Raw genomic sequence first — 57031 nt, 5'->3', positions numbered from 1 at the left:
GACCCTGCGCTCGCACGACCAGTACAACACCACGATCTACGGCCTGGACGACCGCTACCGCGGCATCAAGGGCGGCCGCCGCGTCGTCCTGGTCCACCCGGCGGACGCGGCGGAGCTGGGCCTGGCCGACGGGGCGTACACGGACCTGGTGAGCGAGTGGACGGACGGCAGCGAGCGCCGGGCGCCCGGCTTCCGGGTGGTGCACTATCCGACGGCCCGGGGGTGCGCGGCGGCGTACTACCCGGAGACGAACGTCCTGGTGCCGCTGGAGTCGACGGCGGATGTCAGCAACACCCCCGCCAGCAAGTCCGTGATCGTGCGTCTGGAACAATCACCGTCCGCCTAAGCGTTCGCTCAGGCGATCAGGCGGATCAGTGGATCAGTGGATCAGCAGTCGTACGCAGACGAACGGAGCCGGGCCGATGGGTGAGCAGCAGCACGTGAAGTTCCCGCAGGAGGTCGTCGACGAGTACGCCGCGCTCGGCGTGGATCTTCCCGCTCTCTTCTCCGCCGGGCACCTCGGCAACCGGATGGGCGTGCAGATCGTCGAAGCCTCGGCCGAGAAGGTCGTCGGCAGGATGCCGGTGGAGGGCAACACCCAGCCGTACGGCCTGCTGCACGGCGGCGCCTCGGCGGTGCTCGCCGAGACGCTGGGCTCGATCGGCTCCATGCTGCACGGCGGCGTCTCCAAGATCGCGGTGGGCGTGGACCTGAACTGCACGCACCACCGCGGGGTGCGCAGCGGCCTGGTCACGGGCGTCGCGACGCCGGTCCACCGCGGGCGCTCCACGGCCACGTACGAGATCGTCATCACGGACGAGCAGGACAAGCGGGTCTGCACGGCGCGGCTGACCTGCCTGCTGCGGGAGGTCACGCCCAAGGACGCGGACAAGGTCCCGGATGCGGGCGTGACCGGCGGCGGGGCCTGACCGCAGGCGGCCCGCCGCCGCATCGCTCGCAGGCCCTGGGCGGCCCACTCCGTCCCGGGCCGCGCTCCGCGACGCCCCCTGGCGGGTCCGGGATCGAGGGTTTCCCCGGCGCGGGCCCCCGTCCGAACGGCGCCCCATGACCGAGCCTCGGCGGCACACGCACAGTGACCGCCGCGGGTTCACCTCACGGACCACGGCCGCGGGGAGGCAGCCTGAGGCCGGGCGGCGGCGGGGCGCGGAGCCCGAGCGCGGGCGCGCGTACCGCCCCGGGCGCGATACCCGGTCTCCGGAGACGGAAGGTCGCCTTCCGGACGTCGTTCCGCCAGGTCCGGTCCCCGCTGCCGGACGCGGTGCCGCAGACCACGGTCCCAGCCTCCGGACATCGCCCCCGGAGCGCTCGCGGCTTTCCGACACCCGCCCGGCCGCCGGCGGCGGAGCGCACCCGGGCCCGCCCGTCCGGCGCTTCGCGGAAGCCATCGACCCTCGCCGCGCGACCGCTCCGGGCGGCCCGGCCGCTCCACCGCTCGGGGCGGTCCGCCGACACCCGTATCCGCAGCCCCTCTTGCCCCCACCTGCCGCAGGCGCTTCACTGACGAGCCTCCCCCACAGGAGAAGACCCGATCCACTCACACACCGAGGGGCTCTTCTTGACCGCCGTACGTATCACCACCGTGGCGACCGCCGTCACCGCCGTGGCCTGCGCTGCCGTTCTCGCCACCGCGATCCCGTCCGCAGCGATCAACTCGTACAACGCGACCCCCGCGCCCGAGCGCACCGAGGTCGGCGCGCTCGTCGCGACCTGGGACAACGACGGAGACCCGGGGACGCCCGACCGGGTCGACTGGGTCTGCTCGGGAACCATGATCGACGCGGACACCTTCCTGACCGCCGCGCACTGCACCACCGACTGGCCGGAGAACGTCAGGTTCTACGTCTCCCTCGACCAGGACGTGCAGGGCGGTCTGGACAGGGCCGCCGCCGAGCATCCCGGGGATCCGGCCGCCGTGGCGAAGGCCGTGGCCGTCGAGGGCACGGCACACAACCACCCCGCGTACCCCGGCCCGGCCTCGGACACCCGCGACATCTCGGTCGTCCAGGTACCGGCCGCCGCGATGAAGGCCCGCTGGGCGTTCACGCCCGCCGCGCTCCCCAAGGCGGGCGCGCTCTCCGCGCTGGGCGCGCAGGGCCTGAACGACACCTCGTTCGTGGTCGCCGGCTACGGCACCCAGGAGGCACGGCGCGGACCCGGCGGGCACACCCACCCGGGCGGCGGCGTCCGGTTGAAGGCCCCGGTCACCTTCAACGCGCTCAACGACGCGTGGATCCGGCTCGCCATGACGGCCCCGCAGGGCAACGGCGGTGCCTGTTACGGCGATTCGGGCGGTCCGAACTTCGCCACGCTGGACGGGAAGCTCACCCTGGTCGCCACCACGATCACGGGCGACGCGCCTTGTTACGCCACCAACGTCACGTACCGGCTCGACGCGCCCGGGGCCCGCGACTTCCTGAAGCCGTTCACCCAACTGCCGTAGGCGGCAGGCTGGTTGTGCCCATGCCGACGATCACCTAGCGTGGCGCGCATGGCGCTGTCGCCGCAGACCCAGGCCAGGACCGCTCTTCGCGCGGTCCTGGCCTTCGGCGTTCCGGCGGGCCGCACGGCCGCACCCGCCTCGGCCGCACCCGCCTCGGCCGACCCCCGACCCCGAACGCCGCCACCGGAGACCCGGGAACCGGAAACCGGCCCGCCGCACGGCGGCCATGGTGACAAGCACGCCACCGCCCCACCCTCGTAACACTCCGTAACACTCGCGCGCTCCAGAAGCGGAGTGGCACCCTCTGCGTTCCGTCCGCTCAGATCAGACCCCCTGTCCGCTATTCGGACAGCCTCCTGCGGCCTGACGACAGGACCATGATCTGCTCAAGCCCCTGAGCGGAACTGCACATTCTCACTATGTGAACACCCCGCAACTGACCGTTACACCCCGCTTTGCCCCCCGGGTGTCCACCTCCTCTCCCCCTTGCGATAACAAGACAGTCACATCCTGACCTCCCCGCTCCCCACCTCCCCCACCTGCGCTTAGAGTCACCGCCAGTCACCGCGCCGCCGGGCGCGTCCACAGCACGGCCCTGCACCACCCAGCCAGTCATCCCCGTACGGCCCGGCACTCACCAACGGCACCTCTTGCCACGGCTTCACGGCACCGCCTCAGCTCGAGGGGGCCGCGCCAGGGAAAGGATTCATCGTGCGACACCGTTCCTTGCTCATCCTCACCACCGTGATCACCACGGGAGCGCTCACCCTCACCGCGTGCGGTTCCCGCGACGACAAGGGCGGAAGCACCGACGGCGCCGCCGGCGGCGGCGGCACGACGGTCGTCATCGGCGTCGACGCGCCGCTCACCGGTTCGCTCTCCGCACTGGGCCAGGGCATCAAGAACTCCGTGGACCTGGCGGTCCAGACCGCCAACAAGAACAAAGAAGTCCCCGGCGTCACGTTCAAGATCGAGGCCCTCGACGACCAGGCCGTTCCCGCCACCGGCAAGGCCAACGCCACCAAGCTGGCCGGCATGAAGGACGTCCTCGGCGTCGTCGGCCCGCTGAACTCGGGCGTCTCCCAGTCCATGCAGGCGGACTTCGAGCGGGCCAACCTGACCCAGGTCTCCCCGGCCAACACCAACCCCTCCCTCTCCCAGGGCGACAACTGGGGCAAGGGCGAGTTCAAGCGCCCGTTCAAGACCTACTTCCGCACCGCCACCACGGACGTCGTCCAGGGCAAGTTCGCCGCGAACTACCTCTTCAACGACGCCAAGAAGAAGAAGGTCTTCGTCGTCAACGACAAGCAGACCTACGGCGCCGGCCTCGCCGCGATCTTCGCCGCGGAGTTCAAGCGCCTGGGCGGCACCGTCGCCGGCACCGACTCCGTCACCGTGAAGGAGACCGACTTCTCCTCCACCGCCAACAAGATCAAGGCCTCCGGCGCCGACTCCGTCTACTTCGGCGGCCAGTACCCCGAGGGCGGCCTCCTCTCCGACCAGGTCAAGAAGACCGGCGCCAAGATCCCCACCATGGGCGGCGACGGCATCTACGACCCGCAGTTCATCAAGGCCTCCGGCGAGGCCAACGACGGTGACCTCGCCACCTCGGTCGGCTTCCCCGTCGAGAAGCTCCCCACCGCCAAGAAGTTCATCGCCGACTACAACGCGGCCGGCTACAAGGACCCGTACGCGGCCTACGGCGGCTACTCCTACGACGCCGCCTGGTCCATCATCCAGGCCGTCAAGGCCGTCGTCGCCGCCAACAACGGCAAGCTGCCCGACGACGCCCGCGCCAAGGTCACCGAGGCCATGTCCAAGGTCTCCTTCGAAGGCGTGACCGGCAAGGTCTCCTTCGACCAGTACGGCGACACCACCAACAAGCAGCTCACCGTCTACCAGGTCAAGAACGGCGCCTGGACCGACGTCAAGTCCGAGACCTTCAAGGACTGACCCCGCACCGCCCCGCACACGCACCACCTGAACCAAGCCGCGCGAGGGCGCAAACAGCGCCCTCGCGCGGTGTCATATCCGACACGCTCATCGGAGGCCCTGCGGTGAACGAACTGCCGCAACAGCTGGCCGACGGCCTTGCCCTGGGGGCCCTTTACGGCCTCATCGCCATCGGTTACACGATGGTCTACGGCATCGTCCAGCTCATCAACTTCGCCCATGGCGAGATCTTCATGATCGGGGGCTTCGGCGCCCTCACGGCGTACACCATCCTCCCCGAGGGCACCGCCCTCGTGATCGCGATACCCGTGATGCTGATAGGCGGCGCGGTGGTCTCCGTGGCCGTCGCCACCGCCGCCGAACGCTTCGCCTACCGGCCCCTGCGCGGCGCCCCCCGCCTCGCACCCCTGATCACGGCGATCGGTCTGTCGATCGTGCTCCAGCAGATCGTCTGGGGCTTCTACCCCGGCGCCAAGAGCCCGGTCAGCTTCCCCGAATTCAAGGGAGGAAGCTTCCAGATCTTCGAGCACCTCGCGATCTCCCGCGCCGACGCGTTCGTCCTCGTCGCCGCCCCCGCGTGCATGCTCGCCCTCGGCCTCTTCGTCTCCAAGAGCCGCAGCGGCCGCGCCATGCAGGCCACGGCGCAGGACCCGGACACCGCGAAGCTGATGGGCATCAACACCGACCGCATCATCGTGATGGCCTTCGCCATCGGCGCCGCCTTCGCCGCGGTCGCCGCCGTCGCCGAGGGCCTCGACAAGGGCCAGATCCGCTTCGAGATGGGCTTCCTGCTCGGCCTCAAGGCCTTCACCGCCGCCGTACTCGGAGGCATCGGCAACATCTACGGCGCCATGATCGGCGGCGTCGTACTCGGCCTCGCGGAGACCCTCTCCATCGCCTACGTCGAGCACATCCCCGGCATGGCCCAGTTCGGCGGCGGCGCCTGGAAGGACATCTGGGTCTTCTCCCTCCTCATCCTCGTCCTCCTGTTCAGACCACAAGGTCTGCTCGGTGAGCGCGTCGCGGACAGGGCGTGAGCACGATGACCACTGACCTCACCAAGACCCCCGAAGAGTCCACCACCCCCGAGAAGACCGCGGCCCCCCAGGCCCCCGGCCTCCTCCACCGGATCGTCGCCGCCGGTGGCCTCGCCACCGTCGCCAGCACCTTCCTCGCCTGGACCTACACCACCGAATTCCCCGGCGACCTCACCGTCACCGGCTACCCCGGCGGCCTCCAGGTCCTCACCCTCCTCGCCGGCCTCCTCCTGACGCTCTTCGCCCTCTCCGGGCTCGGCATCAAGGGCCTGCGCTGGCTCACCCCCGCCGGCTCCACCAAAGCCCTGCGGTTCCTCGCCCTCGGCGCACTCGGCACCACCTGGTACACCGTCCTCGCCATCGCCGTACAACTCGGCGGCCTCGCCCACCTGGAACCGGGCGGATTCGTCGCCGCCGCCGCCACCCTCGTCCCCCTGACCGCCTTCGCGCTCAAGGACGACACCCGCAAGGCGCCGAAGCCCAAGGAACTCCCCTCCTGGGCAGAGATCCTCATCATCGTCGTCGCCTTCGCCATCGGCATGTACGCCGTGACATACGGCATCTCCACCGAATACCCCGAGCTGTTCATCGGCTACCTGCTCCTCGCCGGCTTCGCCGCCGGCGCCCTCGCCAAGTCCGGCCTCATGGCCCGGCTCTCCGCGATCGCCTCGAAGAACAAGCACGTCGCCGCCGTCGCGGCCTTCGCCGCCGCGGCCGTCTTCCCCTTCACCCAGACCACCGACACGTTCACCGTGATCGCGGTGCAGATCCTCATCTTCGCCACGGTCGCCCTCGGCCTGAACGTCGTCGTCGGCCTGGCCGGCCTCCTCGACCTCGGCTACGTCGCCTTCCTCGGCGTCGGCGCCTACACCGCCGCCCTCGTCTCCGGATCCACGGCCTCCGCCCTCGACATCCAGCTCCCCTTCTGGGCAGCCATGATCATCGGCGCGATCGCCTCACTGATCTTCGGCGTCATCATCGGCGCACCGACCCTCCGACTCCACGGCGACTACCTCGCCATCGTGACCCTCGGCTTCGGCGAGATCTTCCGCATCACCGTCAACAACATGGACGGCGACAACGGACCCCAGATCACCAACGGACCCAACGGCATCCCCAACATCCCGGCGCTGAACATCTTCGGCTACGACTTCGGCCAGACCCACACCATCCTCGGCGTGGAACTCGGCTCGTACGCCAACTACTACCTGCTGATGCTCCTCGTCATGGTGCTCGTCGTCCTCATCTTCAGCCGAGCCCAGGACTCCCGCATCGGCCGCGCCTGGGTCGCCATCCGCGAGGACGAGACAGCGGCCACCGCCATGGGCATCAACGGCTTCCGCGTGAAGCTGATCGCCTTCGCCCTCGGCGCCACCCTCGCCGGCGTCGCCGGCACCGTCCAAGCCCACTTCCAGGGCACCGTCCTCCCCGAGATGTACGTCTTCGCCGGACCCGTCGCCCCGAACTCCGCCTTCCTCCTCGCGGCAGTCATCCTCGGCGGCATGGGCACCATCCGCGGCCCGCTCCTCGGCGCGGCCCTGCTCTTCCTCATCCCCGAGAAGCTCGCCTTCCTCAAGGACTTCCAGCTCCTCGCGTTCGGCCTCGCGCTCATCCTGCTGATGCGCTTCCGCCCCGAGGGCCTCATCCCCAACCGGCGCGCCCAGCTCGAATACCACGAGCACGACGAGAACGCCGACAAGCTCGACGTACCGGAGCCACGGCTGTCCGCCGAGTCCGGCGCCGGAACCGCGAAGGCGGGTGCGTGAACGCCATGACGACCACCACCACGGCCACGGCCGCCACCGTCCTCGACGCCAGCGGCGTCACCATGCGCTTCGGCGGACTCACCGCCGTACGCGGAGTGGACCTCACCGTCCGCCAGGGCGAGATCGTCGGCCTCATCGGCCCCAACGGCGCCGGCAAGACCACCTTCTTCAACTGCCTGACCGGCCTGTACGTCCCCACTGAGGGACAGGTCAGCTACAAGGGCACCGTCCTGCCGCCCAAACCCCACCTCGTCACCAAGGCAGGCATCGCCCGCACCTTCCAGAACATCCGCCTCTTCTCCAACATGACCGTCCTGGAGAACGTCCTCGTCGGACGCCACACCCGGACCAAGGAAGGCCTCTGGTCCGCGCTCCTGCGCGGCCCCGGCTTCAAGAAGGCCGAAGCCGCCTCCCGCGAAAAGGCCATGGAACTCCTGGAGTTCATCGGCCTGGCCAACAAGGCGGACCACCTCGCCCGCAACCTCCCCTACGGCGAACAGCGCAAACTGGAGATCGCCCGCGCCCTGGCCAGCGACCCCGGCCTGCTGCTCCTCGACGAGCCCACGGCCGGCATGAACCAGAACGAGACCCGGACCACCGAGGAACTCGTCTTCGCCATCCGCGACAAGGGCATCGCGGTCCTCGTCATCGAGCACGACATGAAGTTCATCTTCAACCTGTGCGACCGGGTCGCCGTCCTCGTCCAGGGCGAGAAGCTCGTGGAGGGCACCTCCGACGTCGTCCAGGGCGACGAACGCGTCGTGGCCGCCTACCTCGGCACACCGTACGAAGGCGCCCCGGGCGCCGAAGAGGTCGCCGAGGTCGAAGCGGCGGAGGCACACGCCGAAGCACAAGCCGAGGCCGGCGACGACGACGCCGACGCCGACGCCGAGGGAGACGCCGAGCAGGACGCCGACGGCGACGCCGACGACGCTCCCGCGGAGGTCGCCGACGAGACGGACCAGGCGGACGAGGCCACCGAAGCCACCGACCCCCCCGCCGACGACGCCCCCGAAGCACCCGCGACCGGCAACGCGGACAGCACCACCAAGGGAGACACCAAGTGACCGCACTACTCGAGGTCGAGGACCTCAGGGTCGCCTACGGCAAGATCGAAGCCGTCAAGGGCATCTCCTTCACCGTCGAAGCCGGCCAGGTCGTCACCCTCATCGGCACCAACGGCGCCGGCAAGACCACCACCCTCCGCACCCTCTCCGGACTGCTCAAGCCCTCCAGCGGCAAGATCACCTTCGACGGCCAGGTGCTCAACGGCATCCCCGCCCACAAGGTCGTCTCCCTCGGCATGGCGCACTCCCCCGAGGGCCGGCACATCTTCCCGCGCCTCACCATCACCGAGAACCTCAAACTCGGCGCCTTCCTCCGCAAGGACAAGGACGGCATCGAACGCGACGTCCAGCGCGCCTACGACCTCTTCCCGATCCTCGGCGAACGTCGCAAGCAGGCGGCCGGCACCCTCTCCGGCGGTGAACAGCAGATGCTCGCGATGGGCCGGGCGCTCATGTCCCAGCCCAAGCTGCTCATGCTGGACGAGCCCTCCATGGGCCTCTCCCCCATCATGATGCAGAAGATCATGGAGACCATCGCCACCCTCAAGGCCGAGGGCATGACGATCCTCCTCATCGAGCAGAACGCGCAGGCCGCCCTCTCCCTGGCGGACTACGGCTACGTCCTCGAGGTCGGCACGATCAAACTGTCCGGCACCGGCCAGGACCTCCTCCACAACGACGACGTCCGCAAGACGTACCTCGGCGAGGAGTAAGCCCCACCCAAGACGAAGGCCCGCCCCACAACGCAGTGGGGCGGGCCTTCTTCTGTCCTGAACGACTACTGCTGGCCCTTGGCCGCCTTCTTCTCCTCGGCGTCCTCGATGACCGCCTCCGCCACCTGCTGCATCGACATACGGCGGTCCATCGACGTCTTCTGGATCCAGCGGAACGCCGCCGGCTCCGTCAACCCGTACTGCGTCTGCAGAATGCTCTTCGCCCGGTCCACCAGCTTGCGCGTCTCCAGCCGCTGCGAGAGATCAGCGACCTCCTTCTCCAGAGCCCGCAGCTCGGCGAAGCGCGACACAGCCATCTCGATGGCCGGCACCACATCACTCTTGCTGAACGGCTTCACGAGGTACGCCATCGCCCCCGCGTCCCGCGCCCGCTCCACCAGGTCACGCTGGGAGAAGGCGGTGAGCATGAGCACCGGCGCGATCGACTCACCCGCGATCTTCTCGGCGGCGGAGATCCCGTCCAGCACCGGCATCTTCACATCGAGGATGACCAGGTCCGGCCGGTGCTCCCGGGCGAGCTCCACGGCCCGGGCCCCGTCGCCGGCCTCGCCGACGACCGTGTAGCCCTCTTCCTCGAGCATCTCTTTGAGGTCGAGGCGGATGAGAGCCTCGTCCTCGGCGATGACGACACGGGTCGTCAGCGGCGGAACGTGCGACGCGTCGACGTCGTCGGCGGCGGGCTGGGGCGACTCGGGGGCGGTCACGGGGGCTCCTCGTTGCGGGGCGTGGCGCTGCACCCAGAAGCCTACCTAGCTGCTGGATACGCCGGTGACCGGGTACACTCCGACTGGCAACCTCGCCGGGTTGGTGGAATGGCATACACGGATGTCTCAAACACATCTGCCCGTGAGGGCTTGCGGGTTCGAGTCCCGCACCCGGCACAACTTTCGAAGCGGACTTTCACCTTCGCGTGAATGTCCGCTTTTTGCTACGCGCAGCAAGATGATATTGCGCAGTGTGATCGCATGCACTTTCACGGCACAGAAGTACGACAGCATGCCCTCACCCTGCTCCGCGGCGGTGCCAGGAACGCGGACGTCGCACGCAAGCTCCACGTTCCCGCAGGCACGATCAGCTATTGGAAGCACGAAGACCGCGCGCAACGCGGCGAGTGTCCGGGCCGCCCTGACCCCAAGTGCCACCGTTGCGACGGACGGGAACTGGACGAGGCGGCGTACGCCTACCTCCTAGGGCTCTACTTGGGTGACGGACACATCAGCCGATACTCGACCCACCGCGTGCCGAGCCTCATGATCACTCTCGACGACGCCTGGCCCGGCGTGCAGGACGAGGCGGAAGCGGCCCTACGCCGGGTGTTCCCGGAGAACTCCACCTGCCGGGTGCGCAGGAAAGGGTGCCACAACGTGAAGCTGTACTCTCTGCATCTCGTCTGTCTCTTTCCGCAGCACGGGCCCGGCAAGAAGCACGAGCGGCGCATCGTCCTCGAACCCTGGCAGCAGACGATCGTCGACAAGCACCCCTGGCCGTTCATCCGGGGCCTCGTCCACTCCGACGGTTGCCGGATCACCAACTGGACCACCCGACTCGTCGGCGGTGAGCGCAAGCGGTACGAGTACCCGCGCTACTTCTTCACCAACAAGTCGGACGACATCCGGCAGCTGTTCGGCGACACCCTCAGCAAGGTCGGCGTCGAGTGGACGACCACCGCCCGAGGCGTTGACCCGTACAACATCTCCGTCGCCCGCAAAGCCTCCGTCGCCCTCATGGACGCCCACGTCGGGCCCAAGCGCTGAGCCCTCAGTTCGTCACCGCGTCCCCGATGCGGTGGACGCGGACCAGGTTCGTGGAGCCCGCGACGCCCGGCGGGGAGCCGGCCGTGATCACGACGAGGTCGCCCTTCTCGCAGCGGCCGATCCGCAGGAGTTCCTCGTCGACCTGGGCGACCATCGCGTCGGTGGAGTCGACGTGCGGGCCCAGGAAGGTCTCCACTCCCCAGGTGAGGTTGAGCTGGGAGCGGGTGGCCGGGTCCGGGGTGAAGGCGAGGAGGGGGATGGGTGAGCGGTAGCGGGAGAGGCGCTTGACGGTGTCGCCGGACTGGGTGAAGGCGACGAGGAACCTGGCGCCGAGGAAGTCGCCCATCTCGGCGGCGGCGCGGGCGACGGCGCCGCCCTGGGTGCGGGGTTTGTTCCGTTCGGTGAGCGGGGGGAGGCCTTTGGCGAGGATGTCTTCCTCGGCGGCCTCGACGATGCGGCTCATCGTCCTGACGGTTTCGACGGGGTACTTGCCGACGCTGGTCTCGCCGGAGAGCATCACGGCGTCGGTGCCGTCGATGACGGCGTTGGCGACGTCGCTGGCCTCGGCGCGGGTGGGCCGGGAGTTGTCGATCATGGAGTCGAGCATCTGGGTGGCGACGATGACCGGCTTGGCGTTGCGCTTGGCGAGTTTGACGGCGCGCTTCTGGACGATGGGGACGTGTTCGAGGGGCATTTCGACGCCGAGGTCGCCGCGGGCGACCATGATGCCGTCGAAGGCGGCGACGATGTCGTCGATGTTCTCGACGGCCTGGGGTTTCTCGATCTTGGCGATGACGGGGAGGCGGCGGCCTTCCTCGTCCATGATGCGGTGGACGTCCTCGATGTCGCGTCCGCTGCGGACGAAGGAGAGGGCGATGACGTCGGCGCCGGTGCGCAGGGCCCAGCGGAGGTCGTCGACGTCCTTCTCGGAGAGGGCGGGTACGGAGACGGCGACTCCGGGGAGGTTGAGTCCTTTGTGGTCGGAGACCATGCCGCCTTCGACGACGTGGGTGTGGACGCGGGGGCCGTCGACGCCGGTGACTTCGAGGGTGACGCGGCCGTCGTCGACGAGGATGCGTTCGCCGGTGGTGACGTCGGTGGCGAGGCCCTGGTAGGTGGTGCCGCAGATGTGGCGGTCGCCTTCCATGGGTTCGACGGTGATGGTGAAGTCGTCGCCGCGTTCAAGGAGTACGGGGCCTTCGCGGAAGCGGCCGAGGCGGATCTTCGGGCCTTGAAGGTCGGCGAGGATGCCGATGCTGCGGCCGGTCTCGTCGGAGGCTTTGCGTACACGCTGGTATCGCTCCTCGTGCTCGGCGTAGGTGCCGTGGCTGAGGTTGAGGCGTGCGACGTCCATTCCGGCTTCGACCAGGGCTTTGATCTGGTCGTATGTGTCGGTGGCTGGTCCCAGGGTGCAAACGATTTTGGCTCGGCGCATGGTTCGACCCTAGAGCTTACCGATGGGTAGAGAAGGGGCTCGGCATGTCTGTTCAACAACCTTCGCGTGAAAGGTTATTGACAAGTCTTGAATGTGTGCGGGCGGGTGCTCTGATGAGCGCTTGCGGGAGCCGTGCGAGCCCTTCGCGTGCCCTGTGTGTAGCCCCGTACGAAGCTCCGTTCGGGCCCTGCGCGTGATGCACCGCGCAGGGCCCGGGAGCGGGGCGGCTGACCCGCCGCTCCGGTCGCTCGTCCCGCCGGTGTGGCGGGGGTGGGGCCGGTGTCAGGCGCGTGTGTTGACGCTCACCGGCCGCGATCCGGTGGGGGGTGTCCAGCCCTGAAGCGTGGCCGGGATGCCGACGCGGGTGTTGCAGTTGATGACCTGGAAGTGCAGGTGGGCGCCGGTCGCGGCTCCGGTGGCGCCCGACCAGCCGATGATCCGGCCCTGCGGGACCCAGTCGCCGGTGTTGTAGATCGCCCGGTTGAGGTGTGCGTAGTGGGTGCACTGGCCGTTCGAGTGGCGGATGATGACCTCGATGCCGTTCTGCCAGTACGGCGACCAGTCGGAGACGAGGACCGTGCCGCCTTGGGCGGCGGAGACCTCGTAGTTCGCCGGCAGTCCGAAGTCCCAGGCGTACTCGTTGTACGGGCCGGTGTGGGAGTAGGTGCCCTCGGGTCCTTGGGTGACGAGGTAGGACTCGCCCGAGGGGTAGGGAAGTTCGTAGTAGTAGTCGACGGCCGCGGCCGGAGGGGCGGCTATGAGGCCGATCCCCGCGATCGTGAGTGCCGAGCTCGCCATGGCGCCGAATCTGAGGAGAAGTCGTCTCGCGTTGCGCACTGCGCCTCCCGTTGGGGTCTGATCCAGACGGGACAACAGTGGCATCAACTACCGTATTCAACAAGGTTGTTGCAGAAACTCGCTGCAAGTTCTGTCATGGGTGGGGGCGAGCGGCCGCGGAAGGGCTGGTCGGCCGAGCGGTGGCGTGCTTGTGCCGGTGTCGACCAGGGCCCACCCCCGCCTCCCGCTAGAGCACCGGTGGGTTCATCGTGAAGCGGGCGGTCACCTCGGCTGTGACCGTCTGGCGTTGGGGTTCGAGGTCCAGGGGTGGGGCTGTGTCGGCGGATTCGGCGGCGAAGGCCATGCGGGCGCCGCCCATGGGGCCGGATGGGGGGATGAGGCCGGTGTCGGCGAGTTCGAGCAGGGCGGAGAGTGTCGTGCCGAGCGCCTCGGCGTACGCGCGGGCGCGCTGGACCGCCTCTGTCACGGCGAGGCGGCGGGCCTCGGCGTAGGCCGGGGAGTCGGGTCGCAGGGCCCACCAGGGGCCGTCCACCGCGGTCGCCTCCAGGTCCGCGAGGCGGGTGACCAGCTCTCCCAGCACGGTGAAGTCGGTGAGTTCGGCGGTCACGCGTACGGTCCCCTGGTAGCCGCGGGGCCGCTCCTGCCGGCCTCGTCGGCCGAAGTCGGGGGCGATCGAGAAGCGCCCGGTCTCCAGTTTCTCCACGGCGTCGCCGTGGGATTTGAGGAGGTCGAGGATGTGGGTGTTGCGGCGTGTGAGGTCGGCGAGGGTGGTCGCGCGGTCGGCGCCGCGGGCGGTGACCGTGACCCAGATCCGGGCGAGGTCCGGGTCGACTTCGAGTCGTCCTTCGCCGCGCACGGTGACGTGCGGTGCTTCGGGGGTCGGATGTTCGTGCGTCACGGCCGGCTCCTCCATGTACGGCGACGGGTGTCCGTCGAACACTTTCCCACTCCGTAACCGGAAAGGTCTGTTGCCGGGCGCGGCTGCTGGGCCAGAATCTACGCGCGTTGTGCGCCACTGGACCAAGGAGAACACATGCCGCTGAACCGTCGGACGTTCCTGGAGAGCTCCGTCGCCGTCGGGGCGGGAGCTGCCCTCACCACGGGGGCTGCCGCCGCCCCCGCGCAGGCCCACGGGCGTCGTCCCAAGCCGGTCAAGCGGTACTCCTTCACCGTGATGGGCACCACCGACCTGCACGGCAACGTCTTCAACTGGGACTACTTCACGGACAGGGAGTTCGACGACAGGGCTCACAACGACGTCGGCCTGGCCAAGATCTCCACGCTCGTCGGCCAGGTGCGCGCGGCGAAGGGGAAGGGCAACACGCTCCTGATCGACGCGGGTGACACCATCCAGGGCACCCAGTTGTCGTACTACTACGCCAAGGTGGATCCGATCACCCGGACGGGCGGGCCCGTCCACCCCATGGCTCAGGCCATGAACGCCATCGGCTACGACGCCGCCGCGTTGGGGAACCACGAGTTCAATTACGGCATCCCGGTGCTGCGCAGGTTCGAGGAGCAGTGCGACTTCCCGCTGCTGGGTGCCAACGCGCTGGACGCCAGGACGCTGCGTCCGGCCTTTCCGCCGTACAGCATGCACCGGTTGCGGACGCCGCACGGCCGGGATGTCCGTGTCGCGATCCTCGGTCTGACCAATCCCGGCATCGCGATCTGGGACAAGGCCAACGTCACGGGGAAGATGGTCTTCCCGGGTCTGGAGGAGCAGGCGGCGAAGTGGGTGCCGAAGCTGCGGTCGATGGGTGCGGACGTGGTGGTGGTGTCGGCGCACAGCGGTTCCAGCGGGACGTCGTCGTACGGGGACCAGTTGCCGCACATCGAGAACGCCGCGGGTCTGGTGGCGGAGCAGGTGCCCGGTATCGACGCGATCCTGGTGGGGCACGCTCACACGGAGATCCCGGAGTACCGGGTGAGGAACAGGGAGACCGGCCGGGACGTGGTGCTCTCGGAGCCGCTCAAGTGGGGTCAGCGCCTCACCCTCTTCGACTTCGACCTGGTGTGGGAGAAGGGCCGCTGGAGCGTGGAGAAGGTGGCCGCGCAGGTCCTCAACTCCAACACGGTGGAGGAGGACCCGGAGATCACGGGGCTGCTGGCGGACGAGCACGAGAAGGTCGTCGCGTATGTCAACCAGGTCATCGGTACGTCCACGGCCGCGATGGCCACGGCCGACGCGCCGTGGAAGGACGAGCCGATCATCGACCTGATCAATCAGGTGCAGGCGGAGACGGTGCGGGCGGCGCTGGCCGGCGGGGAGTACGCGGCGCTGCCCGTGCTCTCGCAGGCGTCGTGCTTCTCGCGTACGGCGGCGATCCCGGCGGGGCAGGTCACGATCAGGGACGCGGCCGGGCTGTACCCCTTCGAGAATACGCTGGAGGCGCGCCTTCTGACGGGCGCCCAGTTGAAGGATTATCTGGAGTATTCGGCGCGGTACTACGTCCAGACGCCGGCCGGCGCGCCCGTGGATCCGTCGAAGCTGACGAATGCGTCGGGGATCCCGGACTACAACTATGACGCCGTGTTCGGCCTGACGTACGAGATCGACATCGCCAGGCCGGCCGGTTCGCGCATCGTGAACCTGGCGTTCGAGGGCGCGCCGGTCGATCCGGCCGCGCGGTTCGTGCTCGCGGTGAACAACTACCGTGCCAGTGGTGGCGGCGCGTTCCCGCATGTCGCCGGTGCCCCGCAGCTGTGGGCCGATTCGGACGAGATCCGTAACACCATCATCCAGTGGGTGCGGGCGAAGGGGACGATCGACCCGGGCCGGTTCGCGTCGGTGGACTGGAAGCTGACCCGGGACGGCGTGCCGGTCTTCTAGCGGGCGGCCGAACCGTCAGCCGCGTGTGAGAGGCGTCAGCTTCTGGGCCTGGGCCGGGATGCGTGGCGCCTCTCGTCGTTCGAGGCCGAAGGTGGTGAACGCGGTGCGGCGCGGCAGCGGGTACGGCTCCTGGCCGGTGAGCGAGTTGAGGATGGTGGCGCTGCGCCAGGCGGCGAGTCCGAGGTCGGGGGCGCCGACGCCATGGGTGTGCTTCTCCGCGTTCTGTACGTAGACGTGTCCGGTGACGCAGGGGTCGAGGTCGAGCCGGTAGTCCTGGTCGATCCGGGCGCGGCCGGCGGAGTCGTGGCGCAGGTAGGGGTCGAGTCCGGCGAGCAGCCGGTCGACCGGGCGTTCGCGGTAGCCGGTGGCGAGGACGACGGCGTCGGTGGTGAGGCGGGAGCGGGTGGCCTGCTGGATGTGTTCCAGGTGCAGTTCGACCTTGGTGGTGGCGACGCGCCCGGCGGTGCGGACCTTGACGCCCGGGGTGAGGACGGCGTCGGGCCAGCCTCCTTGCAGGGTGCGGCGGTAGAGCTCGTCGTGGATGGCGGCGATGGTGTCGGCGTCGATGCCTTTGTGCAGCTGCCATTGGCGGGGCACGAGGTGGTCGCGTACGGGCTCGGGCAGGGCGTGGAAGTAGCGGGTGTAGTCGGGGGTGAAGTGTTCCAGGCCGAGCTTGGAGTACTCCATCGGCGCGAAGGCCTCGGTGCGTGCCAGCCAGTGGATCTTCTCGGCTCCGGCGGGGCGGGCCCGGAGGAGGTCGAGGAAGATCTCGGCGCCGGACTGGCCGGAGCCGATGACGGTGATGTGTTCGGCGGCGAGGAGCCGCTCGCGGTGGTCGAGGTAGTCGGCGGAGTGGATGACGGGGACGCCGGGGGCGTCGGCGAGGGGTTTGAGCGGCTCGGGGACGTAGGGCTCGGTGCCGACGCCGAGGGCGATGTGCCGGGCGTGGGCGCGGCCGAGGGCTTCGGCCTCGCCGTCGGCGTCGAGTTGGGTGAAGTCGACTTCGAACAGGCGGCGTTCGGGGTTCCAGCGGACGGCGTCGACCTGGTGGCCGAAGCGCAGGCCGGGCAGTTGGGTGCTGACCCAGCGGCAGTAGGCGTCGTACTCGGCGCGCTGGATGTGGAACTTCTCGGCGAAGTAGAAGGGGAAGAGCCGGTCGCGGGAGCGGAGGTAGTTGAGGAACGACCAGGGGCTGGTGGGGTCGGCGAGGGTGACCAGGTCGGCGAGGAAGGGGACTTGGAGGGTGGCGCCTTCGATGAGCAGGCCGGGGTGCCAGTGGAAGGCCGGGTTCTGTTCGTAGAAGGTGGCGGTGAGGCCGCCGGGGACGCCGTGGGCGAGTGCGGCGAGGGAGAGGTTGAAGGGGCCGATGCCGATGCCGACGAGATCGTGGGTGTGGTCGAGGTCGCGCTGCGGGGTGCCGGTCATCGGTCGGTGCTGCCTTCCACGAGGGTGAGAGGTGTGTCGGGGTGGCCGGGGGTGGTGCGGAGGGTGGCCTTGAGACGGACGCGGCCGTCGGCTCTGGCCCGGCCGGGGACCGCGCGGGGGGTGGGCGCGGCACGCATGGCATGAGCTTGCCGGGGGTTCTGGGGGTTTGTCCGGAGAGCCGGGGGTGGGCAACCCGAACGGGGGACGCGGGGGTTGCGTGCCGGGGGCCGTGGGGTGCGGGGCATGGGAAGGAGCCCCGCACCCGGGGCAGGTGGGTGCGGGGCTCGCGAAGGGCCCGGACCGGCCGAAGGGCCGGCCCGCGTCCGTCAGGGGTTGCGGACGTGGAGGGCCCTGCGCAGATCGTCCAGTTGGTCGGCGAGTTTGCGGTGGAGGGCCGGGATCAGGGACTCGTCCGTGAGGTGGGCCTCGCCGAGGGCCAGGGAGTCGGCGTCGATCGCGTACGCGGGGAAGGCGTGGCGGCCGGCCGCCTCGGCCATGGCCGGGCCGCGGCGGGCGCCCAGGGCGATGGCGGCGGGGTAGAAGCGGGGGACGTACTCCCGTACCAGATCGGCCTGTTCGGGCTGCCAGAAGCCTTGGGCGGTGGCGGTGAAGAGGTAGTTGGACAGGTCGTCGGAGTCGAAGAGCCGGGACCAGGCGGCGGCCTTCGCCTCGGGGGTGGGCAGGGCGGCGCGGCAGCGGGCGGCGCCTTCCTGGCCGGTGGCGCTCGGGTCCCGCTCCAGCTCCGTGTCGATCGCGGCCTCGTCGACGGCGCCGAGGACGGCGAGCCGTGCGAGGATCCGCCAGCGCAGCTCCGGGTCGGTCTCGGGGCCGCCGGGGACGGTTCCGTCCGTGAGCCAGGCGGCGATGGTGTCGGGCTGGGTGGCGCTGCTGATGAACGTACGGACGGCGGTCAGGCGCAGTCCGGGGGCGGAGCCGTCCTCGGTGCGGCGGATGAGGTCGCGGGCGAGCGAGGTGATGAGGGCCAGCGCGGCGGGGCGCTCCTCGGCCGGCAGGTAGCGGTCGGCGATCTGGGTGCGGGCGAAGGCGAGCACGCCTTGGACGACGGCGAGGTCGGTCTCCTCCGGGAGGTGCGTGTGCGCGGTCTCCAGGTAGGCGGCGGGTTCGAGTTCGCCGTCGCGGACCATGTCGCGCAGGGTGTTCCAGAGGACGGCGCGGGTGAGTGCGCCGGGGACGCCGGAGAGGATGCGAAGGGCCGTTTCCTGTGAGGTCGCGTCGAGGCGGACCTTGGCGTAGGTGAGGTCGCCGTCGTTGAGGACGACGAGCGCGGGGCGCGGGCCGGGGAGTCCGAGGGGCTCGGTCTGCGGGACGTCGACCTCCAGGTGCTCGCGCGGGACGAGCCGGCGGGCGTCGATGAGGTCGCGGTCGTAGACGCCGACGGTGACGCGGTGGGGGCGGCTGCCGTCGTGCCGGACGGTGAGGGTGGTGCGGGTCTCGTCGCCGCCGAGCTCGGGGGTGAGGGTGTCGACGCCGGTGGTCCGCAGCCAGCGGTCGGCCCAGGCGTGGACGTCGCGCTCGGTGGCGGAGGCGAGGTTGTCGATGAAGTCGGCGAGGGTGGCGTTGCCGAACCGGTGCCGCTTGAAGTGGGTATTGATGCCGGCGAGGAAGTCCTTCTCCCCCATCCAGGCGACGAGCTGGCGCAGGGCGGAGGCGCCCTTGGCGTAGGAGATGCCGTCGAAGTTGAGCAGCGCGGAGGCGGTGTCGGGGACGGCGGCGGGGTCGGGGGCGACGGGGTGGGTGGAGGGGCGCTGGTCGGCGTCGTACCCCCAGGCCTTCCGCTCGATGCCGAAGTCGATCCAGGTGTCGGGGAAGCGGTCCGAGCATGCCTCGTTGACGGTCTGGTAGCCCATGTACTCGGCGAAGGACTCGTTCAGCCAGATGTCGTCCCACCAGCGCAGGGTGACGAGGTCACCGAACCACATGTGTGCCATCTCGTGGGCGATGACCATGGCGCGGGTCTGCCGCTCGGTGACGGTGACGGCGGAGCGGTAGACGAACTCGTCGCGGAAGGTGACCAGTCCGGGGTTCTCCATCGCGCCGGCGTTGAATTCGGGGACGAAGGCCTGGTCGTACGAGTCGAAGGGGTACGGCTCCTCGAACTTCTCGTGGAAGCGGTCGAAGCAGGCCTTGGTGATGTCGAGGATCTCCTCGGCGTCGGCGTCGAGGTGGGGGGCGAGGGAGCGGCGGCAGTGGATGCCGAAGGGCAGGCCGGCGTGTTCGGTGCGCACGGAGTGCCAGGGGCCGGCGGCGACGCAGACGAAGTAGGTGGAGAGCAGGGGGGTGGGGGCTGCCTGCCAGCGTCCGTCGGGCTGCCGCGTGGTGATGCCGTTGGCGAGGACGGTCCATCCTTCGGGGGCGGTGACGCCGACCTCGAAGACGGCCTTGAGGTCGGGCTGGTCGAAGGCGGCGAAGACGCGCTGGACGTCGTCCATGAAGAGCTGTGTGTAGACGTACGATTCGCCGTCGGTCGGGTCCGTGAAGCGGTGCATGCCCTCGCCGGTGCGGGAGTACCGCATGTCGGCCTCGATCCGCAGCTCGTGCTCGCCGGCGGCGAGGCCGGTGAGCGGGAGCCGGTTGCCGTCGAGTGTCGCGGGGTCGAGCGGCCGGCCGTCGAGGAGGGCGGAGCGCAGGGTGGCGGGCTTGAGCTCGACGAAGGTGTCCCCGGAGGTGCGGGCGGTGAACCGGATCACGGTCGTGGAGGCGAAGGTCTGGTCGCCGGTGGTGAGGTCGAGGTCGACCGTGTAGTGCTGGACGTCGAGGAGCTGGGCACGGGTCTGCGCTTCGTCGCGCGTCAGTACGGACATGGGCCCATGCTGCCTGATGCCTCCCGGCACGGGGAGGGGGGCCGGGGTGCGCTCGGCGACGAGCCCAAGGGGCGCGAGCGGGACAACCCCCGGCCGCCCGGCACGGGGACAGGGGCCGGGGTGCCCTCGGCGACGAGCCAAGGGGCGCCGGCGAGACAACCCGCGGAACCCCGGCACGGCCACGAAGCCCACGATCCCCTCGGCGAGTGAGCCGAAGGGCCCGCGGCTGTCGAAAGGGAGAACGCGCGCGGGTCCCGAGGAACGAGGGACCGAGCACGATCGACCGTCGGCAGACGCACAGAGCGCCCGGAGGCGAACCGAGCCCTAAAAGGTGAGGTGGGTGAAGGCGGCGGTGATGCGGGGGCGGTCGTAGCCTCCGGGGCCTGCCGCTCCGCTGGAGAGGAGGGTGTGGAGGAGGAGGCGTGCTTTGGCGGGGTCGAGTGGGCCGGCGGGGATGAGGCCGCGGTGGAGGACGTCGTGCTCGGAGCCGGGGCCGCGGTAGGTGTGGGTGAGGGTGGTTCCGGCGCCGGTGCGGGAGGCGAGGACGACGGGGATGCGGGTGGCGAGTTCCTCGAGGGGTTCGACGAGCCAGGTGGGGACGTGTCCGGCGCCGAAGGCGGCCACGACGAGGCCGTCGATCTGGGGGTCGAGGCTGGTGAGGAGGTCGCCGCGGTCGCCGAGGGTGAGGGTCACGAGGGCTACTCGTACGGTCGGGTCGAGCCGCAAGGGGCGGGGTGTCGTGGGGACGGTCGGCCGGAGCAGGATTCTGGGGGTGCCCTCGATGACGGATCCGAGGGGGCCGGCGCCGGGTGAGGCGAAGGTCGCGAGGGAGGTGGTGTGGGTTTTGCGGACGTGGCGGGCGGCGTGGATCTCGTCGGCGAAGACGACGAGGACGCCGAGGTTCCGGCAGGCCGGGTGGGCGGCGACGGTGACGGCCGCGGCGAGGTTGGCGGGGCCGTCGGCGCCGGGGAGGTCGGGGCGGCGCATGGCGCCGGTGAGGACGATGGGCCGGCTGGTCTCGCACAGCTGGTCGAGGAGGAACGCGGTCTCTTCGAGGGTGTCGGTTCCCTGGACGATGACGACGCCGGAGCCGGCCGCGACCGTGTCGCGTACGTCGTGTGCCAGGGCGGCGAGGTCTTCCAGGGCGAGGGAGGAGCTGGGCAGCCGGCGGAAGTCGCGCAGCTCGACGTCGATGTGGGGGACGCCGAGGCCGGCGAGGACTTCGGTGCCGGTCATGCGGGTGGCGTCGCCGCCCCGGGCGGAGATCGTCCCGCCCAGGGTGAAGACGGTGACCCGGTCCATCAGTGTGCTCCGTCGGCGATGGTCTCGTGGTGGCGGATGACTTCCGCGATGATGAAGTTGAGGAGTTTCTCCGCGAAGGCCGGGTCGAGTTTGGCGCTCTCGGCCAGTTCGCGCAGCCGGGTGATCTGGCGGGCTTCGCGGGCCGGGTCGGCGGGGGGCAGCTGGTGCCGGGCTTTGAGGACGCCGACCTGCTGGGTGCATTTGAAGCGTTCGGCGAGCATGTGGACGACCGCCGCGTCGATGTTGTCGATGCTTTCGCGGAGCCGGTTCAGTTCCGCTCGTACGGTTTCGTCGATGTCGCTGGTGTCGCTCATGGGCAGCGAGCTTAGACGGATCGTGAGGCGATGGTCGGTGGGTGGTCGGGATCCGGGATCCGGTTGCTCCAGCCGCCGGGCACGGTTCTGCCCTGCTGTTCGCGGAAGCGGATGGGGGCGGTGCCGACTCTGCGGGTGAACAGTCGGGAGAAGTAGGCCGGGTCGTCGTAGCCGACCCGGCGGGCGACGGCGGCGACGGGTAGTTCGGTGGCGGCGAGGAGCTCTTTGGCGCGGGCGAGCCGGAGGGAGAGGAGGTAGTCCTTGGGGCTGCAGCCGGCGGCGCGCCGGACGGCGGTGCGCAGTTCGGCGGGGGTCATGCCGTGCCGGGCGGCGTGTTCGGCGACGGACAGCGGCTGGAAGGCGTCGCGGGCGAGGGCGGTGAGGACGGGGTCGCCGTCGGCGTTGGTGTCGGCGCGGGCGCGGCGCAGGGCGACGAGGAGTTCGTGGACGGCGGCTCCGGTCTCGACTTCCAGGAGGGGGTTGCCGCGCCGGGCGGCTCGGGCGATGCGGCCGATGGCGGCGCGGGCGCCGGCGGCGTCGGAGAGTGGGACGACGGGCCGGTCGGGTTCGATGTAGCCGAGTTCGGTGTAGGTGGCGGTGGCGGGGCCGGCGAAGTCGACGAAGCTCTCGTCCCAGCCGGTGGCGGGGTCGGCGGAGTAGTGGTGGGGGACGCCGGGGGTGAGCCAGAGGAGGGTGGGCGCGGTGATGGTGGTGCGTCGCCCGTCGGCGGCGCGGTACCAGCCGCTGCCCGCGCTGATGACGACGGCGACGTGGTGGTCGAGGGTGCGGGGGCCGACGGTGGGCAGCGCGCCGTGCTGGAGCCCGACGCCGAGGCAGACGAGGCCGAGGCGGTGGTGGACCGGGCTGGGCGTGAAGTAGCGCATCCAGGTGTGGTACATCGGGCTCACGCCTCCCCGCGGGTTTCCTCGCGTCTCCTTACGTCCAAACAGCGCCGATCTTTGTCCATGGACCGGTTCGCCGCCAGAGGGTGAGGGTGAGGCCATGAGCACGTTCGCTGTGGGTGATGAGGATTTCCTTCTGGACGGGCGGCCGGTGCGGCTGCTGTCGGGGGCGCTGCACTACTTCCGGGTGCACGAGGAGCAGTGGGGCCATCGGCTGGGGATGCTCCGTGCGATGGGGCTCAATTGTGTCGAGACGTACGTTCCGTGGAATCTGTACGAGCCGGAGCCGGGCCGGTACGGGGATGTGGCGGCGCTGGGGCGCTTCCTGGACGCGGTGGAGCGGGCCGGGATGTGGGCGATCGTGCGGCCGGGGCCGTACATCTGCGCCGAGTGGGAGAACGGCGGGCTGCCGCACTGGTTGACGGGTCCGCTCGGGCGGCGGGTGCGCACGGACGACGCGGAGTATCTGGTGCATGTCGACCGCTGGTTCGGGGTGCTGCTGCCGCAGGTGGTGGAGCGGCAGATCGACCGGGGCGGGCCGGTGATCATGGTGCAGGTGGAGAACGAGTACGGCAGTTACGGCTCGGACCAGGCGTATCTGGGCCATGTGGCGGGGTTGCTGCGGGACTGCGGGGTGGGGGTGCCGCTGTTCACGTCGGACGGGCCGGAGGACCACATGCTGACGGGCGGTTCGGTGCCCGGGATCCTGGCCACGGCGAACTTCGGTTCGGGGGCGCGGGAGGCGTTCGCGGTGCTGCGGCGCCATCAGCCGTCGGGGCCGCTGATGTGCATGGAGTTCTGGTGCGGCTGGTTCGACCACTGGGGTACGGAGCATGCGGTGCGGGACGCGGCGGACGCGGCGGCGGCGCTGCGGGAGATCCTGGAGTGCGGGGCGTCGGTCAATGTCTACATGGCGCACGGGGGGACCAACTTCGCCGGCTGGGCGGGGGCCAACCGGGCGGGTGCGCTGCACGAGGGGGGGCTGCGGCCGACGGTGACCTCGTACGACTATGACGCGCCGGTGGACGAGGCGGGGCTGCCGACGGAGAAGTTCTGGCGGTTCCGTGAGGTGCTCGCGGCGTTCGCGGAGGGGCCGCTGCCGGACGTGCCGGCGCCGCCGCGGCGGATCGCGGGCGCGGCGGGGGCGGTGCCGGTGGAGTGGGCTCCGCTGGAGGGGGTCCTGGAGGTGCTGGGGGGCGCGGAGTGGTCGGTTCCGATGCCGCCGACCTTCGAGGAGCTGGGTGTGGACCGGGGGCTGGTCCGCTACCGGCTGGAGGTCCCGGGGCCGCGGCGGCCGTATCCGCTGTCCGTCACGGGGCTGCGTGATCGCGCGGTGGTGTATGTGGACGGGGTGCGTGCGGGTGTGCTGACGGCGGAGGAGGCGGTGCTTCCGGAGCCGGTGGCGGGGCCGGCGGTGGTGGAGCTGTGGGTGGAGTCGCTCGGCCGGGTCAACTACGGGCCGCGCCAGGCGGAGTCGAAGGGGATCACGGGCGGGGTGCGGCACGAGCGCCAGTATGTGCACGGGGTGCGGGCCCGGGGGCTGCGGCTCGACGCCTTCGAGGCGGGCACGGTGCCGAAGGTGCCTTTCCGTCCGGTGGCGGCGGACGCCGGTCCGGGGCTCTACCGGGCGGTCGTGGAGGTCGCGGGGGCAGGTGACGCGGCGCTGTCGCTGCCGGGCTGGACGCACGGCTTCGTGTGGGTCAACGATTTCTGTTTGGGGCGGTACTGGGGGGTGGGCCCGCAGGACACGCTGTTCGTGCCCGGCCCGGTGCTGCGGGAGGGCGGCAACGAGGTGTGGGTGCTCGAACTGGAGGGCGGGGGCGCGGGGGCGCGGGTGGAGTTGGCGTAGCGGTGGGAGTGCCACGGGCGACGGCGTGGAACGTACGTACGCCCGGGGGTGGGCTCCCGCCCCCGGGCGTACGTGTCACCACATGTCAGGCCGTCGGGCCGTCGGGTCGTCGGAAGGTCACGACGTGTCAGGCCGTCAGACGGTCAGAGTTTCAGAGCGTCGCCGCGGCCGACTTGATGGCGGAGGCGAACGTCGACACCTCGGTGTAGACACCGGGGTAGCCGGGCCGTGCGCAGCCCTGGCCCCAGCTCACGATGCCGACCTGGATCCACGCGCCGGCGTTGTCGCGGCGGAACATCGGGCCGCCCGAGTCTCCCTGGCAGGTGTCGACCCCGCCCTGGCTGTACCCGGCGCAGATCTCCTCGCTCGGGACGAGGGAGCTGCCGTACGACGCCTGGCAGGAGGCGTCGGAGACGAACGGGACCGTCGCCTTGAGCAGGTACCGCTGCTGCGCGCCGCCCTCGCGGGCGGAGCCCCAGCCGGCGACCGTGAACGTGCCGCTGTTGTACGCGGTCGTGTCGGCGATCTTGAGCGTGGGCAGCGAGGTGATCGGCGAGGCGAGCTTGATCAGGGCCCAGTCCTTGCCCGTGCCGTTGTAGCCGGGGGCCTGGAGGACCTTGGTGGAGCGGACCTTGATGGCGCTGCTGCTCTGCAGGTCCACGACTCCGGCGGTGGCGGTGATGCTGGTGTTGTTGCCGGAGCCGCTCACGCAGTGGGCGGCGGTGAGCACGATCTGCGGGGTCAGCAGCGAACCGCCGCAGCCCATGGAGAGCCTGACCATCCAGGGGAACTCGCCCTGGGCGGCGCGGGTGCCGCCGACGACGGGCGCCGGCGCGGCGGAGGAGGTGCTGGGCTGAAGGCTCACGGCGGCGAGGACGACAGCGCCGGTGGCGGCGATTCTCTGCAGCGCGCGGACGATCCTGTTCTTCTTCAAGTGACTACCTTTCATGGGGGGTTGGCCTTGATGGCATGTGCCCGTCAAGGCTTGGACCGGATTATGGGCAACGTGTCGCGGGGGCCACAAGGACGCGTTTTCGGCCAGGCGGACATGGCCCGGCGGCCCCGTAGAGTGGAGAAAAGGGGGTCCGGCGTGCCGAACGCTAACGAAGTCGCCCACGGGTTTCCGCACCTCGACACGGTTCGGAGTTCGATCACCGCGCTGTACCGGAGACTGTCGGCGGACGGAGTAAGGCGGTACGCCATGAGCGTGCCGGCGGCGGACGTCGCCTTCGGGGACGACGACGATCTGCATCTGGGGGCGCAGCGGGTCGCCGCGGCGCTGGTACGGCACCTGGGCCTGCCGGGGCTTCCGCAGGCGCGGATGGTCGTGACCTTCCGGGAGATGGAGCACGCGGCGAGCGTCGAGCCGGCGGCGGGACCGGAGTACTTCATCGAGCTGAACGACCGCTTCCGCCGGCACCGCAGGGACGTGGGGGCGGCGCTGGCCCACGAGATCACCCATGTGCTGCTGCACCGGCTCGACCTGGGCTTCGCGACCACCGGCGACAACGAGATCCTCACGGACGTGGTGACCACGTATCTCGGGGCGGGGTGGCTGCTGCTCGACGCGTACCGGGAGGACGCGGTGTCGAGCCAGAAGCTGGGCTATCTGACGCCGGAGGAGTTCGGTTACGTGCTGGCCAAGCGCGCGGAGGTCTTCGACGAGGACCCGTCGCCCTGGTTCACGAGCGCGGCGGCGTACGAGGCGTGGGTACGCGGCCGGGACCTGGCGGCCGGGGACCGACGGCGGCCCCCGCTGGCGCAGGCCGGGTGGGCGGCGCGGCACCGCTACGCCAAGGAACGGCGGTACGGCCGGGCGGCTCCGGGCGCCTCGTACGCCTTCGAGGGCACGGGCGCGTCGATGCGGGTCTCCTTCCCGTGCCCGGTCTGCCGGCAACGGCTGCGGGTCCCGGTCGGGCGACGGCTCCACGCGAGGTGCCGGGTGTGCGGGTCGGTGCTGGAGTGCGAGGCGTAATGATTTGCGCCGTCCGGGCGGCCCGGGTCAGGGTCGGTGGATGAGCACGTTGTTCAACGGAATTCTCGACGGGGATGTCGACGCCGTCGTACGGGCCCTGCGGGGCGGGGAACCGCCCGAGGCCGTGACGGGCGGGCAGACCGCGCTCTACCTGGCCGCCGTCGCGGACGAGGCCGCGATCGTACGGGTGTTGCTCGCCGCCGGGGCCGACCCGGCGCGGGGCAGTGGCGACGAGGGCGGGGACCTGCCCCTGTGCGGGGCGGCGTGCGGGGGGCATGCCGAGGTGGTGCGGGCGCTGCTCGCCGCCGGGGTGCACGCGGACCAGGAGGAGGTGTACGGGTTCACGGCCATGGCCTGGGCCGTGCGGCTGGGGCACGCGGAGACCGTGCGGGCCCTGCTGGAGCACGGCGCCGACCCCGACCGCCCCGGCCCCGACGGCCTGCCGCCGCTCGTCGCGGCGGCCCGGCGGGGGTCCACGCCGAGCGTGCGCGCACTTCTCGAACACGGCGCCGGCGGCCTGGAGGACGCGCTGCGCGAGGCGCGCCGCTGGATCGGCGTGGACATCGCGGGCGCCGTGCTGCGCGGCCTGCTGGAGACGCACGGCTCCCAACCGTACGAGGCCGTCGTCCGCCGCGTCCGGGAGGACGGCGGGATCACCGTCGTCGTCGACCTGCTGCGCGAGGACGGCGCTCCCGGCAGCGGCAACGAGCAGCAGACCGGCCACGCCGCGATCGCCACGCTCCTGGAGACCGCTCTCGGCGTCCGCACACCGTACGAGGAGCTCGCCGCCCGGGCCCTGCGGTGCGGGGACCCCGACCTGGACGACTGGATCGAGGCGGTCGCGGCCCTGGCGAGCCGCGCCGACGAGGAGACCTTCGAGGCGGCCGCCGCCTGGTGCGCGAGCGACGCTCCCCTGCGCCGGGCCCTGGGCGCATCGGTCCTGGGCGGCCTGGACACCTTCGGGCCCCGCAGCCTCCCCCTGCTCCGCCGCCTGGCGACGCAGACGCTCTCGGCCACGGGGGCCTCGACGGCGGGGAGCCCGGCTTCGGGGCCGGTGGGCGGTGAGGGCGGACGGGAGCCGGCGTTGTCCGTGGTCGTGGCGCTGGGGCGGGTCGGGGACGCGGCCGGGCTGCCGGAGCTGCTGGCGTTCGCCGGGCACCCCGACGCCGAGGTGCGGCGGGCGGTCGGGACCGCGCTCACCGGGCTCGTGCCGGCCGGGCACGCGCGGGCCGTCGACACGCTGGTGGCGCTGAGCCGGGACCACGACTCCGGGGTGCGGGACTGGGCGACGCTGGCCCTCGCGGAGGTGCCCGAGGACACGCCCTCGCTGCGGCAGGCCCTGGCGGCCCGGCTCGGCGACCCCGATCCGGACGTGGTCGCCGAGGCGGCCCGGGGCCTGGCGATGCGTCAGGACCCGCGCGCTGTCGAGGCCCTGGCCGCCCTCCTCGCGGACGGCGCCCCGGACGGCACGGCCCGCGACACGGCCGTCGCCGCCCTGGAGTTCGTCCGCGACGAGCGGGTCAGGCGGCGGCTGGAGTGGACGGCCCCCCGCTGCCGCTGACGGCCGCCCCCGCGCGCCTTACACCCGGGTCGCCGGGCCCCGGCTTGGTTCGCCTGGGCCCGGCGGGCGTCCCTAGGCCGCGCCCCGGCGGGCGCCGCCGCCGCTGCGGGTGCGGGCGGCAGGAGCGCCGCCCGTGCCCGTACGGCTGGTGGAGCCGGTACGCGAGCGTCCGCCGGCGCCGCCGGCCCCGCCGCCACCGCGGCGCGAGCGCTGGCCGCCGGTCCTCGGGGCTCCGGACCTGGACCCGCCGCCGCGGCCCTGGGCGGGCTGCGCGGGCTGCGGGACATCGATGACGACCGGTATGCCGGAGGGCTCCCGGGCACCGGTGAGACGGGTCAGTTCCTCGTCGCTCGACTTGATCTGCGCCGTGCGGGGGCTGATGCCCGCGTTGGACATGAGCCGGCTCATGTCCCGCTTCTGCTCGGGCAGGACGAGGGTGACGACGCTGCCGGACTCGCCGGCCCGGGCGGTGCGGCCACCGCGGTGCAGATAGTCCTTGTGGTCGATCGGCGGGTCGACGTTCACGACCAGGTCGAGGTCGTCGACGTGGATGCCACGGGCCGCCACGTTGGTCGCGACGAGGACGGTGACCTGGCCGGTCTTGAACTGGTCCAGGGTGCGGTTGCGCTGCGGCTGGGAACGGCCGCCGTGCAGACCGGATGCGCGGACACCGCTCGCGAGAAGCCGCTTGACCAGCCGGTCCACAGCGCGCTTGGTGTCGAGGAAGAGGATCGTGCGGCCGTCGCGGGCCGCGATCCGGGTGGTGACGGCCTTCTTGTCGGTCTCGTCGGCGACGTACAGGAGGTGGTGCTCCATCGTCGTCACCGCGCCCGCCGAGGGGTCGACGGAGTGCACGACCGGGTCGGTGAGGAACATCTTCACCAGCCGGTCGATGTTCTGGTCGAGCGTCGCGGAGAACAGCATCCGCTGACCGTCGGGCTCGACCTGCTTGAGCAGCGCGACGACCTGCGGCATGAAGCCCATGTCGGCCATCTGGTCGGCCTCGTCCAGGACCGTGATCGCGACCTGGTCGAGGCGGCAGTCGCCGCGCTCGATCAGGTCCTTGAGGCGGCCGGGCGTGGCGACGAGGACCTCGGCGCCGCGGCGCAGCGAGTTGGCCTGCTTGGTGATGGACATGCCGCCGACGACGGTCGCCACGCGCAGCTGCACGGAGGTCGCGTACGGGGTGAGGGCGTCGGTCACCTGCTGCGCGAGCTCGCGGGTGGGCACGAGGACCATGGCGAGCGGCGCCCTGGGCTCGGCGCGGCGGCCCGCGGTGCGGGCGAGCAGGGCGAGGCCGAAGGCGAGGGTCTTGCCGGAGCCGGTGCGGCCGCGGCCGAGGATGTCCCGGCCGGCCAGCGAGTTCGGCAGGGTGGCGCCCTGGATGGGGAAGGGCTCGGTCACGCCCTGCGCGGCGAGCGTCTTGACGAGCGCCGGGGGCATGTCGAGGGCGTCGAAGGACTCGACGGAGGGGAGCGCGGGCGTCAGCGTCTCCGGGAGGGTGAACTCACGCGGCGGCGGAGGCGTGGCCGGGCCGCGGCCGCGCGAGGCGCCGCCCTTGCTCTTGGCGGCACCGGTGCCGGCGCCACGGCGCGAGCCGGCACCGCCCGAGCCGTTACGGCTGCCGGAGCCGCGCGCGGGGCGGCCCGAGGCATTTCCGGACGGGGTTCCGGAAGTGGAGTCCGCGGCCCGGCGGGGCCGCTTTTCGGAGCGAGTCATACGGAAAATGCCTTCCTGGCCTGAGCACAGCGCGAGCCGGGACCCGCACCTGCGCGGTGCGGGCCCCGGCTGCGAGAAACGCGTTACGGCAATCAGGCGGGGAGGATGTTCTCCGCCTGCGGGCCCTTCTGGCCCTGCGTGACGTCGAAGGTGACCTTCTGGCCTTCCTGGAGCTCACGGAAGCCGGAGGTCGCGATGTTGGAGTAGTGGGCGAAGACGTCGGCGCCGCCGCCGTCCTGCTCGATGAAGCCGAAGCCCTTTTCCGAGTTGAACCACTTCACGGTTCCAGTAGCCATGTGTATCTCCTGAACAGGTAGGGGCCCCATCCCGGAGAGTCCGGAAAACAAAATTGCGCCTGAAGGAACATTCCCGTCAGGCGCACATAAAGTTCATGGGTACCAAAACTAGCAACGGAGAAACAGTAGCATGCCGTCCCGCCCGAGGGGCGGGAGAGCGACGAGCGTCACATGGGCCGCGGCGCGGGCGTCACAGCCGTGAGGAGTTCCTCGCGCCGCTCAACACGAGGCGCTCACCTGGGTCTTCTTGGGGCTGCCCGGCTTGCTGTACGGCTTGCTGCTCGGCGTGTTCGTCGGCACGTCACCGTTCTGGATCACCGGACGAACACCGGAGACGGGGCGGCTTCCGCCAGGTCACTCCGCGCGTTCGCCGGCGGAGCGCTCCACGCAGAACTCGTTGCCCTCGGGATCGGCCAGCGTCGCCCAGCCCGTCCCGTCGGCGTTCCGCCGGTCGTCCACCAGCGTCGCGCCCAGCCGCAGCAGCCGCTCGACCTCCTCGTCGCGGGTGCGGTCCTGCGGCTGGAGATCGAGGTGGACCCGGTTCTTGACCGACTTCTGCTCGGGCACGGTCACGAAGAGGAGCGCGGTGCCGGACGCCTCCACCAGGGCCTCCTCGTCGCCCGGCCGGTCGTCGTCGGACAGCCGGGAGTCCAGCGCGGCTGCCCAGAACGTGGCCAGGGCGTAGGCGTCGGAGCTGTCGATCGTCACATGTCTCACCAGAGATGCCATGGCGTCACCCTGTCGGACGAGGGTCGGCTCGGGCCAGTGGTTTACGCCCCGGTCTATGACCGCACGATGCCCTGGGCCCGCGCCGCGGACAGCCAGACGGGGAACTCCGCGACGAGCCGGTCGTACAGCTCCGCGTCCGGGACTCGGCGCGGGTCCTTGCCGGCGTGGAAGAAGCCGGCGTTGTCGACGGGCCGCTTGGCGGGGACCGCCAGCTCGTCCAGCTTGCGCAGGAAGTCGAACTGCCGGCTGCCCGGGTCGCCGAAGCCGACGAACTGCCAGAAGATCGGCAGCTTCGCCGCCTTGCACAGATAGCGCTCGGCGGCGAGCTTGTCGATCGGCCCGCCGTCGGTCTGGAAGACGACGAGCGCGGGGGCCGTGGCGCCGCTGTCGAGGTAGTGGTCGATGACGGCGTCCATCGCCAGGTGGTAGCTCGTCCTGCCCATGTGGCCGAGGCCGGCGACGATCCGGTCGATCCGGCCCTCGTGGTCGTCGAGAGCGATGTCGGTCTCGGCGTCGATGTCGGTGGAGAAGAACACGACCGGCACCCGCCCGTCGTCGTCCAGGTTCGCCGAGAGCCCCAGCACCCGGTCGGCGAGCGCCTGGACGCTGCCGTCCCGGTAGTACGGCTTCATCGAGCCGGAGTGGTCGAGCACGAGATGGACGGCGGCGCGCTGTCCGCTCATGCCGTGCTTCTGGAGCGAGACCCCCGCCGTCTTGTACAGGCTCACCAGCGCGGGTGCGGACTCCTCGACCTTGCGCAGACTCAGCGCCACGGACGGCCCCCCTCCATCGTGCCCCCGACGAGGTGCCGAGCGTACGTGATCGCCCCGCGAGTACCGCCCCCGCCTCCCGTGCCGGAACGCGCCGCGGCGCCCGCCCAGTCGTCCGGTCGGGGACAGTGGGGCAGGCGCCGCGCTCAGTTCCGCACTCCGTTGTACGGGACGTCAGGTGGGGTCGTCGGACCCCGGGGGTCAGACCGTCAGGGCACGGTCCGTCGGGCGGATCGGGGCCGGGAGGTCGCTCGCACCCGTGAGGAAGCGGTCGACTCCGCGCGCCGCCGAGCGGCCCTCGGCGATCGCCCAGACGATCAGCGACTGGCCGCGGCCCGCGTCGCCGGCCACGAACACGCCGCCGACGTTGGTGGCGAAGTCCGCGTCCCGCGCGATGTTACCGCGCTCGTCGAGCTCCAGACCGAACTGCGAGACCAGGCCGTTCTCGACGTCCGTGCCCGTGAAGCCCATCGCGAGCGTGACCAGCTGGGCGGGGATCTTGCGCTCCGTGCCCGGCTTCTGGGTCAGCTTACCCTCGACGAACTCGACCTCGACCAGGTGCAGGAACTGGACGTTGCCGTCCTCGTCGCCCTCGAAGTGGGTGGTGGAGACGGAGTAGACCCGCTCGCCGCCCTCCTCGTGGGCCGAGGTGACCTTGTAGAGCATCGGGAAGGTCGGCCAGGGCTGGCCGGCCGTCCGCTCCTCGCCGGGACGCGGCATGATCTCCAGCTGCGTGACCGAGGCCGCGCCCTGGCGGTGGGCGGTGCCCACGCAGTCCGCGCCGGTGTCGCCGCCGCCGATGACGACGACGTGCTTGCCCTCGGCGGTGATCGGCGGGGTGACGAAGTCGCCCTCGACGACCTTGTTGGCAAGCGGCAGGTACTCCATCGCCTGGTGGATGCCGTTCAGCTCCCGGCCCGGGACGGGCAGATCGCGGGCGGTGGTGGCGCCCGCGGCGATGACCACGGCGTCGTACCGCTTGCGCAGGTCGGTCGCCGTGATGTCGCGGCCGATCTCGACGCCGGTGCGGAACTTGGTGCCCTCCGCGCGCATCTGCTCGATGCGGCGGTTGATGTGCCGCTTCTCCATCTTGAACTCGGGGATGCCGTAGCGCAGCAGGCCGCCGATGCGGTCGGCGCGCTCGAACACGGCGACCGTGTGGCCGGCCCGGGTCAGCTGCTGGGCCGCGGCGAGACCGGCCGGACCCGAGCCGATGACGGCGACGGTCTTGCCGGACAGGCGCTCGGGCGCCTGCGGCTTGACGTCGTTGCGGTCCCACGCCTGGTCGATGATGGAGACTTCGACGTTCTTGATGGTGACGGCCGGCTGGTTGATGCCGAGCACGCACGCGGCCTCGCACGGAGCCGGGCACAGGCGGCCGGTGAACTCCGGGAAGTTGTTGGTGGCGTGCAGCCGCTCGGACGCCTGCTCCCAGTCCTCGCGGTAGGCGTAGTCGTTCCACTCGGGGATGAGGTTCCCGAGCGGGCAGCCGTTGTGGCAGAACGGGATGCCGCAGTCCATGCAGCGGCCGGCCTGCTTGCTGATGATCGGCAGCAGGGAGCCGGGAACGTAGACCTCGTTCCAGTCCTTGACTCGCTCGCCCACCGGGCGGGTCTTGGCGACCTCGCGTCCGGTGGTCAGGAAGCCCTTGGGGTCAGCCATGGGTCGCCGCCTCCATCATCTTCTCGGTGGTCTCGGCCTCGGAGAGACCGGCGAGCTCAGCGGCGTCCTTGGCGGCGAGCACTGCCTTGTACGTGGTGGGGATGATCTTGCTGAAGCGGTCCACGTTCACGGACCAGTCGGCGAGGAGCTTCTCCGCGACGGTCGAGCCGGTCTCCTCGTGGTGGCGGCGCACGACGTCGTGCAGCCACGCCTTGTCGGAGTCCGACAGGGCCTCGATCGCCTCCAGGTTGCCGGAGTTGACGTTGTCCCGGTCGAGGTCGACGACGTACGCGACGCCGCCGGACATGCCGGCCGCGAAGTTGCGGCCCGTCTCGCCGAGGACGACCGCCGTACCGCCGGTCATGTACTCGCAGCCGTGGTCGCCCACGCCCTCCGAGACGACCAGGGCGCCGGAGTTGCGGACGCAGAAGCGTTCGCCGGTGCGGCCGCGCAGGAACAGCTCGCCGCCGGTGGCGCCGTACGCGATGGTGTTGCCCGCGATGGTGGAGTACTCGGCGAGGTGGTCGGCGCCCCGGTCCGGGCGGACGACGATCCGGCCGCCGGAGAGGCCCTTGCCGACGTAGTCGTTGGCGTCGCCCTCCAGGCGGAGGGTGACGCCGCTGGGCAGGAAGGCGCCGAAGGACTGGCCGGCGGAGCCGGTGAAGGTGATGTCGATGGTGTCGGCGGGCAGGCCGGCGCCACCGAACTTCTTCGTCACCTCGTGGCCGAGCATGGTGCCGACCGTGCGGTTGATGTTGCGGATCGCGACCTGGGCCCGGACCGGCTGCGCCTCTTCGGCGCTCGCGGCGCCCAGCGCCTCGGCGGCGAGCTCGATCAGCTCGTTGTCGAGGGCCTTCTCCAGGCCGTGGTCCTGCTCGATCAGGGCGTGGCGGACCGCACCCTCGGGCAGCTCGGGCACGTGGAAGAGCGGGGCGAGGTCCAGGCCCTGTGCCTTCCAGTGCGTCACGGCGCGGCTGGTGTCGAGCAGCTCGGCGTGGCCGACGGCCTCTTCGAGGGTACGGAAGCCCAGCTCGGCGAGGAGCTCGCGGACCTCCTCGGCGATGAACTCGAAGAAGTTGACGACGTACTCGGCCTTGCCGGAGAACCGGTCGCGCAGGACCGGGTTCTGGGTGGCGATGCCGACCGGGCAGGTGTCCAGGTGGCAGACGCGCATCATGACGCAGCCGGAGACGACGAGCGGCGCGGTCGCGAAACCGAACTCCTCGGCGCCGAGCAGCGCGGCGATGACGACGTCACGGCCGGTCTTGAGCTGGCCGTCGGTCTGGACGACGATCCGGTCGCGCAGGCCGTTGAGCAGCAGGGTCTGCTGGGTCTCGGCGAGGCCGAGCTCCCAGGGTCCGCCCGCGTGCTTGAGCGACGTGAGCGGCGAGGCGCCCGTACCGCCGTCGTGGCCGGAGATCAGGACGACGTCCGCGTGTGCCTTGGAGACGCCCGCGGCGACCGTGCCGACGCCGACCTCGGAGACCAGCTTCACGTGGATGCGGGCCGCCGGGTTGGCGTTCTTGAGGTCGTGGATCAGCTGGGCCAGGTCCTCGATGGAGTAGATGTCGTGGTGCGGCGGCGGCGAGATCAGACCGACACCCGGGGTGGAGTGCCGGGTCTTGGCGACCCACGGGTAGACCTTGTGGCCGGGCAGCTGGCCGCCCTCGCCGGGCTTGGCGCCCTGCGCCATCTTGATCTGGATGTCGTCCGCGTTGACCAGGTACTCGCTCGTGACACCGAAGCGGCCGGAGGCGACCTGCTTGATGGAGGAGCGGCGCGCCGGGTCGTACAGGCGCTCCGGGTCCTCGCCGCCCTCACCGGTGTTGGACTTGCCGCCCAGCTGGTTCATGGCGATGGCGAGGGTCTCGTGCGCCTCCTGGGAGATGGAGCCGTACGACATGGCGCCGGTCGAGAACCGCTTGACGATCTCGGAGACCGGCTCGACCTCGTCGAGGGGGATCGAGGGGCGGTCGGAGGTGAAGCCGAAGAGGCCGCGGAGCGTCATCAGGCGCTCGGACTGCTCGTTCACCCGGTCCGTGTACTTCTTGAAGATGTCGTACCGCTTGTTGCGCGTGGCGTGCTGCAGGCGGAAGACGGTCTCCGGGTCGAACAGGTGCGGCTCGCCCTCGCGGCGCCACTGGTACTCGCCGCCGATGTCCAGCGCGCGGTGCGCCGAGGGGACGCCGGAGACGGGGTACGCCTTGGCGTGGCGGGCGGCGACCTCCTTGGCGACGACGTCGAGTCCGGCGCCGCCGATCTTGGTGGCGGTGCCGTTGAAGTACTTCGCGACGAAGGCCTCGTCGAGGCCGACGGCCTCGAAGACCTGGGCGCCGCGGTAGGAGGCGACGGTCGAGATGCCCATCTTGGACATGACCTTGAGGACGCCCTTGCCGAGGGCGTAGATCAGGTTCCGGATGGCCTGCTCGGGCTCCATGCCCTCGATGAAGGTGCCGGCGCGGACCAGGTCCTCGACCGACTCCATGGCGAGGTACGGGTTGACGGCGGCGGCGCCGTAGCCGATGAGGAGCGCGACGTGGTGGACCTCGCGGACGTCGCCGGCCTCGACCAGCAGGCCCACCTGGGTGCGCTGCTTGGTACGGATGAGGTGGTGGTGGACGGCCGCGGTGAGCAGCAGCGACGGGATCGGCGCGTGCTCGGCGTCGGAGTGCCGGTCGGAGAGGACGATCAGCCGGGCGCCGCCCTCGATCGCCGCGTCGGCCTCGGCGCAGATCTCCTCGATGCGGGCGGCGAGCGCGTCGCCTCCGCCGGAGACCCGGTACAGGCCGGACAGGGTCACGGCCTTCATGCCGGGCATGTCACCGTCGGCGTTGATGTGGATGAGCTTGGCCAGCTCGTCGTTGTCGATCACCGGGAAGGGCAGGGTGACGCTCCGGCACGACGCGGCGGTCGGCTCCAGGAGGTTGCCCTGCGGGCCCAGCGAGGAGCGCAGGCTCGTCACCAGCTCCTCGCGGATGGCGTCCAGCGGCGGGTTGGTGACCTGGGCGAAGAGCTGGGTGAAGTAGTCGAAGAGCAGCCGGGGGCGCTCGGACAGGGCCGCGATGGGAGAGTCCGTACCCATGGAGCCGAGCGGCTCGCCGCCGGTGCGGGCCATCGGGGCGAGGATGACGCGGAGTTCTTCCTCGGTGTAGCCGAAGGTCTGCTGGCGGCGGGTGACCGAGGCGTGGGTGTGGACGATGTGCTCGCGCTCGGGGAGGTCCTCGAGCTCGATCTCGCCGGTCTCCAGCCACTCCTGGTAGGGGAGTTCGGCGGCGAGGCCGGCCTTGATCTCGTCGTCCTCGATGATCCGGTGCTCGGCGGTGTCGACGAGGAACATCTTGCCGGGCTGCAGGCGGCCCTTGCGGACGACCTTGGCGGGGTCGATGTCGAGGACGCCGACCTCGGAGGAGAGGACGACGAGGCCCTCGTCGGTGACCCAGTAGCGGCCGGGGCGCAGACCGTTGCGGTCGAGGACCGCGCCGACCTGGACGCCGTCGGTGAAGGTGACGCAGGCCGGGCCGTCCCAGGGCTCCATCATCGTGGCGTGGTACTGGTAGAAGGCCCGCCGGGCCGGGTCCATGGTCTCGTGGTTCTCCCACGCCTCCGGGACCATCATCAGCACGCTGTGCGGGAGGGAGCGCCCGCCGAGGTGCAGCAGCTCCAGGACCTCGTCGAAGGAGGCGGAGTCGGAGGCGTCCGGGGTGCAGACGGGGAAGATGCGGTCGAGCCTGCCCTCTCCGAACAGGTCGGAGGCCAGCTGGGACTCGCGGGCCACCATCCAGTTGCGGTTGCCCTTGACCGTGTTGATCTCGCCGTTGTGCGCGACGAAGCGGTACGGGTGGGCGAGCGGCCAGCTCGGGAAGGTGTTGGTGGAGAACCGGGAGTGGACCAGGGCCACGGCGGTGGCGCAGCGGCGGTCCGACAGGTCCGGGAAGAAGGGCTCCAGCTGGCCGGTGGTCAGCATGCCCTTGTAGACGATGGTGCGGGCGGAGAGCGACGGGAAGTACGTCCCGGCCTCGCGCTCGGCGCGCTTGCGGAGCAGGAACGCCTTGCGGTCGAGGACGATGCCCTCGCTGCTGCCGTCCGCCACGAACAGCTGACGGAAGACGGGCATGGTGGAGCGGGCGGAGGCGCCGAGCAGTTCGGGGGCGACGGGGACCTCGCGCCAGCCGAGGACGGTCAGACCCTCCTCGGACGCGATCGTCTCGATCTGCGAGACGGCCTGTGCGGAGCCGTCGGCAGGGAGGAAGGCGATACCGACGGCGTACGCGCCGGCGGCCGGAAGGTCGAAGTCGGTGACGTCGCGCAGGAAGGCGTCGGGGACCTGGAGCAGGATGCCGGCGCCGTCTCCCGAGTCGGGCTCGGAGCCGGTGGCGCCGCGGTGTTCGAGATTGCGCAGTACGGTCAGCGCCTGCTCGACCAGTGTGTGGCTGGCTACACCGGTGAGGGTGGCCACGAACCCGACACCGCAGGCGTCGTGTTCGTTACGGGGGTCGTACATCCCCTGCGGAGCGGGGCGACCGTCCATGGGCGACCAGGCGTCGGAACGCATCGGCTCTCCCGTCGTCGTCGTGGCATATGCAGCAGCCGAGGGACGACGTTGGCCCTCCGCGAAATTTCGTGCAGGTTACATGATGGCTGGCTTCTCGGGAAGCGGATAGCTCATTCCAGCATGCGGACACCGCTGACACGGAGCGGTGGTGGTGGTTCACGTGGGGACAGGTCGATCTCGTGGCGTTCGAGAGGGTTCGAGGACCCGTCGAGGAGCGGGCCTCATTGCCCGCGGCGCTTACGCCTCATGCCCGGTGGTCCGCGACTCGAAACCGCCCATTAACGGCTACCTATTCAGCGCTATGCATAGTGTCTCACTCGGGCGGGGGATCCGCCCAGGGGATATACATCACAGCATCACGGAGGGGACCCCGCCACAGGGCCGGGGTCCCCTCCATGGCGCATGGGTCAGAGTGCGGCGCCGAAGAGCATCCCGAGCCCGTAGGTCACGGCCGCCGCCGCGCCACCGAGGACTAGCTGGCGCAGTCCGCTGAACCACCAGCGGCGGGCCGTCACCCGGGCCACCAGCGCACCGCAGGCGAAGAGCCCGAGGAGCGCGAGGAGCACGGCCGGCCAGAGAGCGGTGGCGCCGAGCAGATATGGCAGTACGGGAAGAAGGGCGCCCAGCGCGAACGAACCGAACGAGGACACGGCGGCGACCCTCGGCGACGGCAGGTCGTCGGGGTCGATGCCCAGCTCCTCGCGGGCGTGGATCTCCAGCGCCTGCTCCGGGTCGCGGGAGAGCTGCATCGCCACCTCGCGGGCGAGCGGGGGCTCGACCCCGCGGGAGACGTACAGCGCGGCCAGCTCCTCCATCTCGTCGACGGGGTGCTTGCGCAACTGGCGGCGCTCGACGTCCAGTTCCGCCTGGACGAGCTCACGCTGGGAGGCGACCGAGGTGTACTCGCCGGCGGCCATGGAGAAGGCGCCGGCCGCGAGCCCCGCGAGTCCCGTGATGACGAGGGTCTGCTGCGAGACCGCGCCGCCGGCGACACCGGTCATCAGGGCCAGGTTGGAGACCAGTCCGTCCATCGCCCCGAACACCGCCGGCCGGAGCCAGCCGCCGTTCACATCGCGGTGCGTGTGGTTGTCGCGATGGGCCTCGTGAAGTGGCGCCTCGGCTTCGATGATGGACATGCTTCTCCCTGCCTTTCCGGCGGTTCGGACCGACCCCGCCGCCCTCAACACCCTCGAAAGTACGCGCGATGTAAGGGGCGCGCCAGCAAGGCAGGCCGTACTTAGTAAGGCCCGCCTGATCTTCCGCGCGAGGTGCCGACCGGGTGTCAGCCGGGTGACAGAAACGATTCGGCGCACAGGTCGGGCCCCTCGCGTGGCACAGATCCAGGAACCGCGAAAGGCGAGCGAGAGGGCGAGCGAGATGCGAACGACTGCCTGCGACACGCGCGAGCGAGCCAGAGGCGCGCTCCTCGGCCTCGCGGTCGGCGACGCGATCGGCGCGCCCGCCGAGAACATGCGCCCCTCGGAGATCCGCCGCCGCTGGGGCCGGATCGAGGGGTTCGTGGCGGACAGTCCGGCGGGCACCGACGACACGGAGTACGCGATCTTCTCGGGGCTGCTGCTCGCCCGGCACGGCTCGGCCCTGACCGTGCGGCATGTGGAACGGGCCTGGCACCACTGGATCGCCGACCTGGACGAGGGCCCGTTCCGTGGAGCGGGCTTCTCCGAGCGCGGCACCCTGGAGAACCTCCGCCGGGGTCTGGCCGCCCCCATCTCGGCCCAGCACCGCCACGCCTGGTCGGACGGACTCGCCATGCGCGCCGCGCCCTTCGGGGTCTTCGCCGCGGGCCGCCCCGCCGAAGCCGCGCGGCTCGTCGCCATCGACGGCACCGTCAGCCACGACGGCGAAGGCATCTACGGCGGCCAGGCGGTCGCCGCGGGCGTCGCGGCGGCGATGGCGGGCGCGTCGGTGACCTCGGTGATCGCGGCCGCGCTCTCCGCGGTCCCGATGGACTCCTGGACGGCCCGCTCGATGCGCCGCGCGGTGGTGGCGGCGCAGCGGCTGGAGCCCGACCCCCTGACCCGGGAACGCGCGGTCCGCTCGGCGGTCGTCATCGGCGGCTACCCCTGGACGGATCTGGCCCCGGAGGCCGTCGCCCTCGCCTTCGGCGCCTTCGCGGCGGCGCGCGGCGACTTCCGTACGGCCGTCCTGACCGCGGTCAACATGGGCCGCGACGCCGACACGACCGCCGCGGTCGCGGGGGCGCTCGCCGGAGCGTCGGCGGGCGTGTCGGCGATCCCGGAGGAGTGGGCGACGGCGATCGCCCCCGTGACGGGCAGCTGCCTCCCCTCGATGCGCGGCTACCACGTCCTGGACATCGCCGATCTGCTGACGGCGGACGAGGAGGAAGCGGCATGACGACGACGGACCCGACGCACCGCACGTACGGCTCCGGCTCCGCCGCCCCCACCACCGCTGCGGGCAGTCGTTCCGCGCGGCTGGGGGCGCCTCCCGGGCGGAGCCTCGGGGGAGGGTGGGCACAGCCCACAAGACCGGGCGCCCCGAACGGGGACGGCGCCCACGAGGGCCTGGACCGCACCCCGGAGGCGGGCCCGGCGCCCGAGGGCCCCGCGGCCGCCCCCGGGCCGGACGCCCACGCACGGCGCGAGGCCATCGAAGGCCTCCTCCTCGGGCTCGCCGCGGGCGACGCCGCCGGGTGGCCCGCGGCCAGGCACCGCGCCGCCCGCATGCCCGAATGGACCCGCCGCCTCACCCGCGAACTGGACACCTTCGCCGAACAGAACGCCACCACCACCCTCCCCGTCCCCATCGCCCTCAACCAGCCACCCGAACCCCTCCGCCTCGGCCCCTCCGACGACGCCGAGTGGGCGGTCTTCACCGCCGAGGCCGTCCTCGCCGCCGCGGGCCCCCTCTTCTGCTCCCTCCCCCCGGAGCGCCGCCTCCGCGCCGCCGTCGACCTGGCCTGGAACGCGCTCGCCAGCCAGGTCGCCGCCGCCGCCGACCGCGCCCCCGAGGTCGAGTCCGCCGTCCTCCCCCTGCGGGCCCGGATCTCGGTCCGGGCCGGGCTCGGCAATCTCGCCACCGGCCTGCGTCCGCCCGCCACCGGCCACGACAACCCGCACTACTTCGACGACGCCGCCTGCGTACGGGCCGCGGTCCTCGCCGTCGTCCATCCCGGCGACCCGGCCGCCGCGGCCGAACTCGCCGAGTTCGACGCCCGGTACACCCAGGACGGTGACGGCGTCCACGGTGCGCGCGCGACCGCCGCGGCCGTCGCGGCGGCCCTCGGCGGGGCGAGCGTCGACGACGCCGTGGCGGCCGCGCTCGCCCAGCTCCCGCCCGCCACCGAGATCGGCCGCAACGCCCGGCAGGCCGTGAAGATGGCGCGTGACGCGGCGACCGCCTTCGAGCTCGTCCCCCTTCTGGAGCACCAGATCGTCGACCACGTCTACAGCTACGGCATCGCCGCCGCCGAAACCGTCCCCGTCGCCCTCGCCCTCGCCCTCGCCGCGCGCGGCCAGGCCGCCGCGGCCGTACCGGCGGCCGCCTGCCTCTCCCGCGTCGCCGACTCCGCGCCCGCCCTCGCGGGCGCGCTCACCGGTGCGCTCGGGGGCGGCGACTCCATCCCCGGTACCTGGCGCGACGCCTGCCGCACCCTCGCCGGCTGCGCCCTCCCCCGCCTCGCGGGCACCGACCTGGTGGAACTCGCCGGGCTGCTGGGAGACACGGAACTGACCACCACGGGTGGACAATTCCGGCATGACACCCACACTGGATGACCGGATCACGGGCAGCCTCGTCGGAGCGGCGGTGGGCGACGCCCTCGGCGGCCCCGTCGAGGGCTACACCCCGGAGCAGATCGTGGAGCGCCACGGAGGCCGGATCACCGGCATCGTCGGCCCCTGGAACGGCGCGTCCTGGCGGACGGCCCGCCCCATCGCGCCGTACCACAAGGGTGACGGCCACGTCACCGACGACACCTTGATGACCCACGCCCTGATCAGGGTGTACGAGAAGGTGCGGGACCACCTCGACGCGTACGCGGTGGCCGACCACCTGGTCCCCGAACTCATCGGAAAACCCGTCTGGATCCCGGAGCTGGAGGCCGAGGCCCTCCCCCTGCAACGGATCTTCCTCGCCGAGAAGTGGATCGTGACGCGGCTCCACTACGGCCATGCCGACCCGCGCGAGGCGGGTCACGGAAACATCGTCAACTGCGGGGCGGCGATGTACATGGCGCCGGTGGGCCTGGTCAACGCGGCCAACCCGGAGGCCGCGTACGCGGAGGCCCTGGACGTCGCCGGCGCGCACCAGTCCTCCTACGGCCGGGAGGCGGCGGGGGTGTTCGCGGCGGCGGTGGCCGCGGCGTGCGCTCCCGGCGCGACGCCCGAGTCCGTCGTCCGCGCGGCCCTCTGTCTCGCCAAGGACGGCACACGGTCGGCGATCGAGGCGGTCGTGGAAGTGGCGGCCCACCACCAGGACTTCGAGTCGGCCCTCGCACCGCTGCGCGAGGCGGTGGCGCCGTTCGACACGGTGGGCCCGGACTACCGCGCCCCCTCCCTCGGCGCGCGCCGCCCGTCCCGTCTGCACGCGATCGAGGAGCTCCCCGTCGCCCTGGGCATGCTGCTGGTCGGCGAGGGCGACTACCGGCGTACGGTGCTCGGCTCGGTCAACTACGGCCGTGACTGCGACTCGATCGCCACGATGTCGGGGGCGATCGCGGGCGCCCTGGGCGGTGAGGCCGCGGTCCCCGCCGACTGGTCGAAGCGGGTGGCGGAGGCGAGCCGCCTGGATCTGCACGCCCCGGCGGCGGCCCTGGCCTCGGTCGCGCGGGAGGTCTTCGCCCGTGACGCGGCCAGGCGCCGGGCGCACGAGTCGGCGTACGCGGCCCTGACGAGCGCGGACCGATGATCCTGCGCGTGACCTGGGTGCAGCCGGAGGACCTCGTCGGCCACGAGCTCCGCCAGGCGGCGGAGGACGGCCGCGACGCCTCCGCGATCGCCGCCCGCTGGCAGACGGCGGGCGGCCATCCCGCCCCCCGCACGGCCGGCGCGTCCCCCACCCCCCGCCCCGACCTCCGCCCCCTGGCGGAGCGCCTCCTCGACGAACTGTCCACGCTCCCGGCCCCCCTGGCCCCCGAGGAACCCACACCCCTGCCGGCCATCCGGATGTGCGCCCCCCGGTCCCCCGCCCCCCGTGGACGGAACACGCCGGAGGCCGGAGCGGGGGGACCGGCGTCCCTCCGCGACCGGCTGCACGCCGCCTGGCTGGGGCGGGCCGCCGGGTGCCTGCTCGGCAAACCCGTCGAGAAGCTGCCCCTGCCCGCCATCCGCGCCCTCGCCCGCGCCACCGGCGACTGGCCCCTCTCCTCCTGGTTCACCGCGGTCGGCGTGCCCCCCGAGCTGCTCGCCGCCCACCCCTGGAACCGCCGTTCCGCCGCCACCTCGCTCGCCGAGAACATCGACGGCATGCCCGAGGACGACGACCTCAACTACCCCCTCCTCAACCTGCTCCTCCTCCAGCGGTACGGCCGCGACTTCACCACCGCCGACGTCGCCCGCCTCTGGCTCGACGAACTCCCCGCCGGCCGCACCTTCACGGCCGAGCGCGTCGCCTACCGCAATCTGCTCGACGGCATCGAGCCCCCGCTCACCGCCGTCCACCGCAACCCCTTCCGGGAGTGGATCGGCGCCCAGATCCGCGCCGACGTCCACGGCTGGACCCACCCGGGCGACCCGGACGCCGCCGCCGCGCAGGCGTACCGGGACGCGGCGCTCACCCACACCGCCAACGGGATCTACGGCGCCATGTTCGTCGCCGCCACCCTCGCCGCCGCCGCGACCGGCACCGCCGACGTCCACCGGTCACTGGAGTGCGGCCTCGGCGTGATCCCTCCCCGCTCACGCCTCTCCCGAGCGGTCCGCCTCGGTATCGGCACCGCTCGCGCCACCACCGACTTCGACGACGTCGTGGACCGGCTCCACGCCGCCCTCGGCGGGTATCACTGGGTCCATGCCGTCCCCAACGCCGCCCTCCTCGCCGCCGCGCTCACCCACGCCGACGGCGACTTCTCCCGCTCCATCTGCGCGGCGGTCTCCGGCGGCTGGGACACCGACTCCAACGGCGCCACCGCCGGCTCGGTCGCCGGACTCCTCGCCGGCCACCCCGACCGGCTGCCCGAGCGCTGGACCTCCCCCCTCAAGAACCGGCTCTCCACCTCGATCCCGTCCTTCGACGGCATCGGCTTCGACACCCTGGCCGACCTGACGCATCTGGAGGCAGTACACCGATGACCAGCATCGTGGTGCTCGGCAGCACCAACATGGACCTCGTCGCCTTCGTCCCCCGGGCCCCGGCGCGCGGAGAGACCGTCACCGGCCGGGAGTTCCGCACGATCCCCGGCGGCAAGGGCGCCAACCAGGCCGTGGCCGCGGCCCGGGCCGGCGCCGAGGTCGCGATGATCGGCGCGGTCGGCTCCGACGACTTCGGGGTACGGCTCCGGGCCGCCCTGGAGGGGGCCGGGGTCGAGACCGATCTGCTGCGCACCGTCGAGGGCCCCTCCGGCACGGCCCACATCGTCGTCGACGACGAGGGCGGCAACGCGATCGTCGTGGTCCCCGGCGCCAACGGCACCGTCACCACGCTCAGCCACGGCGACGAGGCCCTGATCGGCACCGCCGACGCCCTGCTCCTCCAACTCGAACTCCCCCTATCCGCCGTCGTCGCGGGCGCCGCGACCGCCCGCCGCCTCGGCGTCCGTACCCTCCTCACGCCCGCCCCCGCCCAGCCGCTGCCCCCCGAACTCCTCGCCGCCACGGACCTGTTGGTGCCCAACGAACACGAGGCCGCCGCGCTCACGGGGATCGCCGACCCGCACGCCGCCGCGGCGGCGCTGCTGCGGGACGTGCCCGAGGTGGTCATCACCCTCGGCGCCCGGGGCAGTCTCTACGCCGCCCGGGACGGCGACCCGGTCACCGTCCCCGCCCCCCGCGTCCGGGCCGTGGACACCACCGCCGCGGGCGACACCTTCGTCGGCGCGCTCGCGGTCGCCCTCGGCGAGGGCCGGCCCGTCCCGGAGGCGCTGTCCTGGGCGTCGGCCGCCGCCGCGCTCTCGGTCCAGCGCGAGGGCGCCTCCTCCTCGATGCCGTACCGCGCCGAGATCGACGCGGCCCACGGCTCCTCCGTCACCGGCCTGGAGGTCGACGCCGTATGACCCGCTCCGAGAGCCCCGCTCCCCTCCAGGGACTGCGCGTCCTCGACCTCGCCACCCTCTTCGCCGGCCCCCTCGCGGCGATGATGCTCGGCGACTTCGGCGCCGACGTCATCAAGATCGAGCACCCCCGCAAGCCCGATCCGTCCCGTGGCCACGGCCCCGCCAAGGACGGTGTCGGTCTGTGGTGGAAGGTCCTCGGCCGCAACAAGCGGACCATGACCCTGGATCTGTCCACCCACGGCGGCCGCGACACCCTGCTGCGCCTCGCCGCCGACGCCGATGTGATCGTGGAGAACTTCCGCCCCGGCACCCTGGAACGGTGGGGTCTGGGATGGGAGGAGCTCTCGACGGTCAACCCGGAGCTGGTCTTGGCCCGGGTCACCGGCTTCGGCCAGTTCGGCCCGTACTCCCACCGCCCCGGCTTCGGCACCCTCGCCGAGGCCATGAGCGGCTTCGCCTCGATCACCGGCGAGCCGGACGGCCCGCCCACCCTTCCCCCCTTCGGTCTCGCCGACTCGATCGCCGCCCTGGCGACGGCGTACGCGGTGATGACCGCGCTCACCGCCAGGACGACCACCGGCCGCGGCCAGGTCGTCGACATGGCGATCATCGAACCGATCCTCTCCGTCATCGGACCGCACCCCCTCTGGTACGACCAGCTCGGCTATGTCCAGCCACGCACCGGCAACCGCTCCCGCAACAACGCCCCCCGCAACGTCTACCGCACCGCCGACGGCTCCTGGGTCGCCGTCTCGACCTCCGCCCAGTCCATCGCCGAACGCGTGATGCGGCTGGTCGGCCGGCCCGAGCTGATCGACGAGCCCTGGTTCGCCGACGGGACCGGCCGCGCCGCCCACGCGGACGTCCTCGACGACGCGGTCGGCACCTGGATCGCCCGCCGCACCCGCGACGAGGCCATGGCCGCCTTCGAGAAGGCGGAGGCGGCGATCGCGCCCGTCTACGACATCCGGGACGTGATGACCGATCCGCAGTACCGCGCCCTGGACACCATCACCGAGGTCCCCGACCCCGAACTGGGCCCGATCCGTATGCAGAACGTCCTCTTCCGGCTGTCCGAGACCCCCGGCGCGATCCGCTGGACCGGCCGGCCGCACGGCGCCGACACCGCCGACGTCCTCGCCGAACTGGGCCTCTCCCCCACCGAGATCAGCGCCCTGCGCGGCGAGGGAGCCGTATGAGCACCCCCCTCACCTGGCTGTACGCCCCCGGCGACCGCCCCGCTGTCGTCCAGAAGGCCCTGGCCTCCGGCGCCGACGTGGTCATCGTCGACCTGGAGGACGCGGTGGCACCGGACCGCAAGGCATACGCCCTGGCCGCCACCGTCGATCTGCTCTCCGACCCGCACCCCGTACCGGTCCATGTCCGCATCCACACCCCACGCGACATCCCCCCGCTGGCCTCCCTCCCCGGCCTCGGTGGTTTCCGTGTTCCCAAGGTGACACACGCCACTGACATCCACCGGATCGCCGACGCCGCACCGGGCGTTCCGCTCTACCCGCTCCTCGAGAGCGCGCCGGCCGTCGAGCACGCCTACGCCATCGCCTCCGCCCACCCCGCCGTCCGGGGCATCGCCCTGGGCGAGGCGGATCTCCGCGCCGACCTGGGCGTACGGGAGGACAGCGGGCTCGACTGGTCGCGCGGTCGCCTCGTGGTCGCCGCCCGCGCGGCCGCCCTGCCGCCCCCCGTCCAGTCGGTCCATCCCGACGTCCGGGACCTCGAAGCCCTGGCGGCCGACTGCGCCCGTGGCCGCTCCCTCGGCTTCCTCGGCCGGGCCGCGATCCACCCCCGCCAGCTGCCGGTGATCGAACGGGCCTACCTCCCGACCCCCGACGAGGTGGCCGCGGCCGAGGAGGTCGTCAAGGCCGCGGAGACCGAGGAAGGCGCCCTGGCCCTCCCGGACGGCCGTTTCGTCGACGCGGCCGTGGTGGAGGGCGCCCGCCGCGTCCTGACCCTGGCGGCCAGGGCGTGACCCACCACCCCGCCCCGTCACCCCGGCCGCGTGGACAGGGCGGCATACGACAGGGCCGCCCGGACCCTTCGGTCCCGGCGGCCCCGCGCTCGCTGTGTGGGGTGCCTGCTCAGCCCTTGGCGGTGGACTCCGCCCCGTTCTTCGGTGTGTCCGAAGCCCCGTCGCCGGGAGCGTCCTCGGGCTCGGCGGCGGGCTCGGCTGCTCCGGCGGCGTCGCTGATGCCGCCGGCCGGCTCACCCTCGGCGTCCTCACGGTCCTCACCGTCCGCGTCGGCGACGGTGACGGACTTCCCACCGCCCGCCCCGGGCTCCACGGTCTCCTCGCGGCCCGGCCGGACGCGCGAGGAGATCACGATGTAGACGACGGCTAGGACGAAGACGACGATCGCCGTCCAGACGTTCAGCCGCAGGCCGAGGATGTGGTGGGCCTCGTCGACCCGCATGTACTCGATCCACGCCCGGCCCGCGCAGTACGCGGCGACGTAGAGGGCGAAGGCCCGCCCGTGGCCCAGCTTGAAGCGGCGGTCCGCCCAGATGACGAGCAGCGCGACGCCGACGCACCACAGGGACTCGTACAGGAAGGTCGGGTGGTAGAGCCCGGCCTCGCGGTTCGCACCGGCGCTGATCTCCAGAGCCCACGGCACATCGGTCGGCTTGCCGTACAGCTCCTGGTTGAACCAGTTGCCCCAGCGGCCGATCGCCTGGGCGAAGGCGATGCCGGGCGCGATGGCGTCCGCGTACGCCGGCAGCGGGATACCGCGCCTGCGGCAGGCGATCCAGGCACCGACCGCGCCGAGGGCGATGGCACCCCAGATGCCGAGGCCGCCCTCCCAGATCTTGAAGGCGTCGACCCAGTTCTCACCCTCGCTGAAGTACAGCTGGTAGTCGGTGATCACGTGGTAGAGCCGGCCGCCGACGAGGCCGAAGGGCACCGCCCAGACGGCGATGTCGGCCACGGTGCCGGCGGTGCCGCCCCGGGCGATCCAGCGCTTGTTGCCGTACCAGACGGCGACGAAGACACCGATGATGATGCAGAAGGCGTAAGCGCGCAGCGGAACCGGTCCGAGATGGATCACACCGGTCGACGGGCTGGGAATGTAGGCAAGGTCCATGGCATGACCGACGCTACCCTGCCGGGCGGGCCGGACGGCAGCCCACCCGGCAACGTCTGCGTAACTACCGGCTCAGCCGCGGGCCGCCGGGGAGGCCGTGCCCGGCTTCCTGCCCTTGTTCGCCTCGGCGACCCACTTCTTCAGGTTCTCCGGCGAGATCTGCTCGTTGCCCTTGGTCGGGAAGATCGATTCTCCGTTGAGGAGGACCGACGGTGTGCCGCGGAAGTCGCCGTTGCGGAAGGCCTCGGTGGACTTGGCGATCCAGCTGTCGTGCGTGCCGTTCTCGACGCAGCTGCGGAAGGCGGGGGTGTCGAGCCCGGGGACCTTCGCCGCCAGCTCCAGCAGCTTGTCGTTCTTCGCGAAGGCGTCGTCGGTCTCCGGGGGCTGGTTCATGTAGAGCACGTCGTGGTACGGCGTGAACTTCCCGGCGTCCTTCGCGCAGGCGGCGGCGTTGGCCGCGCGCAGCGAACCGCTGCCGCCCATGTTGCCGTCGATGATGGTGACGAGGTGGTACTCGGTCTTGAGGGCTCCGGCCGCCTCCAGCTCGTGGATGGTGTCGCGGAACGCGTTCTCGAAGGAGGTGCACGCCGGGCAGCGGAAGTCCTCCCAGACCGTGAGCGTCGACGGGGCGTCCGCGCGGCCCGTCGGGATGGCCGGCTGATCGCCCCCCACGGCGCCGCTCGGCGCGACGACCGGGCCCGCCTTGTCGGAGCCGCCGCCCTTGCCCCCGGTGTTGGCGGCGATCACGCCGACGACCGCGGCCAGGCCGAGGACGCCGACGACCGCCGCCGACACGATGAGGACCCGCCGCTGCTTCTCGCGCGCCTTGTCGCGGTCGCGCTGCTCCTTGAGGCGCTCCCGCGCGCTCTGCTTACCGTCTCGGTTCTCGCTCACGCCTCAGCAACGAACCGGGGAGGCACGTCCGCGCCTCCCCGGTCCGAGATCCACCCGTACGGGTTACGAAACGCGGCGCACACCGGCGGCGAGTTCGGCCGCCAGTTCCCTTACGGCGACGAGCCCGGCGGCCTCGTCGTCGGCGTCGAGCATCCGCTTGACGAACGCGGAGCCGACGATGACGCCGTCGGCGAAGCCCGCGACCTCCTTGGCCTGCTCGGCGTTGGAGACGCCGAGCCCGACGCAGACCGGCAGCTCACTGGTGGCCCGGGTGCGGCGTACGAGATCGGCGGCCTGCTCGCCGACCGACTCGCGGGTGCCGGTGACGCCCATCAGGGAGGCGGCGTAGACGAAGCCGGAACCGGCGGCCGTGATGGTGGCCAGGCGCTCGTCCCTGCTGCTCGGCGCGACGACGAAGACGGTGGCGAGACCGTGCTTGTCGGCGTGTTCGCGCCAGGTGGCGGACTCCTGGACCGGCAGGTCGGGAAGGATGCAGCCGGCGCCGCCGGCCGCGGCCAGCTCCTCGGTGAACCGCTCGATGCCGTAGCGGTCGATCGGGTTCCAGTACGTCATGACGAGCACCGGCTTCCCGGTGGCGGCGTGGGCCTCGCGGACCGTGCGCATGACGTCGGCGATCCGGACGCCGCCGCGCAGGGCGATGTCGTCGGCGGTCTGGATGACCGGGCCGTCCAGGACCGGGTCGCTGTGCGGCAGGCCGACCTCGACGATGTCGGCACCGCCCTCGAAGACCGCCTTGACGGCCTCGATGCCGCCGTCCACGGTCGGGAACCCGGCCGGGAGGTAGGCGATGAGGGCCGCACGGTTGTCGGCCTTGGCCTTGGCCAGGGTGTCGCTCAGCAGTCGAATGTTCCCGCTCACTTGGAGCCCCCCTGGATCTCGGTGTCCCGCTGGATCTCGGCGGCGCCGTTCTCGGCGGAGGCGTCGGCCTCGACCGGAGCGGCGTCGGCGCCGTACAGCCCGAAGTAGCGGGCCGCCGTGTCCATGTCCTTGTCGCCGCGGCCGGAGAGGTTGACCACGATCAGTCCGTCCTCACCCAGCTCCCTGCCCACCTGGAGCGCGCCGGCCAGCGCGTGCGCGGACTCGATGGCCGGGATGATGCCCTCGGTGCGGGAGAGCAGCCGCAGGGCCCGCATCGCCTCGTCGTCGGTGACGGCGCGGTACTCGCCGCGGCCGCTGTCCTTGAGGTACGCGTGTTCCGGGCCGATGCCGGGGTAGTCCAGGCCCGCCGAGATGGAGTACGGCTCGGTGATCTGGCCTTCGTCGTCCTGGAGGACGTACGAACGCGAACCGTGCAGGATGCCGGGTTCGCCGGCGGTGAGGGTGGCGGCGTGCTCGCCGGTCTCGACGCCGTGACCGGCCGGCTCGCAGCCGATCAGGCGGACGCCGGTGTCCGGGATGAAGGCGTGGAAGAGGCCGATGGCGTTGGACCCGCCGCCGACGCAGGCGACGGCCGCGTCGGGGAGGCGGCCGGCGCGCTCCAGGATCTGACGGCGGGCTTCGACGCCGATGACGCGGTGGAAGTCGCGGACCATGGCCGGGAAGGGGTGCGGTCCGGCGACGGTGCCGAAGAGGTAGTGGGTGCGGTCGACGTTGGCGACCCAGTCGCGGAACGCCTCGTTGATGGCGTCCTTGAGGGTGCGGCTGCCGGACTTGACCGGGATGACCTCGGCGCCGAGCATCCGCATCCGGGCGACGTTCAGCGCCTGGCGCTGGGTGTCGATCTCGCCCATGTAGATGGTGCATTCGAGCCCGAAGAGGGCGCAGGCGGTGGCGGTGGCGACGCCGTGCTGACCGGCGCCGGTCTCGGCGATGACCCGGGTCTTGCCCATGCGCTTGGTGAGCAGGGCCTGGCCGAGCACGTTGTTGATCTTGTGCGAGCCGGTGTGGTTGAGGTCCTCGCGCTTGAGGAAGACCCGGGCGCCGCCCGCGTGTTCGGCGAACCGGGGCACCTCGGTGAGGGCGCTGGGCCGACCGGTGTAATGGACCATCAGGTCGTTGAGCTCACGGGCGAACTCGGGGTCGGCCTTGGCCTTGTCGTACTCGACGGCGACCTCGTCGACGGCGGCGACGAGGGCCTCCGGGATGAACTTGCCGCCGTAGGCGCCGAAGTAGCCCTCGGGCGTGGGGATCTGACCGTCGGGGTCAGGAAGGAAGTACTCGCTGGACATGCGACTGCTCCTCGCGGGGCGGTGCCCCGAAATGATGTGCTGGCAGTGGTCACGTGATGCGCGCGTGAACCCCCGCTGTGGGCGACTGTTCCGCTGGGGCGGAACGGGTGGGCACAACGGACGGTGCCCCTGCCGGGCCCGGGCTCCCGGTGCGTGCGGTGCCCACGAGCGCGGCGCGGTCGTGGTCGCGGGGAGCACGGGGCGGGGGCACCCGCAAGGGTCCCGTCCCGTGTGACGGCTAGCGGGCGTGGGTGCGCGCGGGGCGCGGGCGCCATCGCATGCCGTTGACCTGGCCGGGCTCGTCGCCGATCACGTACCGCACGCGGCGGCCGTGGACCCGCCGTGCGGGCGCCCGGCAGCCGCGCGGACGGCAGCCTCGGGCCAGCGGGGCGTGCGCCGGCGCGGCGGCAGTACGGAGCCGGGTGCGCATCGCGCGGCTGGGGACGTGGACGGACCCTGCCACGGCCGCCACCCGGCGCGGGGCCGGAATCGTCACGCCGACGACCGGGTCGGGCCGCTCCGCGGCCACGGCGACCGCACCCGGGGCAGCGGGGCCCCGGGGGGTCGGCGTGGCGCGGCGGGTGGTCATGGGAAGGTCAGCTCCGGCCGTGGCGGAGGGCCGGGTGGGCGCCGGCGGCGACCAGGTCGGCGACGGCGGCCTTGGGGTCGCGGCCGGTCACGAGGGACTCGCCGACGAGGACCGCGTCGGCGCCGGCGTTGGCGTAGGCGATGAGGTCGTGCGGGCCGCGGACGCCGGACTCGGCGATCTTGACGATGTGCGCGGGGATCTCCGGAGCGACCCGGTCGAAGGTGGACCGGTCGACCTTGAGGGTCTTGAGGTTCCGCGCGTTCACGCCGATCACCCGCGCGCCGGCCTCGACCGCGCGCTCGACCTCGTCCTCGTCGTGGACCTCCACCAGCGGCGTGAGGCCGATGGACTCGGCGCGCTCGATGAGGGAGACCAGGGCCTCCTGGTCGAGGGCGGCGACGATCAGGAGCGCGAGGTCCGCGCCGTACGCCCGCGCCTCCCACAGCTGGTACGCGGTGACGATGAAGTCCTTGCGCAGCAGGGGAACGTCGACCCGGGACCGGACGGCCTCCAGGTCGGCGAGCGAGCCGCCGAAGCGGCGCTCCTCGGTGAGCACGGAGATGACGGCCGCGCCGCCCGCCTCGTAGTCCGCGGCGAGTGCGGCCGGGTCGGCGATCGCGGCGAGCGCGCCCTTGGACGGGCTGGAGCGCTTCACCTCGCAGATCACCTTGACGCCGTCCCCGCGCAGTGCGGCGACGCCGTCCTTGGCCTGCGGCGCCTTGGCGGCGCGCTCCTTGAGCTCGTCGAGGGAGACCCGCGCCTGCCGCTCTGCGAGGTCGGCGCGCACGCCTTCGATGATCTCGTCGAGCACACTCACGCGAGAGGCCCCCTTCCGGGACGGTGATGGTGACGTTCGTGAAGATGAACCAGGTTCAGCCATGTCGATGGTATCCGCAGGACGGCGTGGGGCCCGCATCCGGTGGAGACGCGTCCCACCTGCTGGGACTTCACGGCGCGAGCGCGGAGCCGAACGGCAGGTTCCGCACCAGGGTGAAGGCGGCCAGAACGGCGCCGATCCCCCACCACCACGGAGGGGAGATCACGAAGCGCATCGGCACGCCTCGGACGGCGCGAATCAGCCACATGATCATGACGACGGCGAAGAGGCCGTAGCCGACGACGGCGAGGGCGTTGGCGCCGACGGCGGCGCCGAACTCCCCGGTGATGAAGGCGTGGGCGCTGCGCAGGCCGCCGCAGCCGGGGCAGTAGAGGCCGGTGAATCGCAGCAGGGGGCAGACGGGGTAGTGGCCGGGTTCGTTGGGGTCGACGGTGCCGACGTAGGCGAAGGCGGCGGCGACCCCGGCGAGCGCGCCCAGCGGCGCGGCCAACCGTCGCCCGAGGGACGGCGGCACGGCGGGGCGGGCGGGGCCGGCGGGGCTTTCGTGACCGGCGAGGCTTTCGGGGCCGGCGGGGCCGGTGTACCCGGCCGGTACGGCGTGGTCGGCCGGGCCCGAGGCCGTCGCCCCGGGAGGCAGCCGCGGCGGGGCGGCGGGGTCGTCGGGCGCGGGGGCGGTCGGCGGCTTCGCGGTCACCCGGTGATTCTCGCCCCTGACGCGCGAAGGCGCAGCCCGGCATGGCCGGACCGCGCCTTCGTCCAGGTCGTTCGTCAGACCCGGGCCTTCGTGGAAGCCGCCTCGCGGGCGGCCCTGACGTGCTCCGGCTCCTTCGGCATCCCGAGGCCCGCGGCCTTCATGGCGAGGCCGACGACACCGCCGAGGAGGACGACGGCGATCCCGGCCCAGAAGCCGGCCACGTTCGCCGCCACCATGAAGACCCCGGCGATGCAGAAGCCGATGAAGGAGATGATGACACCGGTCCAGGCGGCCGGGGTGTGTCCGTGGGCGCTGCCCGCCATGAGTTGCTCCTCGTTGCTGTTGCTCGGTGGTGGCTCAGTGGTGAGGTCTCGCCTGCGCGGACACTCGCGGTCATTGTCCCGCACACCGGGACGCGCGGATGAATCGGGGTGGCGCAACGATCACGCGTCGCGCTCAGCCCTCCCGCGTCGGGTCCTCGCCGCGGTCCAGGGCCTTCCAGAGATCCTCGGGCCGGTCCGGGTCGCCGCCGGGCCGGGCGGTGGCGCCGGCCGGGCGCGCGCCCCGGGGCCCGCCCTGGCGTTCGTAGCGGCCGCCCATCGCGGGCCAGCTCCTGCCGTACCGCAGGGCGAGGAGACCGGCGAGCAGGATCAGCAGCGCACCGGCGGCCGTGACGTACGGCCAGGCGGTGTGGGTCAGGCCGGACACCGCGGCCTCGGAGGCACCGGTGACCCGGGCGGCCTCGGCGTCCAGGGCCTCGCTGTCGGAGGCGCCGAGGACCGAGGCCAGCGCCGCGCCCGCGCCGCTGAGCGCGAGGAGCCCGGAGACGAGGGTGCGGCCGGTGCGGCGGACGGCGAAGACGGCGACGAGCGCGGCGAGGCCGACGACGGCGAGCGCCGTCGGTACGCCGGTGACGGTACCGCCGTCGGCCTCGACGGGCACGGTGCCGCCCCCCACGGACGCGGTTCCCTCGGCCCAGATCTGGCCCGAGGAGAGCAGCACGACGGTGGCTCCGAGGGCGCCGAGCAGGAGAGCCGCGGCGAGACTGCGGCGGCCGCCGGGTCGGGCGGCCGTTCCGCTCGCGCGTGCGGCTCGGGGCTGGGGTACGGGTACAGCACTCACGTACCCCACTATCCCTTACGCGCCTCCGGGCCGTTCATCCGGTTGGCGGTGTGGACGGCGCGGAGCACGGCGGCCGCCTTGTTGCGGCATTCGGTGTCCTCGCCCACCGGGTCGGAGTCGGCGACGACTCCGGCTCCGGCCTGCACGTACGCGGTGCCGTCGCGGAGCAGTGCGGTACGGATGGCGATGGCGGTGTCGGAGTCGCCGGCGAAGTCGAGATAGCCGACGCACCCGCCGTACAGTCCGCGCCGCGAGGGCTCCAGCTCCTCGATGATCTGCATCGCGCGCGGCTTCGGCGCGCCGGAGAGCGTGCCGGCCGGGAAGCAGGCGGTGAGGACGTCGAAGGCGGTCCTCCCCTCGGCGACGCGGCCGGTCACGGTCGAGACGATGTGCATGACGTGGGAGTACCGCTCGATCGACATGAAGTCGACGACCTCCACCGAACCCGGCTCGCAGACCCGCCCGAGGTCGTTGCGGCCGAGGTCGACGAGCATCAGGTGCTCGGCGCGCTCCTTGGGGTCGGCCAGCAGCTCCTCGGCGAGGTCGTGGTCCTCCTGCGGGGTGGCGCCGCGGTGCCGGGTGCCGGCGATGGGGTGGAGCATGGCGTGCCCGTCCTCGACCTTGACCAGGGCCTCGGGGGACGAGCCGACGACGTCGAAGCCGTTCTCGAAGCGGAAGAGGTACATGTACGGGGACGGGTTGGTGGCCCGCAGCACGCGGTAGACGTCGAGGGCGGAGGCCCGGCAGGGGGTTTCGAAGCGCTGCGAGGGGACGACCTGGAAGGCCTCACCGGCCCTGATCCGCTCCTTGATGTCCTCGACGGCGTCCTGGTACGCCGCGCCGCCCCACAGCGCGGAGAACTCCGGCAGCTCGGAGGCGGGGAGGGCGGCGGGGGCGGTGGCGACCGGGCGGGCCAGGTCGGCCTCCATCGCGTCGAGGCGGGCGACGGCGTCGGCGTACGCCTCGTCGACGCCGGTCTCCAGGTCGTTGTGGTTGATCGCGTTGGCGATCAGCAGGACCGTGCCGTCCCAGTGGTCGAGGACGGCGAGGTCGCTGGTGAGGAGCATGGTCAGCTCGGGGAGCCGGAGGTCGTCCCGGCCGTGCTCGCCGATCTTCTCCAGCCGGCGGACGATGTCGTAGCCGAGGTAGCCGACCATGCCGCCGGTGAACGGGGGCATTCCGCCGGCCAGGTCGCGGGGGGTGTGCAGGGCCTCGACGGTGGCGCGCAGCGCCTGGAGCGGGTCGCCGTCGGTCGGCACGCCGACGGGCGGGGTGCCGAGCCAGTGGGCCTGCCCGTCACGGACGGTGAGGGTGGCGTCGCTGCGGACGCCGATGAAGGAGTAGCGGGACCACAACTGGGCGGAGCGGCCGTTCTCCGCGGACTCGAGGAGGAAGGTGCCGGGGCGTTCGGCGGCGAGCTTGCGGTAGAGCCCGACCGGGGTGTCGCCGTCCGCGAGGAGGCGGCGGCTGACAGGGATCACGCGGCGGTCGGCCGCCAGCTTGCGGAAGGTCTCGAGGTCCATGGCGGCTGACCTTACTGGGAGAGCGGGAGCACGTCGGCGTCGAAACAGGTCCGGGCGCCGGTGTGGCAGGCGGCTCCGACCTGGTCGACCTTGACGAGCACGGTGTCGGCGTCGCAGTCGAGGGCGACGGACTTGACGTGCTGGACGTGGCCGGAGGTGTCGCCCTTGACCCAGTACTCCTGGCGGCTGCGCGACCAGTAGGTGCAGCGGCCCGTGGTGAGGGTGCGGTGCAGGGCCTCGTCGTCCATCCAGCCGAGCATCAGCACCTCGCCGGTGTCGTACTGCTGGGCGATCGCCGGGACGAGTCCGTCCGGGCTGCGCTTGAGGCGGGCGGAGATGGCCGGGTCGAGATTGCTGCTCATGCGGCCATTGTGCCGTGACCGGGACGTTCGCCCGGCGGGGCGTCCACTGGGCGGACCGGCGGCCCGGGCCGTACGCTGGCGGGCATGTCGACCCATGCCAAGCGTGAACGACTTCTGCTCGCCGACCTGTTGGAGGCGGCCGGGCCCGATGCCCCGACGCTCTGCGAGGGCTGGCTGACCCGGGACCTCGCGGCCCATGTGGTGGTGCGCGAGCGCCGTCCGGACGCGGCGGCCGGGACGCTCGTCCCGGCGCTGAAGGCCCGGCTCGACCGGGTGCAGGCCGAGTTCGCCGAGAAGCCGTACGAGGAACTGATCCAGCTCATCCGCACCGGACCGCCGCGGATGTCCCCTTTCACCATCAAGCAGGTGGACGAGGGGGCGAACACGGTGGAGTTCTACGTCCACGCGGAGGACGTCCGCCGGGCGCAGCCCGACTGGTCGCCGCGCGAGCTGGACCCGGTCTTCTCGGACGTGCTGTGGAACCGCCTGGAGAAGGGCGCGCGGCTCCTCGGCCGCAAGGCCCCGGTGGGCCTGGTCCTGCGCCGCCCGAACGGCCAGACGGCGGTGGCGCACCGCGGCACCCCGGTGGTGACGGTCTCCGGGGAGCCGGGCGAGCTGACGATGTTCCTCTTCGGCCGCCAGGACGCCGCGAAGGTGGAGCTGGACGGCGAGCAGGATGCCGTGGAGCGCCTGCACCAGGCGAAACAGCTGGGGATCTAGGGTCTTTCGTTTGGATCAGGCCGGATCAGGGAGCGGGGTCTGGTGCATGGGGTCTCCCCAGGCCCGCCAGGGCCGAGGGGACGGATCGCAA

At 71.8% G+C, this 57031-nt stretch carries 49 protein-coding genes and 1 tRNA gene (1 of these 50 cut by a window edge); 22 read left to right on the top strand and 28 right to left on the bottom strand.

What is annotated here, in order from left to right; genetic code table 11:
• From ACWDX6_RS12445 to ACWDX6_RS12410, 8 genes are all read left to right on the top strand, one after another.
• Positions 1–346, top strand: the end of a protein-coding gene (locus tag ACWDX6_RS12445; protein WP_451484885.1) for an FdhF/YdeP family oxidoreductase. 1937 nt of this gene lie to the left of the window's left edge; the window shows 346 of its 2283 coding nt (coding positions 1938–2283); its start codon lies beyond the left edge, outside the window; its stop codon occupies positions 344–346.
• Positions 347–422: 76 nt separating this feature from the next.
• On the top strand, positions 423–929 hold the full coding sequence (locus ACWDX6_RS12440; protein ID WP_451484884.1) for a PaaI family thioesterase: 507 nt from the start codon (positions 423–425) through the stop codon (positions 927–929).
• 647 nt (positions 930–1576) lie between these two features.
• Positions 1577–2461, top strand: coding sequence for a trypsin-like serine protease (locus ACWDX6_RS12435; protein ID WP_451484883.1), 885 nt, complete (start codon positions 1577–1579; stop codon positions 2459–2461).
• A 711-nt stretch (positions 2462–3172) separates the two neighbouring features.
• On the top strand, positions 3173–4414 hold the full coding sequence (locus ACWDX6_RS12430) for a branched-chain amino acid ABC transporter substrate-binding protein (RefSeq protein ID WP_451484882.1): 1242 nt from the start codon (positions 3173–3175) through the stop codon (positions 4412–4414).
• Positions 4415–4518: 104 nt separating this feature from the next.
• On the top strand, positions 4519–5451 hold the full coding sequence (locus tag ACWDX6_RS12425) for a branched-chain amino acid ABC transporter permease (RefSeq protein WP_451484881.1): 933 nt from the start codon (positions 4519–4521) through the stop codon (positions 5449–5451).
• A 5-nt stretch (positions 5452–5456) separates the two neighbouring features.
• The gene (locus tag ACWDX6_RS12420; RefSeq protein ID WP_451484880.1) at positions 5457–7217 is read left to right on the top strand and encodes a branched-chain amino acid ABC transporter permease; all 1761 of its coding nucleotides are present in this window, start codon (positions 5457–5459) and stop codon (positions 7215–7217) included.
• Between the two features lie 5 nt (positions 7218–7222).
• Positions 7223–8284 (top strand): ABC transporter ATP-binding protein, encoded by a 1062-nt coding sequence (locus ACWDX6_RS12415; protein ID WP_451484949.1) that lies wholly within the window; start codon positions 7223–7225, stop codon positions 8282–8284.
• Positions 8281–8997 (top strand): ABC transporter ATP-binding protein, encoded by a 717-nt coding sequence (locus ACWDX6_RS12410; RefSeq protein ID WP_451484879.1) that lies wholly within the window; start codon positions 8281–8283, stop codon positions 8995–8997. The genes ACWDX6_RS12415 and ACWDX6_RS12410 overlap by 4 nt, the downstream gene beginning before the upstream one ends.
• A gap of 65 nt (positions 8998–9062) precedes the next feature.
• On the opposite strand, the gene ACWDX6_RS12405 is transcribed toward ACWDX6_RS12410, so the two are convergent.
• On the bottom strand, positions 9063–9722 hold the full coding sequence (locus tag ACWDX6_RS12405; RefSeq protein ID WP_451484878.1) for an ANTAR domain-containing response regulator: 660 nt from the start codon (positions 9720–9722) through the stop codon (positions 9063–9065).
• Positions 9723–9816: 94 nt separating this feature from the next.
• On the opposite strand from ACWDX6_RS12405, the gene ACWDX6_RS12400 reads away from it, so the two are divergent.
• A tRNA-Leu gene (locus ACWDX6_RS12400) sits at positions 9817–9899 on the top strand.
• 84 nt (positions 9900–9983) lie between these two features.
• Complete coding sequence (locus ACWDX6_RS12395) at positions 9984–10772, top strand: helix-turn-helix domain-containing protein (RefSeq protein ID WP_451484877.1); 789 nt, start codon at positions 9984–9986, stop codon at positions 10770–10772.
• Positions 10773–10776: 4 nt separating this feature from the next.
• Here ACWDX6_RS12395 and pyk read toward each other — a convergent pair whose 3' ends face one another.
• From pyk to ACWDX6_RS12380, 3 genes are all read right to left on the bottom strand, one after another.
• Positions 10777–12207, bottom strand: a complete 1431-nt coding sequence (pyk, locus tag ACWDX6_RS12390; RefSeq protein WP_451484876.1) for a pyruvate kinase — start codon at positions 12205–12207, stop codon at positions 10777–10779.
• A gap of 282 nt (positions 12208–12489) precedes the next feature.
• The gene (locus ACWDX6_RS12385) at positions 12490–13005 is read right to left on the bottom strand and encodes a M23 family metallopeptidase (RefSeq protein ID WP_451484875.1); all 516 of its coding nucleotides are present in this window, start codon (positions 13003–13005) and stop codon (positions 12490–12492) included.
• A gap of 226 nt (positions 13006–13231) precedes the next feature.
• Complete coding sequence (locus ACWDX6_RS12380) at positions 13232–13918, bottom strand: SIMPL domain-containing protein (RefSeq protein ID WP_451484948.1); 687 nt, start codon at positions 13916–13918, stop codon at positions 13232–13234.
• Positions 13919–14038: 120 nt separating this feature from the next.
• Between ACWDX6_RS12380 and ACWDX6_RS12375 the strand changes: the two genes are divergently transcribed.
• A complete protein-coding gene (locus ACWDX6_RS12375) occupies positions 14039–15838 on the top strand; it encodes a bifunctional metallophosphatase/5'-nucleotidase (protein ID WP_451484874.1) in 1800 nt (599 codons plus the stop codon).
• 15 nt (positions 15839–15853) lie between these two features.
• Here the strand turns inward: ACWDX6_RS12375 and ACWDX6_RS12370 are convergent, their stop codons facing one another.
• The 5 genes from ACWDX6_RS12370 to ACWDX6_RS12350 form a co-directional block, all read right to left on the bottom strand.
• Positions 15854–17263 (bottom strand): lysine N(6)-hydroxylase/L-ornithine N(5)-oxygenase family protein, encoded by a 1410-nt coding sequence (locus ACWDX6_RS12370; RefSeq protein ID WP_451484873.1) that lies wholly within the window; start codon positions 17261–17263, stop codon positions 15854–15856.
• 326 nt (positions 17264–17589) lie between these two features.
• Complete coding sequence (gene pepN, locus ACWDX6_RS12365) at positions 17590–20085, bottom strand: aminopeptidase N (RefSeq protein WP_451484872.1); 2496 nt, start codon at positions 20083–20085, stop codon at positions 17590–17592.
• A 324-nt stretch (positions 20086–20409) separates the two neighbouring features.
• Complete coding sequence (locus tag ACWDX6_RS12360) at positions 20410–21387, bottom strand: asparaginase (RefSeq protein WP_451484871.1); 978 nt, start codon at positions 21385–21387, stop codon at positions 20410–20412.
• Positions 21387–21701: a chorismate mutase gene (locus tag ACWDX6_RS12355; protein ID WP_451484870.1), complete on the bottom strand. Its 315-nt coding sequence runs from the start codon at positions 21699–21701 to the stop codon at positions 21387–21389. The genes ACWDX6_RS12360 and ACWDX6_RS12355 overlap by 1 nt, the downstream gene beginning before the upstream one ends.
• Positions 21702–21712: 11 nt before the next feature.
• Complete coding sequence (locus ACWDX6_RS12350; protein ID WP_451484947.1) at positions 21713–22600, bottom strand: AraC family transcriptional regulator; 888 nt, start codon at positions 22598–22600, stop codon at positions 21713–21715.
• Positions 22601–22703: 103 nt separating this feature from the next.
• Between ACWDX6_RS12350 and ACWDX6_RS12345 the strand changes: the two genes are divergently transcribed.
• Positions 22704–24452 (top strand): glycoside hydrolase family 35 protein, encoded by a 1749-nt coding sequence (locus tag ACWDX6_RS12345; RefSeq protein ID WP_451484869.1) that lies wholly within the window; start codon positions 22704–22706, stop codon positions 24450–24452.
• Between the two features lie 151 nt (positions 24453–24603).
• On the opposite strand, the gene ACWDX6_RS12340 is transcribed toward ACWDX6_RS12345, so the two are convergent.
• Entirely contained in the window at positions 24604–25401 is a 798-nt protein-coding gene (locus ACWDX6_RS12340; protein WP_451484868.1) for a S1 family peptidase, read from the bottom strand.
• Between the two features lie 99 nt (positions 25402–25500).
• On the opposite strand from ACWDX6_RS12340, the gene ACWDX6_RS12335 reads away from it, so the two are divergent.
• Together ACWDX6_RS12335 and ACWDX6_RS12330 are read left to right on the top strand one after the other, a co-directional pair.
• Complete coding sequence (locus ACWDX6_RS12335) at positions 25501–26427, top strand: hypothetical protein (protein WP_451484867.1); 927 nt, start codon at positions 25501–25503, stop codon at positions 26425–26427.
• 40 nt (positions 26428–26467) lie between these two features.
• Positions 26468–27988, top strand: a complete 1521-nt coding sequence (locus tag ACWDX6_RS12330; protein WP_451484866.1) for an ankyrin repeat domain-containing protein — start codon at positions 26468–26470, stop codon at positions 27986–27988.
• Between the two features lie 72 nt (positions 27989–28060).
• On the opposite strand, the gene ACWDX6_RS12325 is transcribed toward ACWDX6_RS12330, so the two are convergent.
• From ACWDX6_RS12325 to ACWDX6_RS12295, 7 genes are all read right to left on the bottom strand, one after another.
• Positions 28061–29707, bottom strand: coding sequence for a DEAD/DEAH box helicase (locus ACWDX6_RS12325; RefSeq protein WP_451484865.1), 1647 nt, complete (start codon positions 29705–29707; stop codon positions 28061–28063).
• 92 nt (positions 29708–29799) lie between these two features.
• A complete protein-coding gene (locus ACWDX6_RS12320) occupies positions 29800–30003 on the bottom strand; it encodes a cold-shock protein (RefSeq protein ID WP_005318814.1) in 204 nt (67 codons plus the stop codon).
• Positions 30004–30357: 354 nt separating this feature from the next.
• Positions 30358–30732 (bottom strand): VOC family protein, encoded by a 375-nt coding sequence (locus tag ACWDX6_RS12315; protein ID WP_451484864.1) that lies wholly within the window; start codon positions 30730–30732, stop codon positions 30358–30360.
• Between the two features lie 53 nt (positions 30733–30785).
• On the bottom strand, positions 30786–31505 hold the full coding sequence (locus ACWDX6_RS12310) for a vWA domain-containing protein (protein ID WP_451484863.1): 720 nt from the start codon (positions 31503–31505) through the stop codon (positions 30786–30788).
• A 198-nt stretch (positions 31506–31703) separates the two neighbouring features.
• Complete coding sequence (locus tag ACWDX6_RS12305; RefSeq protein WP_403289387.1) at positions 31704–33164, bottom strand: glutamate synthase subunit beta; 1461 nt, start codon at positions 33162–33164, stop codon at positions 31704–31706.
• Positions 33157–37716: a glutamate synthase large subunit gene (gene gltB / locus ACWDX6_RS12300; protein WP_451484862.1), complete on the bottom strand. Its 4560-nt coding sequence runs from the start codon at positions 37714–37716 to the stop codon at positions 33157–33159. The genes ACWDX6_RS12305 and gltB overlap by 8 nt, the downstream gene beginning before the upstream one ends.
• A 407-nt stretch (positions 37717–38123) precedes the next feature.
• Entirely contained in the window at positions 38124–38852 is a 729-nt protein-coding gene (locus ACWDX6_RS12295; RefSeq protein ID WP_451484861.1) for a VIT1/CCC1 transporter family protein, read from the bottom strand.
• A 241-nt stretch (positions 38853–39093) separates the two neighbouring features.
• On the opposite strand from ACWDX6_RS12295, the gene ACWDX6_RS12290 reads away from it, so the two are divergent.
• The 7 genes from ACWDX6_RS12290 to ACWDX6_RS12260 are packed head-to-tail and all read left to right on the top strand — an operon-like array spanning position 39094 to position 46898.
• Positions 39094–40092, top strand: a complete 999-nt coding sequence (locus ACWDX6_RS12290) for an ADP-ribosylglycohydrolase family protein (protein ID WP_451484860.1) — start codon at positions 39094–39096, stop codon at positions 40090–40092.
• Positions 40089–41474 (top strand): ADP-ribosylglycohydrolase family protein, encoded by a 1386-nt coding sequence (locus ACWDX6_RS12285; protein ID WP_451484859.1) that lies wholly within the window; start codon positions 40089–40091, stop codon positions 41472–41474. The genes ACWDX6_RS12290 and ACWDX6_RS12285 overlap by 4 nt, the downstream gene beginning before the upstream one ends.
• Positions 41455–42606, top strand: a complete 1152-nt coding sequence (locus tag ACWDX6_RS12280; RefSeq protein WP_451484858.1) for an ADP-ribosylglycohydrolase family protein — start codon at positions 41455–41457, stop codon at positions 42604–42606. The genes ACWDX6_RS12285 and ACWDX6_RS12280 overlap by 20 nt, the downstream gene beginning before the upstream one ends.
• The gene (locus ACWDX6_RS12275) at positions 42603–43988 is read left to right on the top strand and encodes an ADP-ribosylglycohydrolase family protein (RefSeq protein WP_451484857.1); all 1386 of its coding nucleotides are present in this window, start codon (positions 42603–42605) and stop codon (positions 43986–43988) included. Before ACWDX6_RS12280 ends, ACWDX6_RS12275 begins: the two co-directional genes overlap by 4 nt.
• Positions 43985–44908, top strand: coding sequence for a ribokinase (gene rbsK, locus ACWDX6_RS12270; protein ID WP_451484856.1), 924 nt, complete (start codon positions 43985–43987; stop codon positions 44906–44908). The genes ACWDX6_RS12275 and rbsK overlap by 4 nt, the downstream gene beginning before the upstream one ends.
• Entirely contained in the window at positions 44905–46107 is a 1203-nt protein-coding gene (locus tag ACWDX6_RS12265) for a CaiB/BaiF CoA transferase family protein (RefSeq protein WP_451484855.1), read from the top strand. Before rbsK ends, ACWDX6_RS12265 begins: the two co-directional genes overlap by 4 nt.
• The gene (locus ACWDX6_RS12260) at positions 46104–46898 is read left to right on the top strand and encodes an HpcH/HpaI aldolase/citrate lyase family protein (RefSeq protein ID WP_451484854.1); all 795 of its coding nucleotides are present in this window, start codon (positions 46104–46106) and stop codon (positions 46896–46898) included. The genes ACWDX6_RS12265 and ACWDX6_RS12260 overlap by 4 nt, the downstream gene beginning before the upstream one ends.
• Before the next feature lie 109 nt (positions 46899–47007).
• On the opposite strand, the gene lgt is transcribed toward ACWDX6_RS12260, so the two are convergent.
• The 11 genes from lgt to hisI all read right to left on the bottom strand — a co-directional run bounded on the left by lgt (position 47008) and on the right by hisI (position 56220).
• A complete protein-coding gene (gene lgt / locus ACWDX6_RS12255) occupies positions 47008–48009 on the bottom strand; it encodes a prolipoprotein diacylglyceryl transferase (protein WP_451484853.1) in 1002 nt (333 codons plus the stop codon).
• Between the two features lie 72 nt (positions 48010–48081).
• Positions 48082–48903 carry a thioredoxin domain-containing protein gene (locus ACWDX6_RS12250; protein WP_451484852.1) on the bottom strand — a complete coding sequence of 274 codons (822 nt, stop codon included), beginning with the start codon at positions 48901–48903 and terminating at the stop codon, positions 48082–48084.
• A gap of 63 nt (positions 48904–48966) precedes the next feature.
• Complete coding sequence (trpA, locus tag ACWDX6_RS12245) at positions 48967–49782, bottom strand: tryptophan synthase subunit alpha (RefSeq protein ID WP_451484851.1); 816 nt, start codon at positions 49780–49782, stop codon at positions 48967–48969.
• On the bottom strand, positions 49779–51092 hold the full coding sequence (gene trpB, locus ACWDX6_RS12240) for a tryptophan synthase subunit beta (protein WP_451484850.1): 1314 nt from the start codon (positions 51090–51092) through the stop codon (positions 49779–49781). Before trpB ends, trpA begins: the two co-directional genes overlap by 4 nt.
• Before the next feature lie 238 nt (positions 51093–51330).
• Entirely contained in the window at positions 51331–51522 is a 192-nt protein-coding gene (trpM, locus tag ACWDX6_RS12235) for a tryptophan biosynthesis modulator TrpM (RefSeq protein ID WP_451484946.1), read from the bottom strand.
• A 166-nt stretch (positions 51523–51688) separates the two neighbouring features.
• Positions 51689–52498, bottom strand: coding sequence for an indole-3-glycerol phosphate synthase TrpC (trpC, locus tag ACWDX6_RS12230; protein ID WP_451484849.1), 810 nt, complete (start codon positions 52496–52498; stop codon positions 51689–51691).
• Between the two features lie 130 nt (positions 52499–52628).
• Positions 52629–53213 (bottom strand): DUF2752 domain-containing protein, encoded by a 585-nt coding sequence (locus ACWDX6_RS12225; protein WP_451484848.1) that lies wholly within the window; start codon positions 53211–53213, stop codon positions 52629–52631.
• A 74-nt stretch (positions 53214–53287) separates the two neighbouring features.
• Positions 53288–53536, bottom strand: coding sequence for an HGxxPAAW family protein (locus tag ACWDX6_RS12220; RefSeq protein WP_451484847.1), 249 nt, complete (start codon positions 53534–53536; stop codon positions 53288–53290).
• Between the two features lie 133 nt (positions 53537–53669).
• Positions 53670–54344, bottom strand: coding sequence for a TIGR02234 family membrane protein (locus ACWDX6_RS12215; RefSeq protein WP_451484846.1), 675 nt, complete (start codon positions 54342–54344; stop codon positions 53670–53672).
• Entirely contained in the window at positions 54344–55858 is a 1515-nt protein-coding gene (locus tag ACWDX6_RS12210; RefSeq protein ID WP_451484845.1) for an anthranilate synthase component I, read from the bottom strand. Before ACWDX6_RS12210 ends, ACWDX6_RS12215 begins: the two co-directional genes overlap by 1 nt.
• Before the next feature lie 11 nt (positions 55859–55869).
• Complete coding sequence (gene hisI, locus ACWDX6_RS12205; protein WP_403289364.1) at positions 55870–56220, bottom strand: phosphoribosyl-AMP cyclohydrolase; 351 nt, start codon at positions 56218–56220, stop codon at positions 55870–55872.
• Positions 56221–56304: 84 nt separating this feature from the next.
• Between hisI and ACWDX6_RS12200 the strand changes: the two genes are divergently transcribed.
• Positions 56305–56940: a TIGR03085 family metal-binding protein gene (locus tag ACWDX6_RS12200; protein WP_403289362.1), complete on the top strand. Its 636-nt coding sequence runs from the start codon at positions 56305–56307 to the stop codon at positions 56938–56940.
• Positions 56941–57031: the final 91 nt, after the last annotated feature.

The sequence above is a fragment of the Streptomyces sp. NPDC003027 genome (genome assembly GCF_053591435.1).
This window is presented reverse-complemented; position numbering and strand designations above follow the sequence as displayed.

Bases quoted from the DNA above. Each gene is read 5' to 3' on its own strand.
- ACWDX6_RS12440 (WP_451484884.1), top strand. From the start codon at position 423: ATGGGTGAGCAGCAGCACGTGAAGTTCCCGCAGGAGGTCGTCGACGAG.
- ACWDX6_RS12420 (WP_451484880.1), top strand. From the start codon at position 5,457: ATGACCACTGACCTCACCAAGACCCCCGAAGAGTCCACCACCCCCGAG.
- ACWDX6_RS12415 (WP_451484949.1), top strand. From the start codon at position 7,223: ATGACGACCACCACCACGGCCACGGCCGCCACCGTCCTCGACGCCAGC.
- ACWDX6_RS12395 (WP_451484877.1), top strand. From the start codon at position 9,984: ATGCACTTTCACGGCACAGAAGTACGACAGCATGCCCTCACCCTGCTC.
- pyk (WP_451484876.1), bottom strand. From the start codon at position 12,207: ATGCGCCGAGCCAAAATCGTTTGCACCCTGGGACCAGCCACCGACACA.
- ACWDX6_RS12385 (WP_451484875.1), bottom strand. From the start codon at position 13,005: ATGGCGAGCTCGGCACTCACGATCGCGGGGATCGGCCTCATAGCCGCC.
- ACWDX6_RS12380 (WP_451484948.1), bottom strand. From the start codon at position 13,918: ATGGAGGAGCCGGCCGTGACGCACGAACATCCGACCCCCGAAGCACCG.
- ACWDX6_RS12375 (WP_451484874.1), top strand. From the start codon at position 14,039: ATGCCGCTGAACCGTCGGACGTTCCTGGAGAGCTCCGTCGCCGTCGGG.
- ACWDX6_RS12370 (WP_451484873.1), bottom strand. From the start codon at position 17,263: ATGACCGGCACCCCGCAGCGCGACCTCGACCACACCCACGATCTCGTC.
- pepN (WP_451484872.1), bottom strand. From the start codon at position 20,085: ATGTCCGTACTGACGCGCGACGAAGCGCAGACCCGTGCCCAGCTCCTC.
- ACWDX6_RS12360 (WP_451484871.1), bottom strand. From the start codon at position 21,387: ATGGACCGGGTCACCGTCTTCACCCTGGGCGGGACGATCTCCGCCCGG.
- ACWDX6_RS12355 (WP_451484870.1), bottom strand. From the start codon at position 21,701: ATGAGCGACACCAGCGACATCGACGAAACCGTACGAGCGGAACTGAAC.
- ACWDX6_RS12350 (WP_451484947.1), bottom strand. From the start codon at position 22,600: ATGTACCACACCTGGATGCGCTACTTCACGCCCAGCCCGGTCCACCAC.
- ACWDX6_RS12345 (WP_451484869.1), top strand. From the start codon at position 22,704: ATGAGCACGTTCGCTGTGGGTGATGAGGATTTCCTTCTGGACGGGCGG.
- ACWDX6_RS12340 (WP_451484868.1), bottom strand. From the start codon at position 25,401: ATGAAAGGTAGTCACTTGAAGAAGAACAGGATCGTCCGCGCGCTGCAG.
- ACWDX6_RS12335 (WP_451484867.1), top strand. From the start codon at position 25,501: ATGGCCCGGCGGCCCCGTAGAGTGGAGAAAAGGGGGTCCGGCGTGCCG.
- ACWDX6_RS12330 (WP_451484866.1), top strand. From the start codon at position 26,468: ATGAGCACGTTGTTCAACGGAATTCTCGACGGGGATGTCGACGCCGTC.
- ACWDX6_RS12325 (WP_451484865.1), bottom strand. From the start codon at position 29,707: ATGACTCGCTCCGAAAAGCGGCCCCGCCGGGCCGCGGACTCCACTTCC.
- ACWDX6_RS12320 (WP_005318814.1), bottom strand. From the start codon at position 30,003: ATGGCTACTGGAACCGTGAAGTGGTTCAACTCGGAAAAGGGCTTCGGC.
- ACWDX6_RS12315 (WP_451484864.1), bottom strand. From the start codon at position 30,732: ATGGCATCTCTGGTGAGACATGTGACGATCGACAGCTCCGACGCCTAC.
- ACWDX6_RS12305 (WP_403289387.1), bottom strand. From the start codon at position 33,164: ATGGCTGACCCCAAGGGCTTCCTGACCACCGGACGCGAGGTCGCCAAG.
- gltB (WP_451484862.1), bottom strand. From the start codon at position 37,716: ATGCGTTCCGACGCCTGGTCGCCCATGGACGGTCGCCCCGCTCCGCAG.
- ACWDX6_RS12295 (WP_451484861.1), bottom strand. From the start codon at position 38,852: ATGTCCATCATCGAAGCCGAGGCGCCACTTCACGAGGCCCATCGCGAC.
- ACWDX6_RS12290 (WP_451484860.1), top strand. From the start codon at position 39,094: ATGCGAACGACTGCCTGCGACACGCGCGAGCGAGCCAGAGGCGCGCTC.
- ACWDX6_RS12285 (WP_451484859.1), top strand. From the start codon at position 40,089: ATGACGACGACGGACCCGACGCACCGCACGTACGGCTCCGGCTCCGCC.
- ACWDX6_RS12280 (WP_451484858.1), top strand. From the start codon at position 41,455: ATGACACCCACACTGGATGACCGGATCACGGGCAGCCTCGTCGGAGCG.
- ACWDX6_RS12275 (WP_451484857.1), top strand. From the start codon at position 42,603: ATGATCCTGCGCGTGACCTGGGTGCAGCCGGAGGACCTCGTCGGCCAC.
- rbsK (WP_451484856.1), top strand. From the start codon at position 43,985: ATGACCAGCATCGTGGTGCTCGGCAGCACCAACATGGACCTCGTCGCC.
- ACWDX6_RS12265 (WP_451484855.1), top strand. From the start codon at position 44,905: ATGACCCGCTCCGAGAGCCCCGCTCCCCTCCAGGGACTGCGCGTCCTC.
- ACWDX6_RS12260 (WP_451484854.1), top strand. From the start codon at position 46,104: ATGAGCACCCCCCTCACCTGGCTGTACGCCCCCGGCGACCGCCCCGCT.
- lgt (WP_451484853.1), bottom strand. From the start codon at position 48,009: ATGGACCTTGCCTACATTCCCAGCCCGTCGACCGGTGTGATCCATCTC.
- trpB (WP_451484850.1), bottom strand. From the start codon at position 51,092: ATGTCCAGCGAGTACTTCCTTCCTGACCCCGACGGTCAGATCCCCACG.
- trpM (WP_451484946.1), bottom strand. From the start codon at position 51,522: ATGCGCACCCGGCTCCGTACTGCCGCCGCGCCGGCGCACGCCCCGCTG.
- ACWDX6_RS12220 (WP_451484847.1), bottom strand. From the start codon at position 53,536: ATGGCGGGCAGCGCCCACGGACACACCCCGGCCGCCTGGACCGGTGTC.
- ACWDX6_RS12210 (WP_451484845.1), bottom strand. From the start codon at position 55,858: ATGGACCTCGAGACCTTCCGCAAGCTGGCGGCCGACCGCCGCGTGATC.
- hisI (WP_403289364.1), bottom strand. From the start codon at position 56,220: ATGAGCAGCAATCTCGACCCGGCCATCTCCGCCCGCCTCAAGCGCAGC.
- ACWDX6_RS12200 (WP_403289362.1), top strand. From the start codon at position 56,305: ATGTCGACCCATGCCAAGCGTGAACGACTTCTGCTCGCCGACCTGTTG.